Genomic DNA, 55,692 nt, shown 5'->3' on the forward strand with positions numbered 1-55,692 from the left:
GACTGTCCTCCACGACCACACACCGCTCCGGCGCCACACCCATCTGCTCGGCGGCATACAGGAACCCCTGAAACGCACGGCGTTTTTAGGGGCGCGGGGAACTGCGCGGCCCGCCCCCACCGGCCCGCACCCGGCATCAGTCCAGATAACCCCTGAGCTGATCCGCAAATGCGTGATCCCGCAGCTTGTTCAGAGTCTTCGACTCGATCTGCCGTATCCGCTCCCGGGTCACCCCGAAGATCCGCCCGATCTCCTCCAGCGTGCGCGGACGCCCATCAGCCAAGCCGTAACGCAGCTGCACAACCTTCCGCTCCCGCTCTCCCAGCGTCGACAGGACCGCCTCCAGGTGCTGCCTGAGGAGGATGAACGCCGCCGACTCCACGGGACTCGTCGCGTCGCCGTCCTCGATCAGGTCGCCGAGGGCGACGTCGTCCTCCTCCCCCACCGGCGCGTGCAACGACACCGGCTCCTGAGCCAGCCGTAGAACCTCGCTGACCCGCTCCGGCGCGAGGTCGAGGTGGTCGGCGACCTCCTCCGGCGTCGGCTCGTAGCCGCGCTCCTGGAGCATCCGGCGCTGGACGCGGACGACCCGGTTGATCAACTCGACGACGTGCACCGGGACGCGAATCGTGCGGGCCTGGTCGGCGAGGGCCCGGGACATGGCCTGCCGGATCCACCACGTGGCGTACGTCGAGAACTTGTAGCCCCGGGCGTAGTCGAATTTCTCAACTGCCCTGATCAGGCCGAGGTTTCCCTCCTGCACGAGGTCGAGCATGGTCAGCCCGCGCCCGACGTACCGCTTGGCGACGGACACGACGAGCCGCAGGTTCGCCTCGATCAGGCGGCGCTTGGCCATCCGGCCCATGACGACCAACTTGTCCAGGTCGAGGGCGAGTTGGCTGTCCAGGTCGACGGCGCTGCCGAGCCGTTCCTCGGCGAACAGGCCGGCCTCGACGCGGCGGGCGAGTTCGACCTCCTCGGCCGCGGTGAGGAGAGGGATGCGGCCGATCTCGCGCAGGTACTGGCGGAACAGGTCCGAGGAGGGCGCGCCGTTGTCGGCGACCCGGCTGCGGGGGCGTACGGCGGGCTCGGGGGCCTCGGCGGTCTCCACCGCTTCGGCCGTCGGTTCTTCGAGCTCGGGCGGGCTCTCCGAGTCCGCGTTTTCCGGGTGGTGCGCGGCACGGCTCTGCGGAGGGACGGTCGCGAGGACATCGGTCTCCGCGTCCGGTTCCGCGCCGTCCGTCGTGCTGGTCTCGGTCTGGTCGAGGGTCTGGGTCTGCACGGGGGCGACCTCCAGGATGATCGCTGCCAGGGGGTACGGCAGCGGTACTTCAGGGGCGGAGTGGGCGGCCTCGCCGCAATCCGTCCCGTACTCGATGAGCGGAACCGCGGGGGTGAAGGACCCGCTGGGGACGGATCGGCCGCGCTCCGAGGACTCAGGCACCGGAACCCAGTGTGGAGTACGACACATCGCCGCCACGAGGGGCGTGCGGTGACTTTTTGAGTCCGTTCCGTAACTACGCGCTCAGAGCGCTGTGGCGCCGTGCACCTGGAGTGCCTGGTCGTACTGCTGAAGAACCCACAACTCGTTCTGTACGGCGGCCAGTTCGGCCGAGTCGCCATGGCTGCCGAGGCGGGTGAGCGCGCCCTGGATGTCGTGGATCCGGCGTACTACGGCTCTTCGGCGGACGGTGACGAGCTGCTCGCCCGCGTAGTTCTCGTCGACCGTGCGGCGCAGGATGGCCTCCACGGCGAGCTCGGTGACCATCGCGCGGACCGCGTCGTCCGGTGCCGCCTCGCGGACCCGGACCAGATAGTCCTGGGCGTCCTGGAGGCCGTACTCGGCGCCGCCCGCCTCGATGATCGCCTCGCGTACGGCCGCGTAGGGCGCGGCGGTGAACTCGTCGACGCCGTACGCGTCGAAGGCCGGGGAGACCAACTCGGGGCGCTGGAGGGCGAGTTTGAGGAGTTCGCGCTCGGTGGCGAAGACCGGGTTGCGGAGGGTGAGGGCGGGGCCGCCGGTGGGACCGCGGGGGGCGGTGTCGTACTGCTGCTGGGCGCCGCCCCCTGCCGGTGCCGGGCCCTTCCCGCCGCGGTCGCGGGCCCAACGGGCCAGCTGGGCAACCCTCTTGACCACGAACTGGGTGTCGAGGATGCCGAGCATGCCGGCGAGCTGGACGGCGACCTCGTGCTGGGCGCCGCTGTTCTTGATGCGGGCGACGATGGGGGCGGCCTCGTCCAGGGCGGAGGCGCGGCCGGCGGGGGTGTCGAGGTCGTAGCGGACGACGATCTGGCGGAGCGCGAACTCGAAGAGCGGGGTGCGGGGTTGGACCAGGTCGGCGACCGCCTGGTCGCCCTTGGCGAGGCGGAGTTCGCAGGGGTCCATGTTGTCGGGCGCGATCGCGATGTACGTCTCGGCGGCGAACTTCTGGTCGTCCTCGAAGGCGCGCAGGGCCGCCTTCTGGCCGGCCGCGTCGCCGTCGAAGGTGAAGATCACGCGCGCCGAGCCGTTGTCCATCAGGAGCCTGCGGAGGATCTTGATGTGGTCGCCGCCGAAGGCCGTGCCGCAGGTCGCGATGGCCGTCGTCACTCCGGCGAGGTGGCAGGCCATGACGTCCGTGTAGCCCTCGACCACGACCGCGCGGGAGGACTTGGCGATGTCCTTCTTCGCGAGGTCGATGCCGTAGAGGACCTGGGACTTCTTGTAGATCGCGGTGTCGGGCGTGTTGAGGTACTTCGGGCCGTTGTCCGACTCGTAGAGCTTCCTCGCGCCGAAGCCGACGACCTCGCCGCCGATGTCGCGGATCGGCCACATCAAACGGCCGCGGAAGCGGTCGATGGGGCCGCGGCGGCCCTCCTGGGAGAGGCCGGAGAGAAGGATCTCCTTGTCGCTGAAGCCCTTGCCGCGGAGGTATTTGGTGAGGTGGTCCCAGCCCTGGGGGCTGTAGCCGACGGAGAAGTGCTCGGCGGCCGACTGGTCGAAGCCGCGCTCGGCGAGGAACTTGCGGCCGGTGTCCGCCTCGGGGCTGACGGCGAGCTGCTCCACGTAGAAGTCGGCGGCCACCTTGTGGGCCTCGACCAGGCGGATGCGCTCGCCGCGCTGGTTGGCGGGGTTGTACCCGCCCTCCTCGTACCGCAGCGTGATGCCGGCCTGGGCGGCCAGGCGCTCGACCGACTCCGAGAAGGTGAGGTGGTCGACCTTCATCACGAACGTGATGGTGTCGCCGCCCTCCTGGCAGCCGAAGCAGTGGAAGAGCCCCTTGCTCGGGCTGACCTGGAAGGACGGCGACTTCTCGTCGTGGAACGGGCAGAGGCCCTTGAGGTTGCCGCCGCCCGCGTTCCGCAGCTGGAGGTACTCGGACACCACGGCGTCGATCGGGACCGCGTCCCGAACCGCCTTCACGTCCTCGTCGTTGATCCGTCCAGCCACGCGTGAATTCTACGGGGCCGGACTGACACCAGTGACGACCAGAACCTCTAGACGGCCAGGCTGTCCAGTGGAACGTGTGGGTCCGCGAGGGCCTCGGTGTCCACGCGGGCCCGGGAGCGGATGAGCTGCTGGATGGGCTCTGTGACGTCCCACACATTCACATTCATCCCGGCCAGCACGCGTCCCTCCTTCAACCAGAAGGCGATGAACTCCCGCTTGCCCGCGTCTCCCCGGATCACCACTTCGTCGTAGGAGCCCGGGGGCGCCCAGCCGGAGTACTCCATACCCAAGTCGTACTGGTCGGAGAAGAAATAGGGCACGCGGTCGTAGGTGACGTCCTTGCCGAGCATCGCGCGGGCCGCCGCCGGGCCGCCGTTGAGGGCGTTGGCCCAGTGCTCCACCCGCAGCCGGGTGTCGAACAGGGCGTGGTGGAAGGCGGCCACGTCACCGGCCGCGTAGATGTCGGGGTCGGAGGTGCGCAGCCGTTCGTCGACCGCGATGCCGCCGCCGTGCGCGCGGTCGGCGAGTTCCAGTCCGGCCGCCTCGGCGAGCGCGGTGCGCGGGGCCGCGCCGATCGCCGCGAGGACGTCGTGCGCGGGGTGCTCCTCGCCGTCGTCCGTGCGGGCCGCGAGGACCATGCCGTCCTGGCCGACGATCTCGGTGAGTTTGGCGCCGAAGTGGAAACGCACGCCGTGCTCGGCGTGCAGGTCGGCGAAGAGCTGGCCCAGTTCGGGGCCGAGGACTCCGTGCAACGGTGTCTGCGAGGGTTCTACGACGGTCACCTCGGCGCCGTACTCGCGGGCCGCCGCCGCGACCTCCAGGCCGATCCAGCCGCCGCCGGCGATCACCAGATGGCCGTTGTCCCGGCCCAGGGAGGCGAGGACGCCCTTGAGGCGCTCGGCGTGCGAGAGACGGCGCAGGTGGTGGACGCCCGCGAGGTCCGTGCCCGGGATGTCGAGGCGGCGGGGCTCGGAGCCGGTGGCGATGAGCAACTTGTCGTAGTGGACAAGGGTTCCGTCGTCTCCGAAGCGGACCGTCTTCGCCGTACGGTCGATGGCGTCGACGGTCTGGCCGAGGTGCAGCTCGATGTCATTGCGCGCGTACCAGGCGGGTTCGTGGACGAAGACGCTGTCGCGCTCCTCTTTACCGAGGAGGTAGCCCTTGGACAACGGCGGACGCTCGTACGGGTGGTCGCGTTCGTCGCAGATCAGTATCACGCGGCCGGTGAAGCCCTCCGCTCGGAGCGCCTCGGCCGCCTTGGCGCCGGCCAGGCCTCCTCCGACGATGACGAATGTCTGATCCGCGTCGACCACTTGATGCCTCCTCGTAAGGGTGCCGCCATATGCGAGCGTCCCGCACGCAGGGTGATGCGGGAAGGGGGTGTGGCCCGATCAGGCCACGGAGGGTCACATTCGGGCTTGTTTCGCGTCACTGTGCCCCAGTGATGTGAGATGCGCGTGAAGAGACCGCGCCGACGCGTCGGTCAATGACGCGATCTGATCGACGATCACCCGCTTGCGGGCGCGGTCGTCGGGCGCCTCGTCGAACTGGGCGCGGAACTGCGGCTCCAGGCCGTCGGGGGCGCGTGCGGTCAGCGCCCGCGCCAGCTCGGCGACGACGATCCGCTCGTCCGCGCGGATGCGCTCCTGCTCCGCGCGCTGCATCACGTACCGGTCGGCGACCGCCTTGAGGACCGCGCATTCCAGCCGTGCCTCGTGCGGTACGACGAGTTCGGCGTCGTAGCGGGTGAGGCGGCCGGTGCCGTACCTCGCGCGCGTGGCGGCCTCGGCGGCCAGGCAGAAGCGGCCGATGAGCTGGCTGGTGGCGTCCTTGAGGCGGGCCTGCGCGACCGCCGAGCCGTCGTAGCCGTGCGGCCACCACGGTTCGTTCTGGAGCCGGTCCAGCGCCTCGGCGAGTTCTTCGGGGGCCGTGTCCGCGGGGACGTAGCGGCCGACGGCCACCTTGAAGATCTCCTGGCGTTCCGGTTCGGCGTGCAGGCAGTTGGGGTCGATGTGGCCCGCGTGCAGGCCGTCCTCGACGTCGTGCACGGAGTACGCCACGTCGTCCGACCAGTCCATGACCTGGGCCTCGAAGCACGTGCGGGTGCCGGGGGTGCCCTTGCGGACCCAGTCGAAGACGGGTCTGTCGTCCTCGTAGACGCCGAACTTGGGGGACTTGGGGGTGGTGGGGTGCGCGCCTCGCGGCCAGGGGTACTTGGTGGCGGCGTCGAGGGTGGCTCGGGTGAGGTTGAGGCCCACGCTCACCAACTCGCCGGTCCTGTCGCTCTTTACGAAGCGCTTCGGTTCGATGCGGGTGAGGAGTCTCAGGGACTGGGCGTTGCCCTCGAAGCCGCCGCAGTCGTCCGCGAATTCGTTCAGTGCCTGTTCGCCGTTGTGACCGAAGGGTGGGTGACCCAGGTCGTGGGAGAGGCAGGCGGCTTCCACGAGGTCCGGGTCGCAGCCCAGGGCCGCGCCCAGTTCTCGGCCCACCTGGGCGCATTCCAGGGAGTGGGTGAGGCGGGTGCGGGGGCTGGCGTCCCAGGCCTGGCTGCGGGTTCCCGGGGTGACCACCTGGGTTTTGCCGGCGAGGCGGCGTAGGGCGGCGGAGTGCAGTACGCGGGCGCGGTCGCGTTGGAAAGCGGTGCGGCCCGGGCGCTTGTCGGGCTCTGTTGCCCAGCGGTCGACTGATGTCGGGTCGTAGGGGTTCGGTGCTGTTGTGCCGTCCATGCTTCGACAGTAAGCGGCGGTAGTGACAATTCGGGAGTTGCGGGGCGCCTATGCGTCTGCCGGGTGCGGATTCGTTTGCGGGTGCGGGTGCGTGGGGGCTGGGCGCGCAGTTCCTCGCGCCCCTAAAAGCACACCTCCCGTAGGGACTAAGCCGACGCCAGTTCCTGTGCCGTCGTCATGGGAGTTGCCAACGCCTGGTCGTAGCGGTGGAGGACCAGCCTCGCCATCGCCGGGTGGGCTCCCAGAGGGGCCGACGCGATCCAGGGAGCCGTCTCCGCGCACTGTGTGGCGAAGCGGCCGGGGGCGGTGAAGCAGGACGCCACCGCGACCCTGTGGTGGCCTCTCGCGGCGAGGGCGCGGATCGCCGCGGCGACCGTGGGGGTCGCCGCCGAGGCGTACGCGGGGAGCACGGGGACTCCCAGACGGTCGGCGAGGAGTTGGGCCGTGTGGTTGGAGTCCAGCTTGGATTCCGGGTCCCTGGAGCCTGCCGCTGCCAGGACCACCGCGCTGCCCCGGCGGGGCTGCTCGGGCCAACCCGCCTCCACCAGGCGGTCGTACAACGTCTCCACCAGGAGGGGGTGCGCGCCCAAAGGGGGTGCCACGCGCGCGCGTGCCTGTGCCTCCGCCGCCATTTCCGGGATGTCGCGCTTCACGTGGTAGCCGCGGGCCAGGAGGAGCGGGACGAGGACGGCGTCCGTGGGGCCGAGGGCCGTGAGGGTGTCCGGGAGGCTGGGCTCGTTGAGTTCGATGTGGCCCAGGTGGACGGGGAGGCCGGGGCGCAGTTCGCCGACGCGTTCCACGAGGGCTCGTACGGTGCTCAGGGCGCGCGGGTCGCGGCTGCCGTGGGCGACCAGGACGAGCGGGGGCGGGCCGGGGCGGCGGTCGCCGTTCAGGGAGACACGGCTGAGCTGACTGGCGAGTTGGCTGCTGATCCGGTTCATGAGATGCGCCGTACTGTCGAGGGTCGTGGAGTCGTCGTGGGGAAGATGCGACGCCGTCATGGAGTGATGGTGGCGGTGGGAGGTTGCCGCCCCGTTGCACGGGAATGACGGGTTTTTTCCGGGGGTTCACGGTGGGGTCCGGGTGGTGTGTGAGGCGACGTGACCTGCGGCTTCCGGGTTCACAGTGAAGCCGGTCACACTGCGGGCGGCGAACCGGACGACGGTGCGGCGCGTCTGTGACTGTCGGAACCGAACGGGGAGGGGCCCTTCTCATGCGTCGCCTGAAACTCCACAGACCGCGCCTGCCACGCACGCGTGCCGGGTGGCGCCGGCTCGTGCAGGGGGTGGCCCTCGGGTGTGTCCTCGCGCTGCTTCCGGCGACCTGGCTGTGGCTGGCGACGGCGGACCGGCTGCGGACGCTTCAGGACGCGCCGCGTACCGATGTGGCCGTGGTCTTCGGGGCCGGGCTGTGGGACGGCGAGCCGTCGCCGTATCTCGCGCACCGGCTGGACGCGGCGGCCACGCTGTACCGGGAGGGCCGGGTGAGGGTCGTCCTGGTGACCGGTGACAACAGCCGCAAGGACTACGACGAGCCGGACGCGATGCGTGTCTACCTGGCCAAGCACGGGGTGCCCCGCGCGCGCGTGGTGACCGATTACGCCGGTTTCGACACCTGGGACTCCTGTGTCCGCGCCAAGAAGATCTTCGGCGTCGACAAGGCCGTGCTCATCAGCCAGAAGTTCCACATCCGGCGGGCGGTCGCACTCTGCGAGGCGGCGGGCGTCGACTCGTACGGCGTCGGGGTCGACGAGGCGCACAACGCGACCTGGTACTACGGCGGTACCCGCGAGGTGTTCGCGGCGGGCAAGGCGGCGCTGGACGTGGTGATCCATCCCGATCCGCAGTTCCTCGGGCCGAAGGAGAAGGGGGTCGCGCGGGCGCTGGCCTCCGGCGGCAACTGAGGTCCGTTCAGCGGTAGTTGTGCCAGTCGCCGCCCTCGATCGGTGTGCCGTGGGTGCGCAGGGCGGCGGTGACGGCGGGGGCCGCGAGGTACACCCACGCGCGTACGGCCGTGCCGTCGGCGTCGCGGGTCACCGGGCGTTCGACGCGCTCGTAGAGGTTGCGCGGGTCGCCGGGGGCGTAGTCCTCAAGTCGGTCCAGGGCGAGGAGGAGCCCAGGGTAGGACTCGGGGCGCGCGGTGACGAGTTCGCCGACGACCACCGAGCCGGGCTCCTCGAAGGCGTACGGGTAGCCGGGGCCTTCGTAGAGGACGGCGCCGTGCAGGCGTCCCGGCTCCTCCGACTCCGTGTGGCCGCGCAGGAAGATGTCGTGGTTGGGCTCGCCGGGGCGGAGGGTGCCGTAGACGAAGAAGGGGAGGGGGGTCGTCATCACTCTCATTCGACGCCGAGGATTCCCGGGAATCCGCCTACAACCATCGGCGGACCACGCGGGTCTTCTGCTGTGAACCGTGAGGATTTTCGATTCGCGTGGGTCAGGAGTCCTGCAACTCCCGAGCCCCAGAGCTGATATGGACTGACATGTCTACGTATGCCGGGGCGACGGAGCGGGTGCTCATCCCGCCCCAGAGCCGAAAAGCACCAAGACACGCCTCCCTCAGTTTACAGCAAAGGCCTTCATTGCAGCGGCGGTTGTACGCCATCGACGGAATGCGGCTGCTCGCCGCCCTGTTCGTGGCCGCGCACCACTACGCCGGCACCCGACGGGTCGACCAGCCGGGCAACTCGATCTGGGGCCGGCCGGTGTCCGAGATCATGCCGACGGTGTTCCGGTTCTCGGCCTACGGCTGGATCGGCGTCGAGATGTTCTTCGTGATCAGCGGCTTCGTGATCTGCATGTCCTGCTGGGGCCGTACCCCACGGCAGTTCTTCACCTCGCGGGTGATCCGGCTCTATCCGGCGTACTGGTTCGCCATCGTCTTCACCACCTGCGTCCTGGTGACTCTGCCCGGTGTGTGGGGGCGGCAGACGCTGCGGACGATCCTGCTCAACTTCACGATGCTGCAAGCCGGTTCGGGTGTCCCGAACGTCGACGGCGTGTACTGGACCCTCTGGTCGGAGCTGCGTTTCTACCTGCTCTTCATGGCCGTCGTCGTCACCGGCCTGACCTACCGCAAGGTCGTCCTCTTCTGCTGCTTCTGGGGCGCCGCCGCGATGATCGCCCCGGCCGCGGGGTTCCGGCCGCTGACCCTGGCGATCAATCCGGACGGCGCCTGGTACTTCATCGCCGGCCTGGCGCTGTACCTCATGTACCGCTTCGGCCAGGACATGTTGCTGTGGGGCATCCTCGGACTGGCCTCGCTGATGGGCCAGTTGGAACTCGGACACCGGATCGACTCCGTCGAGCACGTCTCCAGCTGGCGCGCGAGCATCGTCCTCTTCACCGTGTTCATCCTGGTGATGGCAGCCATCGCGCTCGGCGCGACCGACCGCATCCGCTGGAAGTGGCTCACCACGGCCGGAGCGATGACGTATCCGTTCTATCTGCTGCACTACGCGGCCGGTACGACGGTCATCAACCGTTTCCACGACACCATGGACCCCCGGCTGCTGGTCGCCTCCGTCATCTCCGGTTTCCTGGTGCTGAGTTGGCTCGTCCACCGGCTGGTGGAGCGGCCCGTGGCCCGGCTGCTGAAGGGCGGTCTCGACACGTCGTTCGCGCGGCTGCGCAACTCGGCGAACAGCCCCTGAGCCCTGAGACCCAGGTCACATTCGTCCATGTCACAGGAGCCCGGGCCGTCTCGTCTCGTGGGTGTAGCCACTGACGACGACAGCCCACGGAGGGCATCATGGACGCACGACTGAACTTCTTCGCCAGCCCGACCGCCGGCAAGGCCGCCAAGCAGTTCATGGCGGTCGGCAGGTCGCTCAAGCAGTCCGAACTGCCGGTACTGACGCAGGAGTTGGTGGCGTTGCGGGTCAGCCAGATCAACGGCTGCGCCGTCTGCATCGACATGCACAGCAAGGAGGCCGCGGTCGCCGACGAGACCCCGGTCCGGCTGAACCTGCTCGCGGCCTGGCGCGAGGCCACGGTCTTCACCGAGGCCGAACGGGCCGCGCTGGCACTGGCGGAGGAGGGGACCCGGGTCGCGGACGCGGCCGGCGGGGTGAGCGACGAGGTGTGGGCGCACGCGGCCAAGCACTACGACGACGAGCAGCTCACCTCGCTGGTCATCCTGATCTCCTTCATGAACTCGGTGAACCGGCTGAACATCATCACCCGACAGCCGTGCGCGGGCGACTACAAGCCCGGCGTCCTCGGCTGAACCGCTCCCGCACCGACCAGGACAAGGAGATCCCCGCGTGAGCGAGACCGACCGGAAGGCCCAGGAGTTCGAGGAGCTGCGACCGCTGCTGTTCTCGATCGCCTATCGGATCCTGGGCAGTGTGGGCGAGGCCGAGGACGCGGTGCAGGAGACCTGGCTGCGCTACGACGGCACGACGACCCGGCCCACCTCGACCAAGTCGTTCCTGTCGGCCACGGTCACGCGGATCTCCATCGACGTCCTGCGTTCGGCGCGGGTACGGCGGGAGGAGTACGTCGGGCCCTGGTTCCCGGAGCCGCTGCTGAGCGACCCGTACCAGGATCCGGCGCGGTCGGTGGAGCTCGCCGACTCGGTGTCGATGGCGGCGCTCCTGCTGCTGGAGCAACTCAGCCCGCTGGAGCGGGCGGTGTTCGTGCTGCGGGAGGTGTTCGCCTTCGGCTTCGACGAGATCGCCACGACGGTCGACCGTTCGGAGTCGGCATGCCGGCAGCTGCTGGTGCGGGCGCGGCGGCACATGGCGGACAAGCGGCCCCGGTTCGCCGCGGACCGGCAGGAGCGGCAGGAGCTGGCGACCCGGTTCTTCGACGCGCTGAAGGACGGTGACGTGGGCGGACTGCGTGAACTGCTCGCCGCCGACGTGCAGTTCGTCGGGGACGGCGGCGGAAAGGCCCCGCAGCTGGCCAAGGCCGTCATGGGCGCGGAGAACGTGGCCCGGGTGCTCGGTACGGTCTTCCCCTGGCTGATCCGGATCGATGTGTCGTTCGAGCCGCACGAGGTCAACGGCCAGCCCGGCGCGGTCTTCCGGGACCGCGACGGCAAGGTGCTCCACGCCCTGGCCATCGACGTGCTCGACGGCCAGATCCAGACCATCCGCGCGGTGATCAACCCCGACAAGCTCACCCACCTCGGCCCGGTCGCCGACGCCTGGGCCGTCGACCGTGAGCTGAGGCGGGCCCGACGGGGCTGATCCGCCGGTCACTCCGGCCCGCCCGCCAGGTCGGCCGTCTCCAGGTACACCTCGGCCAGCACCTGCAACTCGGTACCGTCCGCGGTGAGTTGCTCGCCCGGTCGCAGCCGTCCGGTCAGGTCGTCCGGACGGCCCGGGACCGTCACGGTGCGCGCGACTGTCTCCTCTCCACCCCCCAACGCCCACCACTCCCCCGCGAGTTGGGCGGTCAGTACCTGGTCGAAGTCCGGTGGGCCGGTGAGGACATGGGCCAGGTAGAGCTGTTCGCGGCCGAAGAGGACGTACCGGAGGGTGCGGGGTTCGGCGGCCGGGTGGCCGACGTACACCGTCTCCTCGATCGTGACGCTCACCTCCCCCAGCGGCTCGCCGTCCCTTCCGAAGCGGCCGAAGTACAGGTCGGCCGTACAAGTGGCGCCCGGTTCCAGGTCCTTGAGGAGGAGGGTGCGCGGGCGGGCGGTGAACAGGGCCGACGTGCCGTAGCGCTTGCGGGCCGTGCGGTAGGTGTCCGTGTCCAGGGTCACCCGCAGGACGGCCTGGAAGTCGTGGGGTGCGGTGAACGTGGGCATGTGGACTGCGTAGATGGTGTCCGTGCCGAGCAACAGCAGTCCGTGGAGGGCGAGTTCGGGGCTCGGGCTCACCATGTCAGGGCCGGGTCCGGGTCCGGGCTCTTCGGGAGCTGTCTGCACACGAACCCGGCGAGGAACACGTCCTCCGGTGCGGTGACGGTGCTCTGCGCCGCCGAGCCGGTCTCCTGGTAGGCCACCCAGCGCAGTTGGAGGTCGTAGCCGTACTGGACGACCAGCACCTTGGCGAAGCGGCCCTCCGTCGTGCGGACGGCGAACACGTCCCCGCTGACGAGTTGGTTGCCCGGGTTCGGGCTGCCGTTGAGGGGTGTGGTGGCGTAGGTGAGGGCCGACAGGCGGTGGCCGTCGAAGGCGTCGTAGTCGACCTGGCCGAGGTTGACGATTCCGGCGCGGGAGCTGGGGACCAACTGGGCGCTCGTCTCCGTCATCCACTCCCACCAGAGGTCGGCGGTGTTCATGTCGCCGCCCGCGATGCCGTTGTCGAGGTCCAGGGTCCAGGTGCCGTGGAGGGTGGTCTCGCCGGGGGTCTCGGTGTAGCCGGTGGCCTGGCGGATCAGTTCGATGTTGCGGGCCAGGGCTACCGATTCGACGTAGGACGGGCAGCGGCCGTGCGGTGGGGTGGCGCCGTCGCTGAGCGGGGTGACGCCCGCCGAGAGGCGCCAGGCGCGGGAGCCGAAGAGTTCCATCGGCGGGTCCAGCCAGGGGCGGACGACGGAGACGACCCGGTACTCGAAGGCGAGGGAGAAGACCGAGTCGTCGGTGGCGCGGTCGCCGAAGGCCGACTTGAGTTCCGTCGGCGCCTGGGCGGCCAGGGTGCGGAACACCGGCTCCGGGAGGACGACTCTCGACCAGGGGTCGTCCAGGGCGCCGTCGGGTGAGTAGTAAGTGGGCGCGAAACGCGTGCCGTTGGGGGCGGTCGTGTACTGGTCGGGGAGGTTGGGGTTGAAGGTGTCGCGGTGTCTTTTCCAGATGCCGGAGGGGGCCTTGGAGGCGAGTTCGGAGGTCTCGCGCAGGGCGTCCTCGACCTCAGCCTTGTGGCCCGCGGTCTGCCAGGCGTCCATGGCGTCGTCCCTGGCCTGGCGGAGCCGCGGTTCGTCGACGTGGGTCCAGTGGTCGCGTGCCGCCGGGTCGGCCGACATGGCCGCCGCCTGCTCCGCCTGGTGGTAGTCCGTGTCGGCCTGGAGCCAGGCCTGGCGTGCCGTGCGGTAGTCGCGCAGAGCGGGCGAGGGGACGAACACGCCGTCGGGGCCGGTGTCGTAGAGGTAGTCAACCGCCGTGTCGTAGCGCTGGTGTTCCTCGGGGGTGAGGGTGGAGCGGGCCAGGTCGGCGCCGAGCACCTCGCCGTAGACGCTCCACAGGTGGGTGGTGGCCGGGGGTGACCAGACGGGCTGGGTGGGGATGCGGTTGACGAGTTCGCAGAACTCGGACCAGACCGTGGCCCGGGCCGTGTCCAGGGCGCCGCCGAAGCGGAACGTGCTGTCCTGGTGGACGACCGGTGTCACCGGTACGCCGACCAGGTGATCGGGGTCGGTGAGCAGGTTCCGGAAGTAGGCGCCCAGGCCGAACATGGCGGCCGCGTCCACGGGGGACGCGGCCCACACCGTCTCGGTATCGCTCATAACTGGCCGCCGCCCTATACCAGTTGGTCGGGGTCGAGGCCGTCGAGCAGGTCGGGGGTCTTGCCCAGCAGGTGGTTGACGAAGCCGACGATCTGCATGCCGGGGACGGTGATGGTGGCACCGTCGTTCTCGGAGTGGAAGTGCTGGTCCGACTCGGAGTGGCTGTAGCTGCCCCGGACGGTGAACGGGCCCCAGCCGACACTGGCGTTGACCGACACGGAACTCTGGTGGGTCTGCAACGCCTGCGCCAGCGAGGCGGAGTGGATGGTGAGGTTCCTGATGAACAGGGCCTGGAGCGGATAGCCGATGAAGCGGCCCTGGGGCGGGTTGCCGCCGTCGGACGGCATCTCGTCGTAGTTCCAGCCCTGCCCCTTCCTCAGGTCCCAGCCGCGGTTCTCCAGGAACTCCGGGTAGAACCAGGGCCGTACGACCTGCACCTGGGCCATCTCGAAGGACATCGAGAAGTCGTCGACCTGGTAGTTCTCGCTGTAGTCCTGGGAGTTGGACGTCACGCCCGCATTCGCGCTCCACAGACCGAAGTTGAGGCCTCCGCCCGCCGACCAGGACGTGGTCTCGTAGTGGCTGTGGGAGTCCACCATCTGGTGGTACATCGAGTACGCGGTCCAGCCGCTGGAGGTGGCGAAGTCACCGGGGACGACGGTCGTGTAGTAGAAGGACTGGCCCGGGCCCAGCGCGTTGGTGTTGGCCTCCTCGTAGAAGCGCTCCAGGTTGCGCTTCCACAGCAGCATCGACTTCTCGGTGGTCTGGTCGATGTAGGCGTTGATCTCCTCGACCTCGTTGCGGTACCCGCTCGACGTCCAGTCGTCCATCGCGGCGGCCACCTGCATCGAGTACAGCTGCGCGTTGGCCGCCCAGTCCGCGACCGCCTGCTTGCCGGACTCTCCTACGGCGGCCTGCGCGGCGATCCGCTTGTTGTTGTACGCCAGGGCGGCCGTGACGTACGCCTGCATGCACGCCTTGTAGGCCTTGAGCATGGGGCTGTCCTCGGTGACCTGCTTCTCCTGCTCGGTGACGATGTCCTTCACCGTGCGGGTCACTCTCAACAGGCCCCGGAACCGGTCGAGTTTGGCCTTCTGGTCGTCGGTGAGCTGGTCGTCGACGACCTTGGAGAACTTGAGGATCTGGCCGTAGATCTCGCTCAGCCGGGCACCGCTCGCGTTGCGCCACACCCCGTCCTGGCGGCCCGAGGAGTACGCCGACGTCACGTCCGGGATGAAGTCGATCAGCGAGGAGAAGTTGTACGCCTGCTGGAGCAGGAGCTTGTCCTCCGCCGCCGTGGCGCCGGTGCCGATGCCCTGCGCGGCGAACGCGAAGTCCGCCTCCTGGTACGGCAGTCCGGGCATGCACCAGGTGATGAAGCTGGACTTGGCCGGCGGGACGCTGCCGTCGCCGCCGGTGAGCACGTTGTACATCTGGTCGCGGAACGTCCGCCCCAGATCCCCCAGTTGGTATCCCATGCCCCCGTCCTGCCCGGGTCATATGACACCTATACGGCAGCTTGCGGGCATTCACCCGGATCAGTGAATCATCGGCTATCTCAGGTGGCGATCTCAGGTGGAGGCCTCGATGTTCCGCATGACGGACGCGAGGGAGTCGTAGTAGTTCGTGGCGGTCGCGTAGCCCGCGTCCGCGACCGCCCGGGCGAAGGCGTACGGGTCGTCGGTGTGGTCGAACGCGGGGGCGTAACGGGCGTTGTTCCGCAGGTAGTCGCCGTGGGCCGTGAAGGACTCCTCGGGGCTGGCGTAGACGCGGAACCAGTCGCGGACGACGTACAGGTACTTGCCGTCGGGGCGCTGGGTCACCGAGATCACCTCGGGGAACTGCACGTCGGGCCGGTCCAACACCTCCTGGGTCCTGAGCAGTTGACGGGTCTCCAGCGGGTCGGTCGCCTTCGCCTTGATGCCGAAGAAGTTGTTGCCGGGCGCGGCCGTGCCCCAGCCGGACTCCAGGGCCGCCTGGCCGAGCGTGACCAGGGCGGGCACTCCGGTCGCCGTCTCACTGGCGGTGGCGAACTCGCCGTAGGACTGCCGGAATTGGGCCGCCTTGCTCGAACTCGGGGGTGCGGTGGGCGCGTTGGACCAGATCGCGTCGTAGGGGCCGGTGAGGCCGGGCCACTGGTCGGCGGTGGTGAGCGGGTAGCCGTCCTGCTGTCTCTCGGTGTGCCAGTCGATGGCCGTGTACTCGGTGCCCTTGAAGAAGTACGCGCGTCCGTTGCCGGGGTTGAGCGCGCCGTCGATGCCCTCGCCGATCCAGTCGGCGGCGACTCCGGTCCAGCCGTCGGCGATGAGCCTGGGGTAGCCGGGGTCCTGACGGTCGGCGGCGATGTCGTAGCGGACGTACTGGGGGCCGCTGAAGAAGTAGAGCTTTCCGTCGGCCCAGTTCATGGCCGCGTCGACGGTGTCGAAGGAGAGGCCGGTCCAGTTGTCGCGGATCGGTAGCGGGTAGCCGTCGTCGACGGTCTGGGTGGCGAACGGGATCCGGACGTACTCCGTGCCCCGGAACACGTAGAGGTGGGCCTGGCCCAGGTCGACGGCCGCGTCGATGCCGTCCTCCCAGCCGGGCGGCAACCCGCCCCAGGCCGTGCCGAGTTGCCAGTCCCGCGCCGGGTCGGCCGCGTCCGCGTCGAGGTCGTACGTGGACACGCCGGCCCCGACGGTGAAGTACGCCTTGTCCACACTCATGCCGGGATGCATGCTCCGCCGGGGCCGTTCTCATGGCACGGGACGCGTTCCCGTTCGGGTGAATCAGGGCGTGATTCACGTGGCGTCACCGAGGTGGCATGCCGTTTTCAGTGATCGTTTGAGGCGTTGAACCGACCGACGTGCCCGTTTTCCGGCACGTCCCTCGCAAGAACCTTGGGAGTAGTCATGCGTATGCGTTCCGCCCTGACCACGTCCGTCCTCGCCGTCGGCATCCTGCTCGGCGGTGCCGGTGCCGCCCTCGCCCACGGCGACGACAACGGGGTCGTCCAGGGCACCGGCTCTCAGGGCTCCGGGCACACCGAGAACACCATGTTCGCCGGGGTCATCGACCACGTCGGTCCCGTCTACTCCTCGACCAGCAAGACCGACCACGAGTGGGACCGCGGTACGTTCCAGGGCATCTTCGGTTACTGACACGTCCACCCGGCGCCGGTCCGGGTAGCGCGTCGGGCCATCAGTGACGGTGCGGAGGGGGCGGCCGACCTGTGTCGGCCGCCCCCTTCTCGCTGTCCGCGCTCAGCCGCCGCCTAGCGCGGTCAGCGGTCGCGCCTCCCGTGCCTCCTTCAACGCCCGCCCCCACCACACGAGTTGGTCGAGCATCACCTTCGCCGCCGCGTCCGGGCCCGAGGGGTCCTTGAGGAGGCCGCGGTCGTCGAAGGACGCGCCCGCGTTGTGGAAGGAGACGGTGTCGCGGACCGTGACGGCGTGCAGTTCGGCGAAGACCTGGCGGAGGTGTTCCACCGCGCGCAGACCGCCCGCGAGGCCGCCGTAGGAGACGAGGGCGACGGGCTTGGCGCGCCACTCCGTGTAGTGCCAGTCGATGAGGTTCTTGAGGCCGGCCGGGAAGGAGTGGTTGTACTCGGGGGTGAGGACGACGAAGGCGTCGGCCGAGGACAGTTTCGGGGAGATGCCGGCGAGGGCGGCGGTCGCCTCCGGGGAGGGGGCGAGGGTCGTGGGCAGGTGGGCCGTGTCAGCCACGTCGACGACCTGGAGGGTGAGGTCGGCGCGGTCGGCGACGTGGGTGAGGAGCCAGTCGGCGACTACCGGGCCGAAGCGGCCGTGGCGGTTGCTGCCGATGACGACGGTCACGGTCAGAGGAGCGGTGTCGGTGTCCATGCGGGCAGCCTGATACCTCAACCATTCTTGAGGTCAAGTCCCGGGTCTGACCAGTCGTCACCCGTTCACACGCTCGGCGTGCGCTCTTCGGGTACTCCTTCGGGACGAGGTCGTCGTACCCCTATGACCTGCTGAAACAGCGGCTGGACGGGCCGCTCCGGTCTCTTCCTGACACCCATTCACCACACTTCTGACGCGCGCTCAGGAAGCGGGCTCGGCCCGGTGCCACTTACCTCGGAAGGGCAGCCAACCACAGCTCGGAGGAGCACCGATGCGTCGTACGGCCCGTCTGTTGACCGGTACCGCGCTCGCCGTCGCCGCCGCGGGTCTCGCGACCGCACCGGCGTACGGCGGCGAGACCGGCAGCCTGGAGGTGTTCCCGTCGAGCGCCGTGCCGGGCGGCGACGTCACGGTGAACACGGCCGCGTGCGGCGACGGCGGTACGGCGGCCGGGGACGCCAGCGCGGTGGGCGCCGGCACGTTCACGCTGGCGCCGAGCACGCACGAGGACGACGCCATCGGGCAGTTCAAGGTGCCGCCGAGCGCGCAGCCGGGGACGTACGAGATCGTCGCGAAGTGCACGGACGGCCGGGAGGTATCCGGCGATCTGATGGTGACGCTGGCCTCGACGCGGCAGCAGGTGCAGCCGCGCGGCAGTGTGAAGACGGGGGTCGGTGGCGCCTTGGGCCCCGATCCCGTGCAGACCGCGGCCGGTGTGGCGGCTCTCGCCGTCGCCGCCGCGGGCGGTACCTGGCTCCTGCATCGCCGGGCGAGAGGCGACGGGATCTGACGGACACCCTCCGCTGTCCGTCCGCCGGTACCGCAAGCCCCTCCCCCTCCGGGTCCGACGCCCCTCGTGACCCGGAGGGGGCGCGGGGCAGGCCCTGGTCACTGGAGAGGGGTGCGTGATGCGTCGTCGTGGATTCGGCAATACCGCGATAGGGGCCGTGACGGCGGTCGCGCTCTGCACGGGTGCGTGGCTGCTGACCAGTGGCGGGGAGTCGAACGCGCCGCCGCAGCCGTCCGCCGCCGAGGCCCGGCCCGACCCGGCCGTCGAGCGCGCCGCGGCCCGTGCGCTGCCGCCGTCGCCGCCGGACCGCATCCGGATCCCGGCCATCCATGTGGACGCCCCGCTGATGGGCCTCAAGCTGACGGGCAACGGGAGCCTGGACGTGCCCCCGGCCGCGAGGAAGAACCTCGCAGGCTGGTATGAGTCCGGCACCACGCCCGGTGAGACCGGGACGTCGATCGTCGCGGGCCATGTCGACAACGCCGACGGGCCCGCCGTCTTCTACGACCTCGGCGCCCTGAAGAAGGGCAACACCATCGAACTGGACCGGCTGGACGGCACCGTCGCGCTCTTCACGGTGGACGCGGTCGAGGTGTACCAGGCCAGCCGCTTCCCCGATCAGAAGGTCTACGGGGCCGCACGGCGGCCGGAGTTGCGGGTGATCACGTGCGGGGGCGGTTACTCGCGGTCGACGGGATATCAGGGGAACGTCGTCGTGTTCGCGCATCTGACGGGCAGTCACTAGCCCGCCAAGTCCGGTTACGGGACGCCGAGTTCGAAGAGGGCGTAGCCCGCGTACGAGCCCGACGCCAGGGCCGCCGTCCCCAGCAGTGTGAACAGGTGGGCGAGGCTGAGGCGGCGCAGTGCGGCGGCGAGCGGGAGGAAGAGGGGGAAGAGCGGGAGCAGATAGCGGGAGACGTTGCTGAAGATCTGCTGGCTGCCCAGGACGAGCGCGACAGTGAGGACCGTGTAGACGATCAGTACGGCAGGCGGGCGCAGCCGGAGCAGCAGTGGGAGCAGGGCGAAGCCGAGCAGGACCACACAGACGCCGATCAGGTCCGCGAAGGGCCAGGCGAAGAGGTAGCTGGTCTTGCCGACCGGGATGGACGTGAGGACGTCGAGGGTCTGCTCGCCGTAGTCCCACTTGTGGGCCCAGGCACCGGACTGGAGCTTGAAGTAGCCGCCGTAGTCGCCCATTTGGTGGCCCACCCAGCCGAGATAGGCGAGCAGGCCGAGTGGTGCCAAGGCCATCGCGGCCAGCGGGCGGACGATGCCGTCGCGGCGGTCGCGGAGTGCGAGCAGGGCCGCGAGGGCGACCGCGGCGATCAGTGCCGCCGCCGTGGGGCGGTTGAGTCCGGCGGCGCAGGTGAGGAGGCCGGCGGTGAGCCAGCGGCGGGTGAGGACGGCGTGGCAGGCCCAGGCGGCCAGCGCGACGAAGAGGGAGTCGGAGTAGACCGCCCACTCGACGCCGGAGCCGGGCCATACGGCCCAGAGTCCCGCGGCGGCCAACCCGGCCCGGCTGTCGAGGAGTTGGGCGGCGACGGCGTATATCCCGAGGGCGGCGGCGAAGGAGGCGAGCACGGAGACCACCAGGCCGGCGCCGTAGGAACCGAGGCCGGTGAGTTCGGAGGTCAGGCGGATCAGCGCCGGGTAGAGGGGGAAGAAGGCGGCCGAGTTGCCTTCGAGGGTGATCATGCCGGTGGCGCCGGGGATGCGGACCAGTTCGGGGTGGTAGCCGTGGACGGCGATCTGCTGGTACCACCAGCCGTCCCAGGTGGCCAGTACGTCCCAGGGGTGGGCGCCGCCGCCGAAGCGCGGGTTCCTGGTGCGGTAGTTCCCGGCGGAGTCCAGCAGCCACATGAAGGAGCCGAAGCCGATGAGCTTCAGGGCGCCGTAGAAGGCGAGTGCGGGGGTGTGGTGCTTGATGGTCTGTTTGATCGTCTGCTTGACGGTCCGGCGCAGTCGTTGCCGCTTGCCGTCCGTGGGGGCGGGCCGCTGCTCCGGCAGTCTCGCGTTCCAGCCGCTTACCGGGGTGATGGTCTCGTTCACGCGCTGAACACCCACGCCCGCAGGAGGAGGAACCGCAGCACGGTCGCGGTCAGGTTGGCCGTCAGGAGTACGGCGAGATCGGTGGCGTGGGAGGCCGAGGGTGCCGCGTGGTGCAGGGCCGCGAGGGAGCCGCTGGTGAGCGCCAGGCCGATCAGGAAGACCACGAGTCCCTTGCCGTGATGGCACAGCACGCCGCCACGTCCTCGGTGTCCGAAGGTGAGACGTCTGTTCGCGGCCGTGTTGGCGAGGGCGCAGAACAGGAGCGCGAGCGCGTTGGCGACCTGGACACCGAGTGCCGGGCTCAGGGCCGCGTAGAGCAGGAGATGGCCGAGGGTGCTGGTCGCGCCGATGGCGGCGAAGCGGGCGAGTTGGGCGGCGGGTCCGGGCTGCGCCCCCGTGAGCTGGGCGGCCGGTTCAGTTGGCGTGTTGGTGTCGGCGTCGGGGGCGGCTGGGGCCGGGGCGAGTCGTGGTGCGGATGGTGACAGGGTGCCGCGGGCCAGTGATCCGGCGATTCTGGCGATTCCGCGTAGGTCGGCGAGCGCGGTGGCGAGGATGTCGACGCGGCTGTCCGGGTCGTCGACCCAGTCGACCGGGACCTCGTGGATGCGCAGTCCGGCCCGTTCGGCGATCACCAGCAGTTCGGTGTCGAAGAACCATCCGGTGTCCTCGACCAGGGGCAGCAGCACCTCGGCGACATCGCGTCGTACGGCCTTGAATCCGCACTGCGCGTCGGAGAAGCCGACGGCGAGGGTGGAACGGAGGAGGGCGTTGTAGCAGCGGGAGGTGACCTCGCGTTTGGGGCCGCGCACGACCCGGGAGCCGGGGGCGAGGCGGGTGCCGATGGCCAGGTCGGAGTGGCCGGAGATCAGCGGGGCGACGAGGGGCAGCAGTGCGGCCAGTTCGGTGGAGAGGTCGACGTCCACGTACGCGAGTACCGGCGCGGGCGACTGCGACCAGGCGGCGCGCAGTGCCCGGCCCCGGCCCTTCTCGGGCAGCCGCAGCCACTCCGTTCCGGGCAGTTCGGCGGCCAGGCGGGCGGCGATGCGCGGGGTGCGGTCCGTGCTGGCGTTGTCGGCGACGGTGATCCGGAACGGGTACGGGAACGCCTCGGAGAGGTGCGCGTGGAGGCGCCGTACGTTCGGCTCCAGATCCGTTTCCTCGTTGAACACCGGGACGACGACGTCCAGGACGGGGCCGGGGTGATGGGTCGGTACCGGTGTGCGTCGCGGGAGCCGGCTGATCACGTCCGTCGGCCTGAGCGACTCGTGATTCATCATGGTTTGCCCTTTCTGTGCACTGGTTCCGGGCATGCCGAAGGCACCAGTGGCGGGGGTGGGTTCAGGATCCGGAGCCGGGCGAGACGGTGAGCAGCGTGGTGAAGGACGACGGCGTGCTCTGGTTCAGGTTCTGCGCGGTCGCCGTCTCCGTGGGTGTGGAGGTGGTGGTGGGCGGTGTCGTAACTCCCGTGTTCTCGCCCGTGGTTGCCGTGGCCGTGGCCGAACTCCCGGTCGTGGCGGGCGCCGTGGGAGTGTCCGAGGGCGTGCTGCCGGGGTCGGCCAGGGAGGTCGTGGCGGACGAGGTGGGCGGAGCGGTCGGGGTCGCCCCGGGTGTCGGGGTCGAGCCGGTGGATGTCGGACTTGTCGCGGGCCTCGGGTGGGGCTCGGCGGGCTGGACCTTGGTCGGACCGGCGGGCAGCAGGAGCAGCCCGATGCCGATACCGACGACGGCCAGGGCGGAGCCGACGGTCCTGCGCACCACCCTGGCCCGGCGACGGACACGTACTCCCTCATGGAGACGTGCACGGTGTCGCGGCTCGAAGGGGGCGGGCTCGTGCGTGTCGCGCATCATCCGTGCCAACTGCCGTTCGAATGGATCCATTTGATCCATGGGGTCCTCCTTCACCGCGTCGGCTCGATGGCGTCGGTCAGGATCTGCCGCAGCCGCGCCACGCCACGGGAGGCGTGGGAGCGCGCGGTGCCCACCGGGCATCCGAGCGCCTCCGCGACCTGGCCCTCGGGCAGGTCCTGGTAGTAGCGCAGCACCACGGCCGCGCGCTGGTTCGGCGACAGTTGGGCGAGCGCGGCCTCCAGCCGGGACCGCTCCGCCACGTCGGCGGACACGTCCCCGGCGATCGCCTCCTCGGGCAGCCGCTCGACGGGGCGTTCACCCCACCAGCGCCGTCGGCCCGAGCGCGCCGCCGCGCGGACCATCACCTTGCGGACGTATGCCTCCGGCGCGTCCTGGGAGACCTTCGGCCAGACGAACCAGAGCTTGACCAAGGACTCCTGCGCCAGATCCTCGGCCCGATGCCGGTCACCTCCGACCAGCAGACGCGCGAGATGGAGGAGTACCGACCAGCGGGCCGCCACGAACTCCTCGAACTCACCCGCCTGCCCCTGCTCGATGCGCACTGTCTCCGCTCCCACTGGTTGCCTACACCGGGTAAAAGGCGGTGGGGCACCGGCTGCGCTGCACTTGGGGGGCGTGATCTGGATCACGGGGCGTGTGCGGCGGACTCCGGGACAGGATGGCCAGGTGATCGACTACGACGACGAGGCCCGGGACTACGACCTGTCCCGAGGCGGTGAGCCCAGAGCGCGGGCCGCGGCGGACGCGGTGGAGCTGCTGCTGCCGCAAGGGCCTTGCGTGATCCTGGACATCGCGTGCGGCACGGGCATCGTGACCGAGAGACTGCTGCGGCCGGAGCGGACGGTGGTGGGCGTCGACCGTTCGCCCGGGATGCTGAGCCTTACCGGGCGGCGGATTCCGGGAGGTGTCGTGCGCGGCGACGCCACGCGGCTGCCCTTCGCGCCTGACGCGGTGGACGCCGTCGTGATCGTGTGGCTGCTGCATCTGCTGCCGGACCCCGCACCGGTGCTGGCCGAGGCGGCCCGGGTGCTGCGGCCCGGCGGGGTGCTGATCACCACCGTCGACAAGGACGACGCGTATTTCGTCGAGGACAGTGACATCGCCCGGGTCACGGCGGACTCGCGGCGCCGCTACGCACCCCGCGTACCCGACCGTGCCGCCCTGGTACTCGGTCGGGCGGCCGAGCTGGGGCTGGGGTTCGCGGGCCGGACGGTGTTCCCCGGGACGGGGCAGGGCCGCGGCCCGCGCAGGTGGCGCGAGGTGATCGAAGCGGGGCACATCCCCTGGGCCACGCACGCGACCCCGGACCAGGTGACCGACATGTGCCGACGGCTCGCCGCGCTGCCGGACCAGGACGTGGCCCGCCCGGACCCGCTGTACCGTCTCATCGCCTTGAAAGCGTGACCTTGCGCCAAGTGGGCTTGTTCTTGGCCGAGTTCAGCGCCCGTTCTCCAGGTATCGGAGTACCGCCAGCACCCGTCGGTTCCCCGTCTCCGACGGTGACAGACCGAGCTTGGTGAAGATGTTGGCGACATGCTTCTCGACCGCGCGCTCGGAGACGGTGAACGCGGTGGCGATCGCGTGGTTGGTGCGGCCCTCCGCCATCAGGGCGAGGACCTCGCGTTCGCGTGGGGTGAGGGTGTCGAGGGCGGTGGATCGGCGGGCGGCGCCGAAGAGTTGGGCGACGACCTCGGGATCGAGCGCGGTGCCGCCCGCGGCGACACGTTCCAGCGCGCCGACGAACTCACCGATGTCCACGACCCGTTCCTTGAGGAGATACCCGAACCCGGCCGGATTGCCGAGGAGTTGGGCCGCGTGGGCCGTCTCGACGTACTGCGAGAACAGCAGCACGCCCGTCGCGGGGTACCGCTCCCGCAGCCGTACGGCCGCCCGTACGCCCTCGTCGGTCTGGGTGGGCGGGAGGCGGATGTCGACGACGGCCACGTCCGGGGCGTGGTCCGCGACCGCGGTCAGCAGCGCCTCCGCGTCGCCGACCGCCGCGGCCACCTCCACGCCCCGCAACTGGAGCAACTGGACCAGGCCGTCGCGCAGGAGGGCCGAGTCCTCGGCGATGACGACGCGCATACGGCACGGCTCCGTTCACGTGTGGGGGACTTCGACCGTGACCACCGTAGGGCCTCCGCGCGGGCTGTCGCAGGTCAGTGTGCCGTCGACGGTACGGACCCGGGCCAGCAGGCCGGTGAGTCCCGACCCGGCGCCGAGCCTCGCGCCGCCCTGTCCGTCGTCGGTGACGCGCAGCCGCAGGACGCCGTCGCGGGCGGTGACGTCGACGGCGGCGGCCGTGGCCCGGGCGTGTTTCGTCGCGTTGGCGAGGAGTTCGGCGGCGCAGAAGTAGGCGATGGTCTCGACGGCCGGGGTGGGGCGGCTGCCGATGTCGGTGGTGACGGTGACGGGGAGCGCGCTGTCGGCGGCGAGGGTGGTGAGCGCGGCGCGCAGACCTTCGTCGAGTACGGGCGGATGGATGCCCTTGACCAGGTGGCGCAGGTCGGTGATGGCCTGGGTGGCGTTGCCCCGGGCGGTGTCCACGACGGCCAGCACGCGGTCGGACGCGGCCTCGGCGGTGACCAGTTCGCGGATCATGGTGAGCTGCATGGCCAGGGAGACCAGCCGGGCCTGGGTGCCGTCGTGCAGATCGCGTTCGATACGGCGGAGGGTGGCGGCGGCGTCGTCGACGGCTCGGGCGCGGGTCTCCTCCAGGGTGCGGATCCGGCGGGTCGCGGCGTCGGGGCCGAGCAGCACGGTCAGCAGGGCGCGCTGCGGACCGAGGGCGTAACGGAAAAGTACGGGAGCGAGGGCCAGCAACAGCAGTCCGGCCGCGAACGGGATCAACCACCGTGGCCAGGAGTCGAGTTGGAAGCCGAAGAACTCCAGTGACACGCGGTGCGTGGAGCCGTCGGTGCCGCTGTGCACCGTGTTGTAGTTCCAGCGTTTGAGCAGCGGGTGCAGGGTGAGCAGGACGCCGTAGACGTATCCGGCGACGACCGCCGCGTACGCGAAGACGGCCGTGAACGGGGTCAGCAGCGCGCAGCCGACCGCCCGCCAGCCCGCCCGGTCCAGCAGGACGCCCCGCCGCCAGCCGAGGATCCCGCTGCCACCGGGTGCGCCCGGCGGTTCGATCTCCAGTCCGAGCAGTCGCCGCACGAGCCCCCGTTGCAGCGCGCCGAGCGCCAGCGCGCCCCGCACGGTGACGGCCAGCAGCCACAGCCCGAGCGTGGTCACCGACAGCGCCCCGCCGAACACCAGCCCGACGAGGGTGAGGAAGCAGCCGGCCAGGGCGAGCGGAAGGGCGATCACTCCGTAGAGGACGGCGGCCAGGGCGCGACGGCCGAAGGTGGCGACGGCGAGCGTGCGGAGGCGGGAGCGGAGGCTCGGCATGGGATCAACCTAGGAGAGGAGCGACCTGGCGACACGGACCTGCGCGGCGGTGAGGCCGCGCACCAGCCACGGCATCAGCAGCAGAAAGCCGATGCCGCCCAGGATCGCGTGGAAGGCCCAGGCCCCGGCGAAGGTCGGGCCGCCCCACGCGCCGGAGTAGTCGTCGCCCGCGCGCAGCGGCCAGCCGAGGTTCATGGGGACGATCGCCCAGCCGTAGACCGTGATGAAGGCGGTGAGGAGGTTGAGGGGGGTGGCGAGGAGGGCGTGGCGCAGGCCGCCGCGCCGCGCGGTGCCGGGAAGGTCCGCGTCCAGGAAACGGCGGACCAGGCCCCGCTGCCAGCGGGCCGTGGGGGCGCCGAGCAGGGAGAGCGGTACGCACGCCAGGCCCACGGGGAGGGCGAGTACGGCGTAGGCGGTGCGGCGCCAGGTGGCGGCGGCGAAGGGCTCGCGGGCGACCCGCCACATCCACACCGCCTCGGTGTCGCGAACCTGCACATGACGGACGCTGCCCATGGTGCTTCCTCCCGGCCGTGAACTGCGGAATACCGATGCCTCCAGGTTTCCGCCGCCGCCCGCCGTACACGATGGTGCCTGCACGGAAGTACGGGGTTCGGTTAACCGAACCGGCAAGGCCCCGCGCGTCCTCACACCCCGCCCCCGGCGCGCGCCCGGAACCCTCACACCCCCCGCGCGCTCCCGCTGAGGGCAGCGTTCCTCACGGGAAACAGATGTGATGCGGTCGGGTAACACCGAAGTCGCAGGCTCCTGGACATGACCTCGAATCCGCGTGTGGTGCCCACCATCGTGCTCGTCGGCCACGGCATGGTCGGTCAGCGCTTCCTCGAAGCGCTCGCCGAGCGCGGCCTGACCGCCACGCACCGTGTGGTCGTGCTGTGCGAGGAGCCGCGCCCGGCCTACGACCGCGTCCAGCTCACCTCGTACTTCTCGGGCCGCACACCCGAGGAACTGTCGCTCACGGACGCGGAGTTCATCAAGGACCACGGCATCGAGCTGTACGTCGGCGACCCGGCCGAGACGATCGACCGGGCGGCGCGGACGGTAACGGCCCGCTCCGGACTGGTAGTTGAGTACGACGCCCTCGTGCTCGCCACCGGCTCGTATCCGTTCGTGCCTCCCGTCCCGGGCAAGGACTCCGACGGCTGTTTCGTCTACCGCACGATCGAGGACCTCCTCGCGATCGAGGCGTACGCGAAGTCGCGGGCCACGACGGGGGCCGTGGTCGGCGGCGGGCTGCTCGGGCTTGAGGCCGCCGGTGCGCTCAAGGGGCTCGGACTGGCCACGCACATCGTCGAGTTCGCGCCCCGGCTGATGCCGGTGCAGGTCGACGAGGGCGGTGGCGCGGCCCTGCTGCGCACCATCGAGGACATGGGTCTTACGGTCCACACGGGCACCGGCACGCAGGAGATCCTCGCCGACGCGGACGGCGCCGTCACCGGCATGAAGCTGTCGGACGGTTCCGAACTCGCCACGGACATGGTGGTGTTCAGCGCCGGTGTCCGCCCCCGCGACCAACTCGCCCGTTCCTGCGGCCTGTCGGTGGGCGAGCGCGGCGGCATCACGGTCGACGAGCAGTGCCGTACGGTCACCGACCCGCAGGTGTTCGCGATCGGCGAGTGCGCGCTGGCGGCGGACGGCCGGGTCTACGGCCTGGTGGCGCCCGGCTACGAGCAGGCGGAGACGGTCGCGGCGACCATCGCGCGGGACGAATCGGCGTTCACCGGCGCCGACTTGTCCACCAAGCTGAAGCTGCTCGGCGTGGACGTGGCGTCCTTCGGCGACGCGCACGGCGCCACCGCGGACTGCCTCGACGTCGTCTACTCGGACGCGCGGGCCGGGACGTACAAGAAACTGGTCATCGGCCGGGGCGGCGAGCTGCTGGGCGGCATCCTGGTCGGCGACGCGGAGGCCTACGGCACGCTGCGCGCGTTCACGGGGTCCGTACCGCCGGTCTCCCCCGAGCAGTTGGTGCTGCCGGCCGGTTCCGGGGGCGCCGTCCAGCTCGGCCCCTCGGCGCTGCCCGACGCCGCTGTCATCTGCTCCTGCCACAACGTCACCAAGGGCACGATCCGCGGCGCGGTGACGGACCACTCCTGCACGAGCGTGCCGGAGGTGAAGAAGTGCACCAAGGCCGGTACGGGCTGCGGGAGTTGCGCCAAGGTGCTCGGCCAGCTGGTCACCGCCGAGCTGGAGGCGAGCGGCGTCGAGGTCGACAAGGGCCTGTGCGGCTGCTTCACGCAGACCCGCGAGGAGCTGTACGAGATCGCCCTCGCGCTGCGGATCAACTCCTACCAGGATCTGCTGGATCGCTACGGCCGTGAGGGCGCCCGGGGCGGCGACGGCTGCGAGATCTGCAAGCCGACGGTCGCCTCGATCATCGCGTCCCTCGCCCCGACGATCGGCGCGAGCGGCTATGTCCTGGACGGCGAGCAGGCGGCGTTGCAGGACAGCAACGACCACTTCCTCGCCAACCTCCAGAAGAACGGCTCCTATTCGGTCGTGCCGCGCATCCCCGGCGGCGAGATCACCCCGGAGAAACTCATCGTGATCGGCGAGGTGGCCCGCGACTTCGGCCTCTACACGAAGATCACCGGCGGCCAGCGCATCGACCTCTTCGGCGCGCGGGTCGAGCAACTCCCGCTGATCTGGGCGAGGTTGGTGGACGCGGGCTTCGAGTCCGGCCACGCCTACGGAAAGGCCCTGCGCACGGTGAAGTCCTGCGTCGGCCAGACCTGGTGCCGCTACGGCGTCCAGGACTCGGTGCGGATGGCGATCGACCTGGAGCTGCGCTACCGGGGCCTGCGCTCCCCGCACAAGCTCAAGTCCGCGGTCTCCGGCTGCGCCCGCGAGTGCGCCGAGGCCCAGTCGAAGGACTTCGGGATCATCGCGACGGCCAACGGCTGGAACCTGTACGTCGGCGGCAACGGCGGCGCCACCCCGCGCCACGCGGACCTCCTCGCACAGGACCTCTCCGACGCCGAACTGGTGCGCCTGATCGACCGGTTCCTGATGTTCTACATCCGTACGGCCGACCGCCTGGAGCGCACGAGCGTATGGCTGGAGCGGATCCCGGGCGGCCTGGACCACATCCGCGAGGTGGTCGTCGAGGACTCGCTCGGCATCTGCGAGGAGCTGGAGTCGCTGATGGCCGCGCATGTCGCCGGGTACCGCGACGAGTGGGCCGAGACCATCAACGACCCCGAGAAACTGGGCCGGTTCGTGTCCTTCGTGAACGCGCCGGACACCCCGGACCCGGTCGTCGGCTTCGTCCCCGAGCGCGACCAGATCAAGCCCGACCTACCGCTGCTGACCATCGGCATGCGGCCCCAGCAGACCGCAGACGTCCTGGAAGGAAGCGCCCAGCGATGACCCTGGCTCCCGAGACGACCGACCTGAAGGTCCAACTCCGGCTCACCGAGGGCTGGTTCACGGTCTGCGACCTCGACCGGCTCACCCCCGGCCGCGGAGTGGCGGCCCTGCTGCCCGACGGCCGCCAGGTCGCCCTGTTCCGCGACCGCGCCGGCACCCTCTACGCCATCGACAACCGCGACCCCTTCAGCGGCGCGGCGGTCCTCTCCCGCGGCCTGACCGGCACCCACCAGGGCCGCCCGTTCGTCGCCTCGCCCCTGCTCAAGCAACGGTTCGATCTGGTCTCCGGGGAGTGTTTGGACGACGCGTCGGTGCGGGTGGAGACGTACGAGGTGCGCAGCGCCTAGCGCGTAGCGGCGGTCACTTGACTGACCGTTCCAGAAAAACCTAGGCTGTCGGGCATGGCCAGGACCAAGGAGTTCGACCCCGAGGCCGCGCTGCGGGCAGCCCTGGAGCTGTTCTGGCGGCGCGGCTACGAGGCGACGTCGATGTCCGATCTCGTCGAGCACCTCGGCATCGGACGGGCCAGCATCTACGCGACCTTCGGCAACAAGCACGAGCTGTACATGAAGGCACTGGAGAGCTACGACCGGGCGGGACTCACGCCGATGGTGCGGGAGTTGTCCCAGCCGGGGCCCGCCCTGCCGCCCGTGCGCGCGGTCGTACGACGGTACGCGGCGGAGGCGGCGAACGAGCAACTGCGGGCGCTGGGCTGCCTGGTGACCAACACGGCGGCCGAACTCGCCCCGCACGACACGGCCGCGACCCGCCTCGTCGAGCGCAACTGGGACCAGCTGGAGGCCGTACTCCACTCGGCGTTGGCACGGGCCCAGGCGCAGGGCGAACTGCCCGCCGACCGCGATCCGCTGGCCCTCGCGCGCCTGCTGCTGGTGCTGATGCAGGGGCTGCGGGTGGTCGGCCGGGCATCCGGCGACCCGGCGCGGGTACGGGACGCGGCGGAGCAGGCGTTGGCGCTCCTGGAGTGACCGCGCATCCTCGGCACCCTTCGGGGTGCTTTTTTCATGAACCCATACTGAACCGATCGTTCTAGAAAGAGGCCCGTTCATGAGCAACCACCGCTCCAGCAACGACCGCTCCAGCAGCCGTTTCTCCGGCAGGACCGCCCTCGTCACCGGGGCCGGGTCCGGGATAGGACGCGCCATCGCCCTCGCGTTCGCGGCGGAGGGGGCGAACGTCGTCGTGGCCGGGCGGAGGCGGGAGCCGCTGGACGAGACCGTCGCCCTGATCGAGGCCGGGGGCGGCAGGGTCGGGGCCGGGGGCGACAGGGTCGGGGGCGGGAAAGCCCTCGCTGTGAGCGCCGATGTGTCGCGGGCCGCCGACGCGGACGCGCTGGTGCGGGCGGCCGTCGACCGGTACGGCTCGCTCGACGTGGCCGTCAACAACGCGGGCGTCTTCCGGGGCGGGCGCCCCCTCGCCGACCTCACCGAGGAGGACTGGCGCACCCAGCTCGACATCAACGTGACCGGCGTGTTCCTGGCCCTGCGTGCCGAGATCGCGCGGATGCGGGCCCAGCCGTCCGGCGGCGCGATCGTCAATGTGGCGTCCACCTTCGGCGTGCACACGAGCAGCCCCGGGGCCGCCGCCTACGCCGCGTCCAAGGCCGCGGTCGCCGCGCTCAGCAAGGGTGCCGCCGTGGACCACATCCGCGAAGGCGTCCGTATCAACGTGGTCAGCCCCGGCGCCACCGACACCCCCATGTCCCTGCGCCCCGGCGAGACGGAGGCCGACCGCGCCGAACGGGTACGGGCCGCACTCCCCCTCGGCCGCATCTCCGCCACGGCCGAAGTCGCCGCCGCCGTCCTCTACTTGGCCTCGGACGACGCGGCGTCGGTGGTGGGCACGGACCTGGTGGTGGACAGCGGAGCGACGGCGTGAAGAGCCGTCCCTACGGCTTGAGTTGGTCGTACGCGACCCCCGTCAGTTCCTCCGAGGCAGCCCAAAGACGTTGCCCCATCGCGTCGTTGAGGGTCCACGGCGCCCGCCACGAACGGGCCGGTGCCCCGCGCCACATCGCGACTCGCGGCCCGTAGAAGGAATCAGGACGGACATCGGGCGCGGTCGCCGCGTAGAGAGAGGGCAACGCGCCGGCCTCCGCCGACTGGGCGAAGACGCGATTGCCGAGTTCCATGACCCGTTCCGCACCCCTGCGCCCCTCCGCCCGCGGCCCGGCGGCCTGAAGGTTGGTGGCGGCGTACCCGGGATGGGAGGCCGCGGCGACCACCCCCGAACCGCCCGCCGCGAGCCGCCGGGACAGCTCGTGCGTGAAGAGCAGATTGGCGGTTTTGGAGCGGGAGTAGGCGGTCCAACGACCGTATCGCCGCTCGCTGTTGAGGTCGTCGATGTCGATGTTGGCAACCGCGTGCATGAAGCTGGAGACCGTGACGATCCGGGCGTCCGGCGCGTCGAGCAGCGCGGGCAGCAGCAGCCCGGTGAGCGCGAAGTGCCCGAGGTGGTTGACACCGAGGTGCGTCTCGAAGCCGTCCACGGTCGTGCCGTACGGCATCGCCATCACGCCCGCGTTGTTGACGAGCAGATCGAGCCGCTCGTACGGAAACGTGGCCGCGAACTCCCGTACGGAGCCGAGGTCTCCGAGGTCCAGCCGCCCGAACTGCGCCTCGGCGCCCGGCACTTCGGCGACGATCCGGTCGGCGGCCTCGCTCCCCCTTGTGGCGCTCCGGCAGGCGAGCACCACCCGGGCACCCTTACGCGCCAGCTCCCGCGCGGTGACGTACCCGATCCCGCTGTTGGCCCCGGTGACGACGGCGACCCGGCCGCGCTGATCGGGCACGGCCTTCTCGTTCCAACCGGACATGGGCGGCTCCTTCCGTCGACGCGTGAACCCCGGTGCCCCCGGTGCCCCGGTACCCCGGTGCCCGGTGCAGGAAGAGCGTACGAGAGCCGGACCGGCCCCGCGCCCCCACGCCGAGTAACCCGACGATCACGGACCATCACAGGTTGGTCACTCCCCCTTCACGTACCCCGTCCCGGCGCTACGTTCCAGGCCACACCAGACACAGGGGGACGAGATGACACATCCGTACGCGATGCCACCCGTACCACCGGCGCCCCAGCCGGACCGCCCCACACCCCGCTGGGCCCGCAAGCGGTACGTGCTCCCGGCCCTCGCCCTGGCCTTCCTCATAGGCCTGGGTGCGGGCGGCTCCAGCCAGGACGGAAAGAAGAACACGGCGAGCGACGCGAAGCCCGCCGCGGCCAGCCCACAGCCGACGATGACGGTCACGGCGACGGAAACGGAGACCGCGGATCCGTCGCCCGCGCCCACGGTGACCGCGACGAAGACCGTCAAGGTCACCAAGACGGTCACGGCGGCGGCGGCTGCGGCGGGCAGCGGCTCGGGTTCGGGGTCCGGATCTGGTTCTGGTTCCGGGTCCGGGTCCGGGTCCGATGACAGCGGCTCCGGGGGCGGCAGCAGCACGTACTACGCGAACTGCACCGCCGCCCGCGCCGCCGGTGTCACGCCCCTCCACCGGGGCGACCCCGGCTACGACTCCCACCTCGACCGGGACGGGGACGGGGTCGCCTGCGAGTGACGGCGGAGGGCGATAGCCGGGGCGGGCCCGATCGTGTTCGTGACGACGGCTGTCCGGCCGGCACGGGGCTGGTTCCACGTGGCGTCCCCGGCTCGGCGCCCGTCCGCGGACACGGTCTTCCGAACCGGTATCCCGTCGTATCCCGATGTATCCCGTCGTATCCCGTCGTATCCCGACGGCGGTACCGTCCCGCCATGGATGCCGGGCAGCCCGACGATCCCGCTCCGAAGCAGCAGCGGACGGTCCGGAACCGTTTTGGTTTCCTCGCCCGCCACTACGCGCGACGGCCCTGGATGCTCGTCGGGCTGCTGGCATGGAGTGGCTGCGCCGTGATCCTGATGGGGCTGGTTCCCCCGCTTCTGTCCGGCATCGTCTGGGCGGTGTTCTTCCTTCTCGGCATGCTCTTCTTCTATCCCGACGGGATCGACCGTTAGAACGCGACCGATGCTCAGGACGTAAGCCGTGCCTCCGGCGCCAGGAACTTCAGGTGTCCGCCCCGAATCGGCGAGACCCCCACCGAAGTGCTGTCCCGGGGCCGCAGTAGAGTCCCTCTGTTTCGGGGATAGGGGGGCCTACAGGATGACGCTGTACGAACTGGGTGAACGGCTAGGAGAGTGGACTGTCTGGATCGCCGTGGCTTTGGCGGCAGTCTGGATAGGAACAGGCCGATGGCGGGATTACCCGCCTCATGAAGGCAGGGACCCGGAACAACTCACCACAGTGGTGCGGCACCGAACCCGACTGGTCAAACGTTCCGTCCTCGGTGTCGCAGCCCTGTGGATCCTGACGGTGGTTGTCATCGACGCCTGGGCCATACACGGCAGTTAGCATTAGCGGCTCTTCGAGTCGTCTCGCGGCTCAGGGCATCCGCGCGCCGCGGACGCCTGCGGACCGTTGCAGCAGGCGAGAACCGCATCAGCGCTAGGCGGCGCCCCGCCCCAACGGGGCTCAAGTTGAAGGTCAGCCACCTCCTCCTCGGCCCTGGGCCCGGCACAGGTGCCTTCCTGGATTCGCTTCGCTCCAGCAGCCTGGGCGCCCACTTTCTGGTCTGCCTGACTCGCCCATACAACTCCCGTGCACGGCCGTTCGCTTCAAGACTCCGCACATACGTGCCGAACCCCTGCCGCTTCTCTACGAGTCCCTGATCTCTACGAGTACCTGATACTCAGCACCTCCAACGACCGCGCCGCCGTCGACCGGGACACCTTCCAACTCACCGCCAACTGCCGCTCCGAAGGAACCTCGCCCCGGCCGCAGGTCACCCCGAAGGATCTGATCCTCCAGCCACTACACAGTGAGTGGTCAAGGGCCGACCCCCTACGCTCGGGCCCATGACGCGGTTGATCGTCGCAGCAGGAGGAGGGGGCGACGCAGTCGCCGCCGCAATGCTTGACGCCGCCCTCTACGGCGACGGGGACCAGACGGTCATCCTCACCTATGCGTGGGACCGCCTGCTGATCGACCCGATACCGGGCCCAAGAAGCACCGCCGACTTCACCGGCCTCGAAGTGATCACCCCGGCCGTCCGCAAGGTGCCGGCGGAGGCCCGCCCCATCGCTCCGTCAGGTTCGACACTCCCCCGACTCGCCGCGGAACTCCCGCACACAATCGCGTTGATCGACCCGAGGCACGGCACCGAGGGCGTCACGCGCCAGGTCGAAGAACTGCTCACCCACTTGCAGCCGACCACGATCGACCTCCTGGACATAGGCGGCGACGTGCTGGCCCGAGGCGGCGAACCGACACTGAAGAGCCCTCTCGCCGACTCCCTGACGCTGACAGCATGCGCCCAAGTGAACGCACCGGTACGGCTGTTGGTCGCAGGCCCCGGCCTGGACGGCGAACTGTCACACGAAGACTTGCGCGACTTGCTCGGCCCAGTGATCCACACGCTCACGGCAAAGGACGTGGAACCGATCGCCTCGGTCCTGGAATGGCACCCCTCCGAAGCAACCGGAATGCTCGCGGCAACAGCCCGAGGTGTACGGGGCACATGCGAGATCCGAGACGCAGCACTTCCCATCCCCCTCACCGACGACAGCCCGACCGTCCACGAAATCGACCTGGACGAGGCCGAAGCCTTGAGCCGCAAGGTCTGCGGCTTCTCGGAAATCGACTACGAGCGCAACAAGGCTCTTTGGCTCAAGGAGCATCAACCGGCGAGGCTCGACGCCGACTCAGTACTGCCACAGCTGGCCCAGTTCGAGGCCGAAGCACGAAGCCGCGGAATCACCCACACGACGTTGCGCCACCTCACAGAGGTCCTGAACCTCGACGGCTCACAGCGCGATGAACTGCGCCAACTACTCCTCAACAGCCACCCGGAGCAGTACGCAGCACCGTTGTGGAGCATTACGGCCAATGGCCCCCAGGAGCCGAGCCGGACACCATGAGCGCCTACAGCAGCGATCCGGACCTCACCGTGCACGACGTCACCGGCAACGGCACGGAAGTCGACGTCGCCACCAACCTGCTCAACGGTGACATCAGGCTCTCGATTCTGTGGACCCAAGAGATCCTCTTGTCCGCCGACGCCGCCGACGCCGCCGACCAGGTAGCCGCCGCTCTCCGACGAGCCGCAGCACAGTCCCGCAACATCACAGCCGCCCCAAGTGCCGACTGAGTAACAACCTTCTCTACTGGTTCAAGGGCCCGCGCAAAGCGCGGGCTGGCCCCTTGGGCTCGGCCCCTCTGCGCCTTCGGCGCCGGGGCCGGCCCCTGGGGCCGCAAGCATGTTACGGCCCGAGAGTAGGAATCTAGACGGGCAAGCCACGGTCAGAACGAGCCTCCGGCGGGGGATCGGCCGGCACCGGGATGGGAGCTGGGGAGGATGGTGGTGGAGGCAGTCGGGAAGCGAGCCCTAGTCGGGCTGCGCGGCGCCGATTCGCTGGAGCTCGCGCAGCATCCCGACCTGGCGTGCGCGGTCGGGGGCGGACTTGTCGGCAATGAGGATGGTGTCGCGGTGGTCCGAAATCTGGAGGAGCCTGATGTGCACGCCCAGCCGTGACTTCTCCAGGCCCGGCACGCTCCGCCAGTCGGCGCCGGCCGCCTGCTCTGCCGTCACCACCACCTGTGTCTCCGGATCTCGGCGCACCAGACGGGCCGGTACCGCACTGCGGAAGTCCAGGCCGCTGGTGATCCCGGAGATGTCGAGGGCCCAGTCCCCCTCGGAGATGAGCTCGACCCAGTGTTCTCCGTTCGCTCGCCGATACCGGGGCTGCAGCCCGGCATGCGACAGGCCGAGGTCCGGCAAGAGGGTGACATTGCTGATGCGCCCACGGAGCGCGACCCGGCGGAAAGCGCACGCCAGCACCCGCTGATGGGGGTCCTGGGCCGCGGTCAGGCCGTCGATGAGGACGTCCTCCAGGAGAGCCCCCTCTAAGAAGCAATCGCGCACTGCACAACCGCGCAAGGTGATGTTGCGAAAGACGGGCCGCTCGGCGGGGTCCTCGACGGGCAGGACCTCGCCGCCGAAAAGCTCATAACCATCGAGTTCCCGCCCCTCGATCACCGTTCCCGGACCCGCGCGCAGCGCTCCCGTGCTTCCCGGTAGTTGTTTCATCAGTTCTCCCGCCCCCAGTAGCAGCCGGGGGCATTCTGTCAACACCGCCTGCGGCGGCTGACACCAGCGTCTGACACCAACGACCACGAACAGCAGCGACCAGCGCCGAACCTCAGCAGCCGAAGAACCGAGGTTCAGAGCCGGTAGATCGGCGGCAATGGTCCGCAATGATCGACCGGATAAGGATGAGGCTCGAACCTGTCCCACGTGGGGCGCCGCTCTCAATCGATGGGCGGCGCCCCGTCGGCTTGACGAGGCCGCCAGGCAGGTGGCCCCACCTTGACCACACCGAAGGACTTACCGTCGACGGAGACAACCTCAGTCGTGACGGTGGGGGCCGGGATGACCATCTGCAGCATCCCTGACCTGGTTCAACGACCCCGGATACGTCCAGCAAGCACCTCACCAACCTCATGCGTCACTGTCGTCTCACAGGGCCTGGAAATCCCTCGGAAAACCCGTTCACGCACCTGCGACAACAGAGCTATTTAGCACTGCTCAATCGCAGTGTCTGTTGCCCACACAAGCGGAGACTCACAGTGACGGCGACGCCAACCTCCCCTAAGATCTGGGACGCCCAGAACACAACAGACAGACGACGCATGGTTTCCGCGTTCGCTCGCCTCTACACCGATGCCAAATTTGTGTTCGCCCTCCGCGTCGCCACAGTCTTCGTACTGGCGGTCGCCAGCGCTGTCGCAGCGCTCACCCAGCCCGGTTCAAGGACCCTGATCGGAGGAGGCGGCGGAATTCTTCTACTTGTTCTCTCGTTCGTGGTTGGGAGTGTCGAAAAATGGTATCGAACGCGCGCATCGGCGACCCAAGAGAAGTTCGACACTGAGATTTTCCAGCTGCCATGGAACGGCCTTCACGCCGATCGGCCTCCCCAACACGTCATCTCAAATGCCGCAGCACGCTACAAGGGAATCCGCGATAAGGACTGGTACGCCGATACAGGAATGACTCATCGCCCGCTTGATGTTCTTAAGGGTGGTGCAAGTACGCCAGCAGCAGGCGCAGCGCGAACACGTATGTAGTGTTCACTGGGCATGGCCTATTCGTGGACTCGTCCCGCCTGATCTGCCACGCGCATAGCCGTGACCTCCTGCGTTGCGCAGGACCTAAGCGGCGTCCGGAACCGTGTTTGTAAGTCACGTCGATCAGTCCCGGCTGCCATCCTGCAATTCTTGACGGACGGTTTCCCGGAACTCGATTGCGATCTGACGCATCTCAGCCACATTGTCCGCATCACTTGCGCTGATCCACCGAGCTGCTAGATCCCTGATTTGGTCGCTACCGAACGCCCACAGGGCAGTTGCGGCCTCGGTAGTGAGCTCAACCCGTTTGGCTTTCGTCCAGTGCCCTTCGACCTCACGGAGTTTGTCAAGCATCCCCAGCTCCTTGTAGCGCTCGCGCCGTAGATCGAGGTCAATCACGCGAAGCGCACCGAAATAGGCCTCCCGACGCTCGTGCCACAGTCTGGCTCGACGTTCAGTCTGCTGTGTGCGGGCCAGCATCTGCTCCGCATGCCGCCGCCCCTGCGTCCCCGCCAGCCAGGTGAACACTGTCCCCACTACGCCGGACAGACCGGCAACTGTCGTCCCCACCCAGTCCCACGCCATCCAAATCATCGTCCAGCATCCTGGCCGCTTGGTCGAGGGTGCCTCTTATCCACCGAAGGTGTGTGTCTAACCGCGTGACAACGCCGACGAACAACGGCGAACACGCGCGAACGTCTGCGGACCATCGTCGCAGTTGAGAGCCTCACGGGCCCAAGCCACCACCCCCACCCCAGTTGCTTCGGGACGAAGAGGTCATCGCCCAAGGACTCACCGCCGCGCTTCCGACAGTGCAGCTTGCTCTGGTCGACGACATGGCGGCGTGGCTAAGGCCGGTGGGAGTGCGGCGAGGCACACGCGTGCGTGATCGGTCGGCACACCCACCGTCGTGGCTGACTGTCGTCGGCTGAGGATCAGACACTCCCGGAGCAGCTCCGCCAAGAGACGTACGAGGCGAAGGGCCTCGTACCATTCGCGTGCCAGATCCTGCGGGGAATCACGGGGAACAGCGGGAACTTGCCTCGGGTGTGACCAGGGCTCCAACACCACTCCGCCACAGGTCAGCCCAGCAACCGCCGCCAAGAGACCCAAGCTTCCCAAGCTGACGTTCGACAACGCCGTCTCCCCTGGCCGGCGACCAATCTCGACTGCCTCCGCAGACAATGCGGAGAGGGGCGGCACCCCCGCACAGGGTCCCGCCCCTCTCCTCGTGATCCGGAGCAACCGCCGCGTCGGTGAGGGTCAGGATGACCGACGACTGTCCCGGGGTTCTTGGATGCCGATGCCCTACGACCTACCGGTGATCGCTCCCCTGCCCCACCGAAGCCGCCCGTCCCGCCTCCAGTCGCGCCACCGGAATCCGGAACGGCGAGCACGACACGTAGTCGAGTCCCACCTCGTGGAAGAAGTGGACCGACTCCGGGTCGCCGCCGTGTTCGCCGCAGACGCCGAGTTTCAGGTCCGGGCGGGTCTCGCGGCCCGCCTTCGCCGCGAGTTTCACCAGCGAACCCACGCCGTCCCTGTCGATCGTCTCGAAGGGGCTGACTCCGAAGATGCCCTTCTCCAGGTAGGCCGTGAAGAACGACGCCTCCACGTCGTCGCGGCTGAAGCCCCATACCGTCTGGGTGAGGTCGTTCGTGCCGAAGGAGAAGAACTCCGCCGCCTCCGCGATCTGGCCCGCGGTTAGGGCCGCGCGCGGCAACTCGATCATCGTGCCGATCGACAGCTTCAGGGACGTGCCCGTCGCCGCCTCCACCTCCGCGATGACCTGGTCGGCCTCCTCGCGGACGATCTCCAGTTCCTGGACCGTGCCGACGAGCGGGATCATGATCTCCGCGCGCGGGTCGCCCTTCGCCGCCTTGCGTTCCGCCGCCGCCTCCGCGATCGCCCGTACCTGCATCGTGAACAGGCCCGGGATCACCAGGCCCAACCGGACACCCCTCAACCCCAGCATCGGGTTCTGCTCGTGCAGGCGGTGGACCGCCTGGAGGAGGCGGAGGTCGTTCTCGTGGGACTCCTGGCGGGACTCCGCGAGTGCGACTCGGACCGACAACTCCGTGATGTCCGGGAGGAATTCGTGCAGCGGGGGGTCCAACAGGCGGACCGTCACCGGGAGTCCGTCCATTGCCTTGAACAACTCGACGAAGTCCGCCTTCTGGAGCGGGAGTAGGCCCTTGAGGGACTCCTCGCGCTCCGTGTCCGTGTCGGCCAGGATCAGGCGTTCCACCAGCTCCCTGCGGTCGCCGAGGAACATGTGCTCCGTGCGGCACAGGCCGATGCCCTGGGCTCCGAAGCGGCGGGCGCGCAGTGCGTCCTCGGCGTTGTCCGCGTTGGCGCGTACCCGCAGGCGGCGCACCCGGTCCGCGTATCCGATGATGCGGTGGACCGCCTCGACCAACTCGTCGGCGTCGTCCGCGCCCGCGTGCATCCGGCCCTCGAAGTACTCGACGACGGGAGACGGGACGACCGGGACCTCGCCCAAGTACACCTTGCCGCTGGAGCCGTCGATGGAGATCACGTCGCCCTCCTCGACCACGTGACCACCCGGCACCGTCATACGGCGGCGCTTGGTGTCCACCTCAAGCTCTTCCGCGCCGCAGACGCACGTCTTGCCCATGCCCCGGGCCACGACGGCCGCGTGGGACGTCTTGCCGCCACGGGACGTCAGGATGCCCTCGGCCGCGATCATGCCGTCCAGGTCGTCGGGGTTCGTCTCGCGGCGGACCAGGATCACCTTCTCGCCCGAACGCGACCACTTCACCGCCGTGTACGAGTCGAAGACCGCCTTGCCGACCGCCGCACCCGGCGAGGCCGCGATGCCCCGGCCGACCTGCTGGACCTTGGCCTCGTCGTCGAAGCGCGGGAACATCAGCTGCGCCAACTGGGCGCCGGTGACCCGCTGGAGGGCCTCCGCCTCGTCGATCAGGCCCTGGTCGACGAGTTGGGTCGCGATACGGAAGGCCGCCCCCGCCGTCCGCTTCCCCACCCGGGTCTGGAGCATCCACAACTGGCCGCGCTCGATGGTGAATTCGATGTCGCAGAGATCCTTGTAGTGGTTCTCCAGGGTCTTCATGATCTGCATGAGCTGGTCGTACGACTTCTTGTCGATCTGCTCAAGTTCCGCCAGCGGCACGGTGTTTCGGATGCCGGCGACCACGTCCTCGCCCTGCGCGTTCTGCAAGTAGTCGCCGTAGACGCCCTGGTGGCCGCTCGCCGGGTCGCGGGTGAAGGCGACGCCCGTGCCCGAGTCGGGGCCGAGGTTGCCGAAGACCATCGAGCAGACGTTGACCGCCGTGCCGAGGTCGTGCGGGATGCGTTCCTGGCGGCGGTAGAGCTTGGCGCGGTCGGTGTTCCAGGAGTCGAAGACCGCGTGGATGGCGAGGTCCATCTGCTCGCGCGGCTCCTGCGGGAAGTCGCGTCCTGCCTCGGTCTTGACGATCCGCTTGAAGCGGGTGACCAGCTTCTTCAGGTCGGCCGCGTCCAGTTCGGTGTCGACGGTGACCTTCTTGGCCTCCTTGGCCTTGTCGAGGGCCTCCTCGAAGAGGTCGCCGTCGACGCCGAGGACGGTCTTGCCGAACATCTGGATGAGACGGCGGTAGGAGTCCCACGCGAAGCGCTCGTCGCCCGCCTGCTTCGCCAGGCCCTGCACGGACCTGTCGGAGAGGCCGATGTTCAGGACGGTGTCCATCATGCCGGGCATGGAGAACTTCGCCCCGGAACGGACCGATACGAGGAGAGGGTTGTCGGCCTGCCCCAGCTTCTTGTCCATCGTCGACTCCAGCGCGTCGAGGTGTGCACTCACCTCGTCACGCAGTGCCGCCGGCTCCTCGCCACTGTCGAGGTAGGTCTTGCACGCCTCGGTGGTGATGGTGAAGCCGGGGGGCACGGGAAGGCCCAGGTTGGTCATCTCGGCGAGGTTGGCACCCTTGCCGCCGAGAAGGTCCTTGAGGTCCTTGTTTCCCTCGGTGAAGTCGTAGACGAACTTCGCTACGTGGGGTTCTTTGTTTTCCGACACGGGTCTCGACTCCTCGGGACGCGGGTGGCTGCCCTGACGGGCAGGAACATACCCAGATCGAAGGCGCCTGGGTACGTCCACTTGCATGTCATGCGTCCGTAACCGGTCGTCCGCCAGCGGATCGAAAGTCAAAGCTCGGCAAGCGAACACCGTCGGGTGTTTTCACTTCTTGAACGCGACCAGGCCCATCTGCGGCATTTTCCGCTCACCTGAGCGGGCTACACGCTCGCCTGTTTTCGATCGATGAACGATCAGAGGGTGGCACGGAGTGCCACCCCTTGGAGAAGTGCAGCCGCCCAAGATCCGCTCACCTGAGCGCCACCCCTATCAAAGGTGGTGAGAATCACGCTTCCACACCCGACCGGATTTCACCATGCGGACGGACATCGGACAGACCTCGGACATGTCCCGGAACCGAAACGCGGACGTCACATGCCCGCGGACGCCACATGCCCGTGGACACCACACCCCCGCGGGCGTCACATGCCCAGCGCGAGCAGCCGCTCCTCGACCCGCTCCGGCGCGTACAGGTACTCCACGACCAGCGCCCCCGCCCCCACCAACCCGGCCCGCTCGCCGAGCCGTGAGGTCAGTACGTGCAGATGAGCGGTGGAGCGCGGCAGCGCCCGCTGGTACAGCAGCTCCCGTACGCCCGTGAGGAAGGAGGTTCCGGCCAGGTCTCCCGCGATCATCAGCACCCCGGGGTTGAGCAGGGTCACGACAGTCGCCAGGACGTCGCCGACCTGCCGTCCCGCCTCGCGGGCGAACGCCGCCGCTCCCGGGTGCCCCGACGCCAGCAGGTCCCGTACGTCCGAGCCGGACGCGGCCGGCACCCCGGTCTCGGCCAGCCGTCGCGCGACGGCGCCGCCGCTCGCCACGGCGGCGAGACAGCCGTAGGACCCGCAGCGGCACAGCGCCTGCGCGCCCGCCGGGATGCGGATGTGGCCGATGTCGCCGGCGCCGCCGTCGATCCCCCGGAAGATGGAACCGCCCACGACGACTCCGGCGCCGATACCGGTCGAGACCTTGACCAGGACGAAGGCCTGGCAGTCGGGGTGGCCGGTGCGCTGTTCACCGTAGGCCATGAGGTTGGCGTCGTTGTCGACGAGGACCGGGACCCGGGGGGCGCCGGTGTGGTCCGTGAAGGCGCGGGCCAGGCGGCCTCTTATGTCGTAGCCGTCCCAGCCGGGCATCATCGGCGGCTGGACGACCCGGCCGGTGTCGGTCTCGACCGGGCCGGGCACTGCGAGGCCGATCCCGCAGACCTCGGACGCCCGGTGTCCGGCCTTCTCCAGCAACTCGGCGAACCAGCGGCCGAGTTCGCCGAGTACGACGTCGGGGCCGTCCTCGACGACGAGTGTGCCGCCGTGCTCCGCGAGGATCTCGCCGGTGAGCGAGAGGACGCACGCGCGCGCGTGGCGGGTGTCCAGGTCCGCCGCGAGGACTACGGCGTGGGCGTCGTCGAATTCGAGGGTGATCGAGGGTCTGCCGCCCAGCGGGGAGTCCACGGGGCCGCCCGCGCCCTCGCGCAACCAGCCCGCGCGGAAGAGCCGGTCCAGGCGCTGGCCGACGGTCGCGCGGGAGAGTCCGGTCACCTGCTGGAGGGCCCCTCGGGTCGTGGCGCGCCCGGTGCGCACCAGTTCGAGGAGATCTCCGGCGCTCCCTTGACCTCTTCCCGTCATGCGCACCCCCTTGTGTTTCTCAACTCTGCATTACATATTGAGTTTTGCGTGTTAAATAGACGTAACCCTACGGTAGCCATGACCGAACCGGTCGGCACGACGTCTTTCGTGGAGCCCCCAGTGGATCGCACTGCCCAGCTCACCGCACTCCCGACGGAGCGCACCCTCGTATACGATCCGCCGTCCCCTACGGGTTCCCTGCACCTCAGGGCGGCTGCAGTACTGGAAGCGAACTGGACGGGAGCCTCGACAGTCCCCTCGCGCGGTCTGTATCCGCACCAGTGGTCCTGGGACTCCGCGTTCATCGCGATCGGTCTGCGGCACCTCTCGCCCCTGCGGGCGCAGACGGAGCTGGAGACGCTGCTCGCCGCCCAGTGGGGCGACGGCCGTATCCCGCACATCGTCTTCAACCCCTCCGTACCGCTCGACGCGTACTTCCCGAGCCCCGACTTCTGGCGCTCCTCGACCGCGGGGCACAGCGCGGGCGCCCCGCGCACCGTACAGACCTCGGGCATCGTGCAGCCACCGGTGCACGCGCTCGCCGCCTGGCTGGTGCACCGCGCCGACCCGGGCCTGTCCCGCGCCCGCGGCTTCCTGGCCGGTGTCTACCCCAAGCTGGCCGCCTGGCACCGCTATCTGCTGCACCGGCGCGACCTGGGCGGGGGCGGACTCGCGTCCGTCGTGCACCCCTGGGAACAGGGTATGGACAACAGCCCCTGCTGGGACGCCCCCCTCGCGCGCGTGACCCCCGCCCCGGCCCGCTCCTTCCGGCGCGCCGACCTCGACCACGGGGCCGCCGAGGACCGTCCGACGGACCTCGACTACGGCCGTTACGTGCGGCTCGCGACGGACTACCGGGACGGCCAATACGCCGACGGGGCAAGCGAGTTCGCGGTGGAGGACCCGTCCTTCAACGCCCTGCTCATCGCCTCCGAGCACGCATTGGCGCGTATCGCGCGGGAGTTGGGCGCGACCGGCACGGCAAGGCACGCCCGCGCGGAGCGCCTCACCGGCGTCCTGATCGAGCGGCTGTGGGACCCGACCGAGGGCATGTTCTTCTGCCGTGACGTGCGCGGCGAGGGACTGATCCCCGAGCGCAGCGTCTCCGGTCTGATCCCGCTCCTCCTCCCCGACCTGCCCCGGGACATCGCCACGGCCCTCGTCCGTACGGCGTCCGGACCGCACTTCGGGCTCGGCGACACCACCCAACTCCCGCCCAGTTACGACCTGTTGGGCGAGGCCTTCAATCCGCACCGGTACTGGCGCGGCCCGGCCTGGTTCAACACGAGCTGGCTGCTGGAGCGCGGCCTGCGGCTGCACGGCGAGCGGCCGAGGGCGGACGCGCTGCGTGACGCCGTCCTGGCGACGGCCGCCGCCACCGACTTCGCCGAGTACGTCGACCCGTACGACGGCGAGGCGTGCGGCGCGACCGGCTTCAGCTGGACCGCCGCGCTGACCCTCGATCTGCTTCACGAGCCCCCCGGGCACGGCGTGTCCGGCACGGGCCTCGGCACGTTCGACATGCGTGGCACAGAAGTGAACGGCAATGCAGTCAAGGGCGCCAAGAGAGTCAAGGGAGGGGACCGGGGATGACGGACCGACACCATCTGCTCGTGCACGGCGGGACGTTCGCGGCCGTGGGCGACGGCGGGGACATCAGCGGCGTACGAGGCGGCAGTTCCCCGGACGGGTTATTCGTACGGGACGCCCGGCACCTGAGCCGCTGGCAGTTGACGGTCGACGGCGCGGTGCCGGAGGCACTGACACCGGTGGCCGACGGGGACATGGCGCGCTGTGTCCTGGTCCCGCGCGGTGGGCGCCAGGAGCCGCCCGCGCACACGCTCTTCCGTGAACAGGCCGTCGGCGACGGCTCGTTCGTCGAGTCGCTGAAGGTGACCAGCAACCGGCCGGTGCCGACCACGGTCCGGCTCGCGGTCACCGCGGACGCCGACTTCACCGACCAGTTCGAACTCCGCTCCGACTACCGCACCTACGCGAAGACCGGCGCCACCCGCTCCCGCCAAGTCCTCGACGACGGCGTGGAGTTCGCCTACCAGCGCGGCGAATGGCGTTCTTGTACGACGGTCACGGCCGAACCGGCCCCCGACGGCGTCGAGGAGACGGGCACCGGCGCCCGCCGCATGGTGTGGACCCTGGACCTCGAACCGCACGGCACCGCCGAGTTGGCGCTGCGGGTGATGGCCCGCCCGCACGGCGACAAGCGGGCCCTGCGGGTACCGCGCTCACCGTCCGCGCTGAACGAGCAACTCCTCGCGCTGGAGGGCGAGTACGTCCAGGGCATCTCCTTCCCCACCGGCTGGCCGGAGTTGGCCGCCGCCTGCGCGCGGGGCCTGTCGGACCTGGCCTCGCTCCAGGTCCCGGCGACGGGCCTCGACGGCGAGGAGTTGCGGGTACCGGCGGCGGGCGCGCCGTGGTTCCTGACCCTCCTGGGCCGGGACGCGCTCCTGACGTCCCTCTTCGCGCTCCCCTACCGCCCCCAACTCGCCGCAGCCACCCTCCCCGCCCTCGCCGCGACCCAGGCGACGGCGGTCGGCCCCGAGTCGGTGTCCCAGCCCGGCAAGATCGTGCACGAGGTGCGGCACGGTGAGTTGGCGCACTTCGGGCAGGTGCCGTACGGGCGTTACTACGGCTCGGTCGACGCGACCCCGCTGTTCCTGGTGCTGCTCGGCGCGTACGTCGAGCAGACCGGCGACACGGCACTCGCCCGTCGCCTGGAGCCCAACGCCCGCGCGGCGGTGGGCTGGATGCTCGACCACGGCGGCCTCACCTCGCGCGGCTATCTGGTCTACCGCGCCGACCAGGGCGGCCTGGCCAACCAGAACTGGAAGGACTCCCCCGGCGCCATCTGCGGAGCCGACGGCACCCGCGCAAGCGGTCCCGTGATGGCGGCGGGGGCCCAGGGGTACGCGTACGACGCGCTGCGCCGCACCGCGTGGGTGGCGCGGACGGTGTGGGAGGACGAGACGTACGCGGCCCTCCTGGAGCAGGCGGCGGCCGACCTGCGGGACCGTTTCCAGCAGGACTTCTGGATGCGGGAGCACTCCTTCCCGGCGCTGGCGCTGGACGGGGAGGGCCGCCAGGTCGACGCGCTGGCGTCCGACGCGGGCCATCTGCTGTGGTCCGGCCTCCTCGACAAGGAGTACGGCGAACTGGTCGGCCGCAGGCTCCTGGAACCGGACTTCTTCTCCGGCTGGGGCGTCCGCACGCTGGCCTCCGGCCAGGCGGCGTACCACCCCCTCTCCTACCACCGGGGTTCGGTGTGGCCGCACGACAACGCGCTGATCACGCTGGGGCTTTCGCGCTACGGCCTGCACGACGAGGCCCGTACGGTCGCCCACGCGCTGGTCGACGCGGCGACCGCGGCCGGCCACCGTCTCCCGGAGGTCCTCGCGGGCTACGGCCGCGGCACCCACCCGGAGCCGGTCCCGTACCCGCACGCGTGTGTACGGGAGTCCAGGTCGGCGGCGGCTCCGCTGGCGCTGCTCACGGCGGTAGGGGGCGCGTGACGCAACGGTGATAAGCCGTTTGCCGGGTGTTTGCCCAGTTCCGTGAACAGGGGCATGGGGCAACTCGTACGGAATGAAGGCGGCCCTTCCTCCCCAGTTCGGGCCGCCACTCCGACTACGGGCTCCTCATGGAAGGACCTTCGGGTTGCCTCAGCACACGAGCACGCGCAAGTCACCGAACACGGCCGGGGCAGCCGATGGCGAGGTACGGCCGCCGGACGTCGACGTCACCAGCGACGTCGACGGCGACGGCGACACGGAATCGACACCGGCCCCGACCCCGACCTCGACCTCGTCCTCGACACCGGGCGACGCGATAGCGATATCGACCGGCGCCGAGGACGAGACCGAAGCCGGGGCCGGGGCCGGGACTGTCGTAGAGACTCCGGCCGAGGCCGAGCCAGTCGTGGAGACCCCGGACGACGAGACCGGAAAGGCGGTAGAAACTCCGGTCGAGGCCCCGGCGGAGGCTCCCGCGGGGGCCGCGGCCGAAACCGGGTCCCAGGCGGCAGAGCCCGAGGCGACCGAGAACACGGATGCCGCCGACGTCGATGCCGACGCGGGCACCGACGCCGGCGACTCCGAGGACCCCGACTCCGAAGCCGTAGTCGCCGAAGACGAAGCCGCCGAGAAGGCCACCGCGACCTCCCCGGCGGACTCCGGCGCCGAGGCCGGCGCCACCGGCTCGCCCGCCACGGATCCCGAAGCCGACGCCGAAGCCGCCTCGACCACCACCGACGCCGTCCCCGAAGTCACCCCCGCCCCCGAAGCCCCCGCCACGGACAGCACCCCCGCCACCACCCCCCGTCCCACCCGCCCCGGCCCCCGTACCTGGAGCAGTCGGCTGGGACTGCGGCGGCGGATACGGAGCTGGCGGGAGAAGCATCCCGTCGCCGCGCGCGTCGCGTCCTGGACCGTCACCGTGCTCGCCGCCACCGTCGTCTACGTCTGCCTGCTGATGCCGACGACGCTGAACAGCCTGAAGCCCACCGAGTTCATGCGGCTTCCGGCCGAGGCGATCATGGGGGCCGTCGTCCTGATGAGCCTGCCGCGTCGGCCGCGGATCGTGCTGGCGGCGTTCTGCGGTGCGCTGACCGCCGTCGTGGCGATCCTGAACATGCTCGACATGGGCTTCAACGAATACCTGGGCCGGGGCTTCAACGTCATCCTGGACTGGAGCCTGTTCGCCGACGCCCGCGGCTATCTCGTGGACACGCTCGGCGGGACGGTCACGTCCGCCGTCACGGTCGGTGTCGTCCTCTTCGTCCTGCTGCTGATCGTGCTGGTCGCGCTGGCCGTGGTCCGGCTCAGCAACCTGCTGGCCGCCCACAAGGCGGAGGCGTCCCGGGGCGCGCTGATCGCGGGCACCGTCTGGATCACCTGCACGGCCTTCGGCCTCCAGGTCTCCGGCGGCGTGCCGCTCGCCGCGGACCACACCGCGGCGATCCTCAAGCTCCGCGGCCAGGCGATCCGCAACACCCTGCGCGACGAGGCGGAGTTCAAGAAGGTCGCCAAGGTCGACGCCTTCGGCAACACCCCGGGCAGCCAGCTCGTCCCGGACCTGCGCGGCAAGGACATGATCTTCACCTTCATCGAGAGCTACGGCCGTAGCGCGATCGAGGACCCGATCATGGCGCCCGGTGTCGACGAGACGCTCGCCGCCGACACCAAGGCCCTGTCGAAGGCCGGTTTCTCCGCGAAGAGCGGCTGGCTGACGTCGGCGACCTACGGCGGCAGCAGCTGGCTGGGCCACTCGACCACCATGTCGGGGCTGTGGATCAACAACCAGCAGCGCTACCGCACGGTGATGGCCAGCGACCACCTGAGCCTGACCGACGCCTTCAAGAAGACCGGCGACTTCGACACGGTCGGTGTGATGCCGGGCGTGCAGAAGGGCTGGCCCGAGCAGAGCTTCTACGGCCTCGACAAGGTCTACAACGCCTTCCAACTGGGCTACAAGGGACCGAAGTTCAGCTGGTCGACGATGCCCGACCAGTACACCCTTGAGCAGTTCCAGAAGCAGGTGCACAGCAAGCCGCGCACCGACGGCAAGTCGCTGATGTCGATGATCATCCTGACGTCGAGCCACCAGCCGTGGGCGCCGATCCCGAAGCTCGTGCCGTGGGACCAGCTGGGCAACGGCTCGATCTTCGACGCGATCGAGAAGGCCGGCAACAAGGCCTCCGACGTCATCGCCGACACCACCAAGTCCCGCGAGGAGTACGGCAAGTCGATCCAGTACTCGGTGGACTCCCTCACCCAGTGGCTGGAGCGCTACGGCAACGACAACACCGTGCTGGTCTTCCTCGGCGACCACCAGCCGATCGCCCGGGTCAGCGGCAACCACGCCAGCCGTGACGTGCCGATCTCGATCGTCGCCAAGGACCCCAAGGTCCTTGAGAAGGTCGACAGTTGGAACTGGACGGACGGCCTGCGCCCCGCGCACGACGCCCCGGTGTGGAAGATGAGCGCCTTCCGCGACAAGTTCCTCACGGCGTACGGCTCCACCTCCCACCCGAAGACCAACTAGCCGCCCGAGGAGTCGAGTTCGGCGTCCTCGCCGATCCCCGCGCAGTCGTACGGGTCCTTCAGCCAACCGTCGGGCAGCACCACCCTGTTGTTGCCCGACGTACGGCCGCGGGGCCCGTCGGCGCCCGTGGGCCAGGGCTGGTCGAGGTCCAACTCGTCGAGGCCGGAGCGGAGTTCGTCCAGCGAGGACGTGATGGCGAGGCGCTTGCGCATCTCGCTGCCGACCGCGAAGCCCTTGAGGTACCAGGCGACGTGCTTGCGGAAGTCGATGACTCCGCGTGCCTCGTCGCCGATCCACTCGCCGAGCAGGGTCGCGTGCCGCACCATGATGTCGGCGACCTCGCGCAACTCCGGCTTCAGGACGTCCTGTTCACGCCCCTCGAAGGCGGCCACGAGGTCGGCGAACAGCCACGGCCGCCCCAGGCAGCCGCGTCCGACCACGACGCCGTCGCACCCGGTCTCGCGCACCATCCGCAGCGCGTCCCCGGCAGACCAGATGTCGCCGTTGCCGAGCACGGGGATCTCCGGCACATGCTCCTTCAGCCGGGCGATGGCGTCCCAGTCGGCGGTGCCGCCGTAGTGCTGGGCGGCGGTGCGGCCGTGCAGGGCGATGGAGGTGACGCCCTCCTCGACGGCGATGCGGCCCGCGTCGAGGAACGTGATGTGATCGTCGTCGATGCCCTTGCGCATCTTCATGGTGACGGGCAGGTCCCCGGCCCCGCTGACGGCCTCGCGCAGGATCGCCCGCAGCAGGTTCCGCTTGTACGGGAGTGCAGAACCGCCGCCCTTGCGGGTGACCTTCGGCACCGGGCAGCCGAAGTTGAGGTCGATGTGGTCGGCGAGATCCTCGTCCGCGATCATGCGGACGGCCTTGCCGACGGTCGCCGGGTCCACGCCGTACAGCTGGATCGAACGCGGCTTCTCGGTCGCGTCGAAGTGGACCAGCTGCATGGTCTTCTCGTTGCGCTCGACCAGCGCCCGCGTCGTGATCATCTCGCTGACGAACAGGCCCTTGCCCCCGCTGAACTCCCGGCACAGGGTGCGGAAGGGCGCGTTGGTGATCCCGGCCATGGGGGCCAGGACGACGGGCGGCGAGACGGTGTGCGGGCCGATCCGCAAGGGCGGCACGGCCGGGGGCGCGGGCAGGGACACGGGCGTGGACATTCCTCCATTGTGGCGCACGGCTTGCGGTGCCCGCGGACGGAGCGGTGGGCGGGCGGTGGCCGGAGATCATGTAGCGGTCATTAGTTAGACGCACTATCGAGTTTCGCGTACGATGGTTCGCATGCCCGAGCTCAGCCACCGCCGCCGCATGCTGGTGCTCGCGATCTGCTGTATGAGTCTGCTGATCGTGAGCCTGGACGTGACCATCCTGAACGTCGCCCTGCCCGCGATGCAGACGGATCTGCACGCCTCGACCTCCGGTTTGCAGTGGACGATCGACGCGTACACCCTGGTCCTCGCCTCCCTGCTGATGCTGGCGGGCTCCACCGCCGACCGGATCGGCCGCAAGCGGGTCTTCATCGTCGGCCTGGTGGTCTTCAGCGTGGGCTCGCTGCTCTGCTCGCTCGCGCCCGACCTGAACGCGCTGATCTGGTTCCGCATGATCCAGGCGGTCGGCGGCTCGATGCTCAACCCGGTCGCGATGTCGATCATCACCAACACCTTCACCGAGCCGCGCGAGCGGGCCCGGGCGATCGGCGTGTGGGGTGCGGTCGTCGGCATATCGATGGCCGCCGGACCGCTGATCGGCGGCCTGTTGGTGGACTCGGTCGGCTGGCGGTCGATCTTCTGGATCAACCTGCCGGTGGGCGTGGCCGCGCTGCTGCTCACGCTGAGGTTCATCCCCGAGTCACGCGCGCCCAAGGCCCGCCGTGCCGACCCGGTCGGCCAGCTCCTGGTGATCGCGCTGTTCGGCTCGCTGACGTACGCGATCATCGAGGCGCCCAGCTCCGGATTCACGACGATCCTGCCCTTCGCGGCGCTCGCGCTGGTCGCCCTCGTCGGCCTCGTCTGGTACGAGCCGCGGCGCGACGAACCCCTCATCGACCTGCGCTTTTTCCGCTCGGCGCCGTTCAGCGGGGCCACGGTGATCGCGATCAGCGCGTTCTCGGCGCTGGGCGGCTTCCTGTTCCTGTCCACGCTGTATCTGCAGAACGTGGTCGGTCTGGACGCGCTGCACGCCGGGCTGTGGATGCTGCCGATGGCGGTGCCGACGTTCCTGTGCGCGCCGATCTCCGGCCGCCTGGTGGGCAGTCGGGGCCCCCGGATACCCCTCCTGATCGCGGGCTCCGCGATGACCGTGAGCGCGCTGCTGTTCGCCGGGTTCGAGGCGGAGACGTCCAACGTCTCGCGTTTCATCGGGTACTTGCTGTTCGGCATCGGCTTCGGCTTCGTGAACGCGCCGATCACCAACACGGCGGTGTCCGGAATGCCGCGCGCACAGGCGGGAGTTGCTGCCGCCGTAGCCTCCACGAGCCGTCAACTGGGCCAGACCCTCGGCGTCGCGGTGGTCGGCGCCGTGCTGGCCTCCGGGATCGGATCGTCGTCGTACAAGGACACGTTCGTGTCGGCGGCGAGGCCCGGCTGGTGGATCCTCGTGGTGTGCGGCCTGGCCGTACTGGTGCTCGGCGCGGTCACCAGCGGCGCCTGGGCCCGCCGAACCGCCGAACGCACGGCGGAGAAACTGTCGTCCGTAGAGGTCCGCGAGGCGGCCGGGATCACCGCGTAGCCCTCCGGGGCGTCGGCCGAACGCTCCCTGGACGCCACCGAGTTGGCCGGTACGGACCGTCAGGTCGCCGACGCGCGGTCCGACGGCGTCAGCGACACTGGGCGAGTAAACGACGGGCACGCGACGCACGCAGCGCGCAGGCCGAACCGGCCCGGCAGACCGCCGGGCGAACCGCGCAGAAGCTGTCGTCCGTCGAGGTACGCGAGGCCGCCGTGGTCACCGCGTAACCCTCCGGGGCGGCCGAACACTCCCAAGACACCGCCCAGTTGGCCGGTCAGGACCGTCAGATCGCCGACACACAGGCCGACGGTGCCAGTGACACTGGGCGAGCCAACGACGGGCCACGCGACGCAGACAGCACACAGGCCGAACCGGCCCCGACAGACCACCGGACGAACCGCGCAGAAGCCGTCATCCACCGAAGTCCGCAAGGCCGCCGAGGTCACCGCGTAACCCTCCGGGACGGCCCAACACTCCCCAGACACCACCCAGTTGGCCGGTCAGGACCGTCAGATCGCCGACGCGCGGTCCGAACCAACCCCGCGAACCCCCGAACCCACCGCGCAGAAGCCGTCATCCGCCGAAGTACCCGAGGCCGCCGGGATCACCGCGTAGGACGCGGAGGACGCGTAGAACGCGCAGGACCCGTAGGAGCTGGGCCGACGTGTGATCCATGCGTTGTCAGTTGTCGGTGGGGTCAGTAAATTACGGAGATGTCCGATGCGATGGTCATGCGGTGCTCGGGGTGGACGTTCTCGTTCGACGGACGGTCGTTGACCCTCACCCGGAGGGGGACGCCCTGGCGCCACAAGCGGGTCGAGCACCTGCCGCTCGGTCGGCTGCGTGCCTGCTACCTCCGGCATTCGGAGAGCCACGGCATCGAAAGTCACGCCTTCTGGCTGGTGTACGACACCGACGAGGTACTGGTCGGCCTCAGTCCGCAGTTCTACGAGGGCGATGCCCACTGGTTCGCCAAGTACCTCAGCGAGGCGATCTGCGAGCGGCTGCGCCGGATCTTCGAGCACACCATCGGGCTCGGTCCGCATCCCGAGGCGGAACTGCTCCAGATCGTCCGGCCGGCGCTGCGGCTCGATCCGTACGCCTACAGCATGGGCGACATACCCCGGCGGCTGGAGGCGTTGCGCAAGGACGACGACTTGGAGTGGGGCCGGCGGATTCCCGGTCCGAGCCGGCCCTCCGACTTCCAGATCAATCACCATCACGCGCTGCGCCACGCGGCACCGAACTTCGAGAGCTGGTGGACCTTCGTCGAGTACGTCCGCGAGGGCTACGAGCCGGTGGACGAACCGGGCTGGGAGGAGGTCGTGAAGGATCTGCGGCGGGGGCGGGAGTTCATGACCCTGAGCAACCCGAGGCTCAACCGGTCCGGATATCCCAGGACTTGAGACTTGACGCGGCGGAGGCAGCCCCGGCTCACTTCTCCAGCGCGATCGCGTGCAGCCGCTCCAGCCGTTGCCTCGACTCCTCGTCCACCGGTGCGTACGTCACCATCCGCGGGCCTCGCGAAGGGCCGAGCCAGAGGTCGGTGTGGTCGACCGTGAGGCGGCCGACGTGGGAGTTGCGGAACTCCTTGCGGCGGGGGCTGGCGCCCATCACCTCGTGGCGGTCCCAGACCTCGCGGAACTCGGGGGACGTGTGCAGCCGCTTGAGCAGGATCTTCCAGGTGGGGTCGGCGAGATGGTCGGCCATCGAGCCCCGGAAGCGGGCGGCCATGAGCCGCTGGGTCTTCTCCAGGTGCACGATCGAGGACCGCCACTCCTGGTGCGTGTAGGAGAGGATCATGCAGTTGCGGTCCTCGGGCGGCACCGCGTCCAGGTCGCAGAGCAGCATCCCGTAGGTGCGGTTGTAGGCGAGGATGTCGTAGCGGGCGTTCTGGAGGCAGGCCGGGATGGGGTCGAGCTGGTCCAGCATCGCCTGGAGGGCGGGTGTGACGACCGGGCAGACGGTGGCCGGCTGCGGATCGGTCGCGTCGGCCAGCTGGAACAGGTGGCTGCGCTCGCTGCGGTCGAGCAGCAGGGTGCGGGCCAGCGCGTCGAGGACCTGTACGGAGACCTGGATGTCCCGGGCCTGTTCGAGCCACGTGTACCAGGTGACGCCGACCGCGGCGAGCTGCGCGACCTCCTCGCGGCGCAGCCCCGGCGTACGGCGCCGGGTGCCGCGCGGCAGGCCGACCTGCTCGGGGGCGATGTGCTCGCGGCGGTGGCGCAGGAACGCGGCGAGTTCATGGCGCCGGACCGTCGACGCGGTCTGCGAAGACCCTGTTCGCGCCGCCCCTGTCGCTGTCACCGTCTCCTGTGCCATCGTTGTCATCATCCCAGTCTGCCGCCGCGCGGACCCTGTTTCCAGGTAGTCCTGCTACCAGGATAAGGACACTCTGGTACCAGTCTGCCGACAGGCGCAGGCTCGTCGGCGTGACCGAAACCATCACTTCCCGCACCGTCCGATCCCCGGCGGCGCCACCCGTGCTCGGCGGCCTCGGACTGTTCACGGTGCTGCTGGCCGCGGCGCTGCCCCTCATCGACTTCTTCATCGTCAACGTAGCCCTGCCGACCATCAGCAGGGACCTCTCGGCGAGCGAGGCCGTCCTCGAACTCGTCGTCGCCGGCTACGGAGTCTCGTACGCCGTGCTGCTCGTCCTCGGCGGCCGGCTCGGCGACCTGTTCGGGCGCCGTCGGCTCTTCCTGGGCGGGATGGCCGCGTTCGGCGTGACCTCGCTGGCCTGCGGCCTCGCGCCGACCGCCTGGACGCTGGTCGCCGCGCGGATCGCGCAGGGCGCGGCCTCCGCCGCGATGCTCCCGCAGGTCCTGGCGACCATCCAGTCCGCGACCCAGGGCCCGCGCCGCGCCAAGGCGATGGGCCTGTACGGCGCGACGGCCGGCCTCGCGATGGTGGCCGGGCAGATCCTCGGCGGGGTCCTGGTCGCCGCCGACATAGCCGGTACCGGCTGGCGCGCGGTGTTCCTGGTGAACGTGCCGGTGGTCGTCGTAGGACTGTTCCTGGCCGCGAAGGTCGTACCGGAGACACGTTCGCAGCACCCGGAGCCGGTGGACGTGCCCGGCACGTTCCTGCTGGCTGCCTCCCTGCTGGCGCTGCTGGTGCCGCTGACCGAGGGCCGGGCGGCGGGCTGGCCGCTGTGGACGTGGCTGTCGCTGGCCGCGTTCCCGGGGATCGTGTCCGCGTTCTACGCGGTGGAGCGCAGGGCGGACCGGCAGGGCCGTACGCCGCTGGTGCCGCCGAGTCTGCTGGCGCTGACCTCGCTGCGGCGCGGGCTGACGATCATCCTGCCGCTGTCGATCGGCTTCTCCGGCTTCATGTTCGTGATCGCGGTGGCGCTGCAACGCGGCGCCGACCTGGGTCCGGTCGCGGCGGGCCTGGCGCTCGCCCCGATGGCCGTGGCGTTCTTCCTCGTCTCGCTGGCCGGGCCGCGCCTGGTGACCCGGTACGGCACCCGGGTCGTGGCGGTGGGTTCGGTCGTGCAGGGGGTGGGCGTGGGCCTGATCGTGCTGGCCGCGTGGCGCTCCTGGCCGGACCTGGGCTTTGTCGAACTGCTCCCCGGGATGGCGGTCGCCGGTGCCGGTCAGGCGCTCCAACTGCCCATCATCTTCCGGATCGTGCTGTCCGAGGTACCGGCGGCTCGGGCCGGGGTGGGCGCCGGGGTGATGGTGACCACCCAGCAGTCGGCGCTGGCGCTCGGTGTGGCCACGCTCGGCACACTGTTCCTGTCGCTGATCCCGGGCATGGGCATGCGGGACGCCCTGGTGACCACGCTGCTGGTGCAGCTGGCGGGTGTGGTGCTGACCGGGCTGCTCAGCCTGCGGCTGCCGCGCACGATCGGCTGACCGCGGGACGAACAGCGGGATGACATGTTCACAGCTTGGACAACTCGCCGTGAATTGCGCCCCGTTGATGTTGGTCTTGCTGCACACTCCTTGCCGGAGACTCCTGAGCGGAGGCGAGGCACATGTTGCAGATCAACACGAGCAAGGTGAGCCGCTGGGACCAGCACGGGCGGGAACATGTCGTCCGCGTGCAGCGCAAGGGCGCGCAGCGCATGATCAAGTGCGACACCTGCGGCTGGAAGAAGAGCGCGCAGTTCCTGCCCTGGCTGAAGGCGG

General features: G+C 69.8%; 49 protein-coding genes and 1 pseudogene (1 of these 50 only partly in view). 24 read left to right on the forward strand and 26 right to left on the reverse strand.

What is annotated here, in order from left to right; translation table 11 throughout:
• Window positions 1-136 precede the first annotated feature (136 nt).
• The 5 genes from ACWIHT_RS37865 to ACWIHT_RS37885 all read right to left on the reverse strand — a co-directional run bounded on the left by ACWIHT_RS37865 (window position 137) and on the right by ACWIHT_RS37885 (window position 7,157).
• Complete coding sequence (locus ACWIHT_RS37865) at window positions 137-1,444, reverse strand: RNA polymerase sigma factor (protein ID WP_456173012.1); 1,308 nt, start codon at window positions 1,442-1,444, stop codon at window positions 137-139.
• 81 nt (window positions 1,445-1,525) lie between these two features.
• Window positions 1,526-3,430 (reverse strand): DNA primase, encoded by a 1,905-nt coding sequence (gene dnaG, locus ACWIHT_RS37870; protein ID WP_456173014.1) that lies wholly within the window; start codon window positions 3,428-3,430, stop codon window positions 1,526-1,528.
• Between the two features lie 47 nt (window positions 3,431-3,477).
• Complete coding sequence (locus tag ACWIHT_RS37875; RefSeq protein WP_456173015.1) at window positions 3,478-4,743, reverse strand: NAD(P)/FAD-dependent oxidoreductase; 1,266 nt, start codon at window positions 4,741-4,743, stop codon at window positions 3,478-3,480.
• 93 nt (window positions 4,744-4,836) lie between these two features.
• The gene (locus tag ACWIHT_RS37880; RefSeq protein WP_456173017.1) at window positions 4,837-6,156 is read right to left on the reverse strand and encodes a deoxyguanosinetriphosphate triphosphohydrolase; all 1,320 of its coding nucleotides are present in this window, start codon (window positions 6,154-6,156) and stop codon (window positions 4,837-4,839) included.
• Between the two features lie 146 nt (window positions 6,157-6,302).
• Window positions 6,303-7,157: a sirohydrochlorin chelatase gene (locus tag ACWIHT_RS37885; protein ID WP_456173018.1), complete on the reverse strand. Its 855-nt coding sequence runs from the start codon at window positions 7,155-7,157 to the stop codon at window positions 6,303-6,305.
• 212 nt (window positions 7,158-7,369) lie between these two features.
• On the opposite strand from ACWIHT_RS37885, the gene ACWIHT_RS37890 reads away from it, so the two are divergent.
• Window positions 7,370-8,059: a SanA/YdcF family protein gene (locus tag ACWIHT_RS37890; protein ID WP_456173020.1), complete on the forward strand. Its 690-nt coding sequence runs from the start codon at window positions 7,370-7,372 to the stop codon at window positions 8,057-8,059.
• Window positions 8,060-8,066: 7 nt separating this feature from the next.
• On the opposite strand, the gene ACWIHT_RS37895 is transcribed toward ACWIHT_RS37890, so the two are convergent.
• The gene (locus tag ACWIHT_RS37895) at window positions 8,067-8,495 is read right to left on the reverse strand and encodes a gamma-glutamylcyclotransferase family protein (protein WP_456173021.1); all 429 of its coding nucleotides are present in this window, start codon (window positions 8,493-8,495) and stop codon (window positions 8,067-8,069) included.
• 239 nt (window positions 8,496-8,734) lie between these two features.
• Here ACWIHT_RS37895 and ACWIHT_RS37900 point away from each other — a divergent pair, with 239 nt between their 5' ends.
• From ACWIHT_RS37900 to ACWIHT_RS37910, 3 genes are all read left to right on the forward strand, one after another.
• On the forward strand, window positions 8,735-9,805 hold the full coding sequence (locus tag ACWIHT_RS37900) for an acyltransferase family protein (RefSeq protein ID WP_456173023.1): 1,071 nt from the start codon (window positions 8,735-8,737) through the stop codon (window positions 9,803-9,805).
• Window positions 9,806-9,903: 98 nt separating this feature from the next.
• Window positions 9,904-10,380 carry a carboxymuconolactone decarboxylase family protein gene (locus tag ACWIHT_RS37905; protein WP_456173024.1) on the forward strand — a complete coding sequence of 159 codons (477 nt, stop codon included), beginning with the start codon at window positions 9,904-9,906 and terminating at the stop codon, window positions 10,378-10,380.
• Window positions 10,381-10,417: 37 nt separating this feature from the next.
• Window positions 10,418-11,347, forward strand: a complete 930-nt coding sequence (locus ACWIHT_RS37910; RefSeq protein WP_456173025.1) for an RNA polymerase sigma-70 factor — start codon at window positions 10,418-10,420, stop codon at window positions 11,345-11,347.
• Window positions 11,348-11,355: 8 nt separating this feature from the next.
• On the opposite strand, the gene ACWIHT_RS37915 is transcribed toward ACWIHT_RS37910, so the two are convergent.
• The 4 genes from ACWIHT_RS37915 to ACWIHT_RS37930 all read right to left on the reverse strand — a co-directional run bounded on the left by ACWIHT_RS37915 (window position 11,356) and on the right by ACWIHT_RS37930 (window position 16,252).
• The gene (locus ACWIHT_RS37915; RefSeq protein ID WP_456173027.1) at window positions 11,356-11,988 is read right to left on the reverse strand and encodes a hypothetical protein; all 633 of its coding nucleotides are present in this window, start codon (window positions 11,986-11,988) and stop codon (window positions 11,356-11,358) included.
• A complete protein-coding gene (locus tag ACWIHT_RS37920; RefSeq protein WP_456173028.1) occupies window positions 11,982-13,550 on the reverse strand; it encodes a hypothetical protein in 1,569 nt (522 codons plus the stop codon). The genes ACWIHT_RS37915 and ACWIHT_RS37920 overlap by 7 nt, the downstream gene beginning before the upstream one ends.
• Before the next feature lie 14 nt (window positions 13,551-13,564).
• Window positions 13,565-15,028, reverse strand: coding sequence for a hypothetical protein (locus ACWIHT_RS37925; RefSeq protein ID WP_456173029.1), 1,464 nt, complete (start codon window positions 15,026-15,028; stop codon window positions 13,565-13,567).
• A 93-nt stretch (window positions 15,029-15,121) separates the two neighbouring features.
• Window positions 15,122-16,252 (reverse strand): hemopexin repeat-containing protein, encoded by a 1,131-nt coding sequence (locus ACWIHT_RS37930; RefSeq protein ID WP_456173031.1) that lies wholly within the window; start codon window positions 16,250-16,252, stop codon window positions 15,122-15,124.
• Window positions 16,253-16,438: 186 nt separating this feature from the next.
• Between ACWIHT_RS37930 and ACWIHT_RS37935 the strand changes: the two genes are divergently transcribed.
• The gene (locus ACWIHT_RS37935; protein WP_234469286.1) at window positions 16,439-16,687 is read left to right on the forward strand and encodes a hypothetical protein; all 249 of its coding nucleotides are present in this window, start codon (window positions 16,439-16,441) and stop codon (window positions 16,685-16,687) included.
• A 102-nt stretch (window positions 16,688-16,789) separates the two neighbouring features.
• Here the strand turns inward: ACWIHT_RS37935 and ACWIHT_RS37940 are convergent, their stop codons facing one another.
• Window positions 16,790-17,389 carry an NADPH-dependent FMN reductase gene (locus ACWIHT_RS37940; RefSeq protein ID WP_456173032.1) on the reverse strand — a complete coding sequence of 200 codons (600 nt, stop codon included), beginning with the start codon at window positions 17,387-17,389 and terminating at the stop codon, window positions 16,790-16,792.
• Between the two features lie 271 nt (window positions 17,390-17,660).
• Between ACWIHT_RS37940 and ACWIHT_RS37945 the strand changes: the two genes are divergently transcribed.
• Together ACWIHT_RS37945 and ACWIHT_RS37950 are read left to right on the forward strand one after the other, a co-directional pair.
• Entirely contained in the window at window positions 17,661-18,179 is a 519-nt protein-coding gene (locus ACWIHT_RS37945; RefSeq protein WP_456173033.1) for a hypothetical protein, read from the forward strand.
• Window positions 18,180-18,297: 118 nt separating this feature from the next.
• Window positions 18,298-18,924, forward strand: a complete 627-nt coding sequence (locus tag ACWIHT_RS37950; RefSeq protein WP_456173034.1) for a class F sortase — start codon at window positions 18,298-18,300, stop codon at window positions 18,922-18,924.
• 14 nt (window positions 18,925-18,938) lie between these two features.
• Here the strand turns inward: ACWIHT_RS37950 and ACWIHT_RS37955 are convergent, their stop codons facing one another.
• From ACWIHT_RS37955 to ACWIHT_RS37970, 4 genes are all read right to left on the reverse strand, one after another.
• Complete coding sequence (locus tag ACWIHT_RS37955) at window positions 18,939-20,141, reverse strand: glycosyltransferase family 39 protein (RefSeq protein WP_456173181.1); 1,203 nt, start codon at window positions 20,139-20,141, stop codon at window positions 18,939-18,941.
• A gap of 83 nt (window positions 20,142-20,224) precedes the next feature.
• A complete protein-coding gene (locus ACWIHT_RS37960; protein ID WP_456173035.1) occupies window positions 20,225-21,505 on the reverse strand; it encodes a glycosyltransferase in 1,281 nt (426 codons plus the stop codon).
• Between the two features lie 61 nt (window positions 21,506-21,566).
• The gene (locus ACWIHT_RS37965; RefSeq protein ID WP_456173036.1) at window positions 21,567-22,115 is read right to left on the reverse strand and encodes a hypothetical protein; all 549 of its coding nucleotides are present in this window, start codon (window positions 22,113-22,115) and stop codon (window positions 21,567-21,569) included.
• Window positions 22,116-22,126: 11 nt separating this feature from the next.
• Complete coding sequence (locus ACWIHT_RS37970; RefSeq protein ID WP_456173182.1) at window positions 22,127-22,633, reverse strand: SigE family RNA polymerase sigma factor; 507 nt, start codon at window positions 22,631-22,633, stop codon at window positions 22,127-22,129.
• 130 nt (window positions 22,634-22,763) lie between these two features.
• On the opposite strand from ACWIHT_RS37970, the gene ACWIHT_RS37975 reads away from it, so the two are divergent.
• Entirely contained in the window at window positions 22,764-23,501 is a 738-nt protein-coding gene (locus ACWIHT_RS37975; RefSeq protein ID WP_456173037.1) for a class I SAM-dependent methyltransferase, read from the forward strand.
• Between the two features lie 33 nt (window positions 23,502-23,534).
• Here the strand turns inward: ACWIHT_RS37975 and ACWIHT_RS37980 are convergent, their stop codons facing one another.
• From ACWIHT_RS37980 to ACWIHT_RS37990, 3 genes are read right to left on the reverse strand one after another with little or no spacing between them, the layout of a single operon-like run.
• The gene (locus ACWIHT_RS37980; RefSeq protein ID WP_456173039.1) at window positions 23,535-24,182 is read right to left on the reverse strand and encodes a response regulator transcription factor; all 648 of its coding nucleotides are present in this window, start codon (window positions 24,180-24,182) and stop codon (window positions 23,535-23,537) included.
• 15 nt (window positions 24,183-24,197) lie between these two features.
• On the reverse strand, window positions 24,198-25,493 hold the full coding sequence (locus ACWIHT_RS37985) for a sensor histidine kinase (RefSeq protein ID WP_456173040.1): 1,296 nt from the start codon (window positions 25,491-25,493) through the stop codon (window positions 24,198-24,200).
• 9 nt (window positions 25,494-25,502) lie between these two features.
• A complete protein-coding gene (locus ACWIHT_RS37990) occupies window positions 25,503-26,006 on the reverse strand; it encodes a hypothetical protein (protein ID WP_456173042.1) in 504 nt (167 codons plus the stop codon).
• A gap of 258 nt (window positions 26,007-26,264) precedes the next feature.
• Between ACWIHT_RS37990 and nirB the strand changes: the two genes are divergently transcribed.
• The 4 genes from nirB to ACWIHT_RS38010 all read left to right on the forward strand — a co-directional run bounded on the left by nirB (window position 26,265) and on the right by ACWIHT_RS38010 (window position 30,776).
• The gene (gene nirB / locus ACWIHT_RS37995) at window positions 26,265-28,880 is read left to right on the forward strand and encodes a nitrite reductase large subunit NirB (RefSeq protein ID WP_456173043.1); all 2,616 of its coding nucleotides are present in this window, start codon (window positions 26,265-26,267) and stop codon (window positions 28,878-28,880) included.
• A complete protein-coding gene (gene nirD, locus ACWIHT_RS38000) occupies window positions 28,877-29,227 on the forward strand; it encodes a nitrite reductase small subunit NirD (RefSeq protein WP_456173044.1) in 351 nt (116 codons plus the stop codon). Before nirB ends, nirD begins: the two co-directional genes overlap by 4 nt.
• Before the next feature lie 54 nt (window positions 29,228-29,281).
• Window positions 29,282-29,866 (forward strand): TetR/AcrR family transcriptional regulator, encoded by a 585-nt coding sequence (locus ACWIHT_RS38005; RefSeq protein WP_456173045.1) that lies wholly within the window; start codon window positions 29,282-29,284, stop codon window positions 29,864-29,866.
• Between the two features lie 79 nt (window positions 29,867-29,945).
• Window positions 29,946-30,776, forward strand: coding sequence for an SDR family NAD(P)-dependent oxidoreductase (locus tag ACWIHT_RS38010; protein WP_456173046.1), 831 nt, complete (start codon window positions 29,946-29,948; stop codon window positions 30,774-30,776).
• Window positions 30,777-30,786: 10 nt separating this feature from the next.
• On the opposite strand, the gene ACWIHT_RS38015 is transcribed toward ACWIHT_RS38010, so the two are convergent.
• Window positions 30,787-31,713 (reverse strand): oxidoreductase, encoded by a 927-nt coding sequence (locus tag ACWIHT_RS38015; RefSeq protein WP_456173047.1) that lies wholly within the window; start codon window positions 31,711-31,713, stop codon window positions 30,787-30,789.
• Window positions 31,714-31,927: 214 nt separating this feature from the next.
• On the opposite strand from ACWIHT_RS38015, the gene ACWIHT_RS38020 reads away from it, so the two are divergent.
• Window positions 31,928-32,452, forward strand: coding sequence for an excalibur calcium-binding domain-containing protein (locus tag ACWIHT_RS38020; RefSeq protein WP_456173048.1), 525 nt, complete (start codon window positions 31,928-31,930; stop codon window positions 32,450-32,452).
• Window positions 32,453-32,646: 194 nt separating this feature from the next.
• Entirely contained in the window at window positions 32,647-32,886 is a 240-nt protein-coding gene (locus tag ACWIHT_RS38025) for a hypothetical protein (RefSeq protein ID WP_456173049.1), read from the forward strand.
• Window positions 32,887-33,491: 605 nt separating this feature from the next.
• Here ACWIHT_RS38025 and ACWIHT_RS38030 read toward each other — a convergent pair.
• Window positions 33,492-33,736: pseudogene (locus ACWIHT_RS38030) on the reverse strand (GntR family transcriptional regulator); the annotation flags it as partial.
• A gap of 47 nt (window positions 33,737-33,783) precedes the next feature.
• Between ACWIHT_RS38030 and ACWIHT_RS38035 the strand changes: the two are divergent.
• Window positions 33,784-34,845, forward strand: coding sequence for a DUF1152 domain-containing protein (locus ACWIHT_RS38035; RefSeq protein WP_456173050.1), 1,062 nt, complete (start codon window positions 33,784-33,786; stop codon window positions 34,843-34,845).
• A complete protein-coding gene (locus ACWIHT_RS38040) occupies window positions 34,842-35,075 on the forward strand; it encodes a hypothetical protein (RefSeq protein ID WP_456173051.1) in 234 nt (77 codons plus the stop codon). The genes ACWIHT_RS38035 and ACWIHT_RS38040 overlap by 4 nt, the downstream gene beginning before the upstream one ends.
• A gap of 237 nt (window positions 35,076-35,312) precedes the next feature.
• On the opposite strand, the gene ACWIHT_RS38045 is transcribed toward ACWIHT_RS38040, so the two are convergent.
• Window positions 35,313-36,182 carry a hypothetical protein gene (locus ACWIHT_RS38045; protein ID WP_456173052.1) on the reverse strand — a complete coding sequence of 290 codons (870 nt, stop codon included), beginning with the start codon at window positions 36,180-36,182 and terminating at the stop codon, window positions 35,313-35,315.
• A 245-nt stretch (window positions 36,183-36,427) separates the two neighbouring features.
• Here ACWIHT_RS38045 and ACWIHT_RS38050 point away from each other — a divergent pair, with 245 nt between their 5' ends.
• Window positions 36,428-37,051 (forward strand): S-4TM family putative pore-forming effector, encoded by a 624-nt coding sequence (locus tag ACWIHT_RS38050; RefSeq protein WP_456173053.1) that lies wholly within the window; start codon window positions 36,428-36,430, stop codon window positions 37,049-37,051.
• A 123-nt stretch (window positions 37,052-37,174) separates the two neighbouring features.
• Here ACWIHT_RS38050 and ACWIHT_RS38055 read toward each other — a convergent pair whose 3' ends face one another.
• The 3 genes from ACWIHT_RS38055 to ACWIHT_RS38065 form a co-directional block, all read right to left on the reverse strand.
• Window positions 37,175-37,636: a hypothetical protein gene (locus ACWIHT_RS38055; protein WP_456173055.1), complete on the reverse strand. Its 462-nt coding sequence runs from the start codon at window positions 37,634-37,636 to the stop codon at window positions 37,175-37,177.
• Window positions 37,637-38,366: 730 nt separating this feature from the next.
• On the reverse strand, window positions 38,367-41,087 hold the full coding sequence (ppdK, locus tag ACWIHT_RS38060) for a pyruvate, phosphate dikinase (RefSeq protein WP_456173057.1): 2,721 nt from the start codon (window positions 41,085-41,087) through the stop codon (window positions 38,367-38,369).
• A gap of 479 nt (window positions 41,088-41,566) precedes the next feature.
• Complete coding sequence (locus ACWIHT_RS38065; protein ID WP_456173059.1) at window positions 41,567-42,769, reverse strand: ROK family protein; 1,203 nt, start codon at window positions 42,767-42,769, stop codon at window positions 41,567-41,569.
• A 120-nt stretch (window positions 42,770-42,889) separates the two neighbouring features.
• Between ACWIHT_RS38065 and ACWIHT_RS38070 the strand changes: the two genes are divergently transcribed.
• The 3 genes from ACWIHT_RS38070 (at window position 42,890) to ACWIHT_RS38080 (ending at window position 48,826) form a co-directional block, all read left to right on the forward strand.
• Complete coding sequence (locus ACWIHT_RS38070; protein WP_456173060.1) at window positions 42,890-44,362, forward strand: MGH1-like glycoside hydrolase domain-containing protein; 1,473 nt, start codon at window positions 42,890-42,892, stop codon at window positions 44,360-44,362.
• Entirely contained in the window at window positions 44,359-46,296 is a 1,938-nt protein-coding gene (locus ACWIHT_RS38075) for an amylo-alpha-1,6-glucosidase (protein ID WP_456173061.1), read from the forward strand. Before ACWIHT_RS38070 ends, ACWIHT_RS38075 begins: the two co-directional genes overlap by 4 nt.
• Window positions 46,297-47,218: 922 nt before the next feature.
• Window positions 47,219-48,826 (forward strand): sulfatase-like hydrolase/transferase, encoded by a 1,608-nt coding sequence (locus tag ACWIHT_RS38080; protein ID WP_456173183.1) that lies wholly within the window; start codon window positions 47,219-47,221, stop codon window positions 48,824-48,826.
• On the opposite strand, the gene dusB is transcribed toward ACWIHT_RS38080, so the two are convergent.
• Window positions 48,823-49,989, reverse strand: coding sequence for a tRNA dihydrouridine synthase DusB (gene dusB, locus ACWIHT_RS38085; RefSeq protein ID WP_456173062.1), 1,167 nt, complete (start codon window positions 49,987-49,989; stop codon window positions 48,823-48,825). The two genes, ACWIHT_RS38080 and dusB, sit on opposite strands and share 4 nt — an antisense overlap.
• A gap of 121 nt (window positions 49,990-50,110) precedes the next feature.
• On the opposite strand from dusB, the gene ACWIHT_RS38090 reads away from it, so the two are divergent.
• Window positions 50,111-51,556 (forward strand): MFS transporter, encoded by a 1,446-nt coding sequence (locus ACWIHT_RS38090; RefSeq protein ID WP_456173063.1) that lies wholly within the window; start codon window positions 50,111-50,113, stop codon window positions 51,554-51,556.
• Between the two features lie 713 nt (window positions 51,557-52,269).
• Window positions 52,270-52,962 (forward strand): hypothetical protein, encoded by a 693-nt coding sequence (locus ACWIHT_RS38095; RefSeq protein ID WP_456173064.1) that lies wholly within the window; start codon window positions 52,270-52,272, stop codon window positions 52,960-52,962.
• A 28-nt stretch (window positions 52,963-52,990) separates the two neighbouring features.
• Here ACWIHT_RS38095 and ACWIHT_RS38100 read toward each other — a convergent pair whose 3' ends face one another.
• Window positions 52,991-53,887, reverse strand: a complete 897-nt coding sequence (locus tag ACWIHT_RS38100) for a helix-turn-helix transcriptional regulator (protein WP_456173066.1) — start codon at window positions 53,885-53,887, stop codon at window positions 52,991-52,993.
• 101 nt (window positions 53,888-53,988) lie between these two features.
• Between ACWIHT_RS38100 and ACWIHT_RS38105 the strand changes: the two genes are divergently transcribed.
• A complete protein-coding gene (locus ACWIHT_RS38105) occupies window positions 53,989-55,416 on the forward strand; it encodes an MFS transporter (protein WP_456173067.1) in 1,428 nt (475 codons plus the stop codon).
• A 122-nt stretch (window positions 55,417-55,538) separates the two neighbouring features.
• Window positions 55,539-55,692, forward strand: partial view of a hypothetical protein gene (locus ACWIHT_RS38110; protein ID WP_456173069.1) — the 5' portion only. The gene runs 53 nt beyond the window's last position; the window shows 154 of its 207 coding nt (coding positions 1-154); it begins with the start codon at window positions 55,539-55,541; the stop codon falls past the right edge of the window.

The organism is Streptomyces sp. NPDC002276 (assembly GCF_053891435.1).

What these genes read in the sequence shown, in the direction of transcription:
- ACWIHT_RS37880 (WP_456173017.1), bottom strand. Translation starts at nt 6,156, where the DNA reads ATGGACGGCACAACAGCACCGAACCCCTACGACCCGACATCAGTCGAC.
- ACWIHT_RS37885 (WP_456173018.1), bottom strand. Translation starts at nt 7,157, where the DNA reads ATGACGGCGTCGCATCTTCCCCACGACGACTCCACGACCCTCGACAGT.
- ACWIHT_RS37890 (WP_456173020.1), top strand. Translation starts at nt 7,370, where the DNA reads ATGCGTCGCCTGAAACTCCACAGACCGCGCCTGCCACGCACGCGTGCC.
- ACWIHT_RS37895 (WP_456173021.1), bottom strand. Translation starts at nt 8,495, where the DNA reads ATGAGAGTGATGACGACCCCCCTCCCCTTCTTCGTCTACGGCACCCTC.
- ACWIHT_RS37905 (WP_456173024.1), top strand. Translation starts at nt 9,904, where the DNA reads ATGGACGCACGACTGAACTTCTTCGCCAGCCCGACCGCCGGCAAGGCC.
- ACWIHT_RS37915 (WP_456173027.1), bottom strand. Translation starts at nt 11,988, where the DNA reads ATGGTGAGCCCGAGCCCCGAACTCGCCCTCCACGGACTGCTGTTGCTC.
- ACWIHT_RS37920 (WP_456173028.1), bottom strand. Translation starts at nt 13,550, where the DNA reads ATGAGCGATACCGAGACGGTGTGGGCCGCGTCCCCCGTGGACGCGGCC.
- ACWIHT_RS37925 (WP_456173029.1), bottom strand. Translation starts at nt 15,028, where the DNA reads ATGGGATACCAACTGGGGGATCTGGGGCGGACGTTCCGCGACCAGATG.
- ACWIHT_RS37930 (WP_456173031.1), bottom strand. Translation starts at nt 16,252, where the DNA reads ATGAGTGTGGACAAGGCGTACTTCACCGTCGGGGCCGGCGTGTCCACG.
- ACWIHT_RS37935 (WP_234469286.1), top strand. Translation starts at nt 16,439, where the DNA reads ATGCGTATGCGTTCCGCCCTGACCACGTCCGTCCTCGCCGTCGGCATC.
- ACWIHT_RS37940 (WP_456173032.1), bottom strand. Translation starts at nt 17,389, where the DNA reads ATGGACACCGACACCGCTCCTCTGACCGTGACCGTCGTCATCGGCAGC.
- ACWIHT_RS37945 (WP_456173033.1), top strand. Translation starts at nt 17,661, where the DNA reads ATGCGTCGTACGGCCCGTCTGTTGACCGGTACCGCGCTCGCCGTCGCC.
- ACWIHT_RS37950 (WP_456173034.1), top strand. Translation starts at nt 18,298, where the DNA reads ATGCGTCGTCGTGGATTCGGCAATACCGCGATAGGGGCCGTGACGGCG.
- ACWIHT_RS37960 (WP_456173035.1), bottom strand. Translation starts at nt 21,505, where the DNA reads ATGATGAATCACGAGTCGCTCAGGCCGACGGACGTGATCAGCCGGCTC.
- ACWIHT_RS37965 (WP_456173036.1), bottom strand. Translation starts at nt 22,115, where the DNA reads ATGGATCAAATGGATCCATTCGAACGGCAGTTGGCACGGATGATGCGC.
- ACWIHT_RS37980 (WP_456173039.1), bottom strand. Translation starts at nt 24,182, where the DNA reads ATGCGCGTCGTCATCGCCGAGGACTCGGCCCTCCTGCGCGACGGCCTG.
- ACWIHT_RS37985 (WP_456173040.1), bottom strand. Translation starts at nt 25,493, where the DNA reads ATGCCGAGCCTCCGCTCCCGCCTCCGCACGCTCGCCGTCGCCACCTTC.
- ACWIHT_RS37990 (WP_456173042.1), bottom strand. Translation starts at nt 26,006, where the DNA reads ATGGGCAGCGTCCGTCATGTGCAGGTTCGCGACACCGAGGCGGTGTGG.
- nirB (WP_456173043.1), top strand. Translation starts at nt 26,265, where the DNA reads ATGACCTCGAATCCGCGTGTGGTGCCCACCATCGTGCTCGTCGGCCAC.
- nirD (WP_456173044.1), top strand. Translation starts at nt 28,877, where the DNA reads ATGACCCTGGCTCCCGAGACGACCGACCTGAAGGTCCAACTCCGGCTC.
- ACWIHT_RS38005 (WP_456173045.1), top strand. Translation starts at nt 29,282, where the DNA reads ATGGCCAGGACCAAGGAGTTCGACCCCGAGGCCGCGCTGCGGGCAGCC.
- ACWIHT_RS38010 (WP_456173046.1), top strand. Translation starts at nt 29,946, where the DNA reads ATGAGCAACCACCGCTCCAGCAACGACCGCTCCAGCAGCCGTTTCTCC.
- ACWIHT_RS38015 (WP_456173047.1), bottom strand. Translation starts at nt 31,713, where the DNA reads ATGTCCGGTTGGAACGAGAAGGCCGTGCCCGATCAGCGCGGCCGGGTC.
- ACWIHT_RS38020 (WP_456173048.1), top strand. Translation starts at nt 31,928, where the DNA reads ATGACACATCCGTACGCGATGCCACCCGTACCACCGGCGCCCCAGCCG.
- ACWIHT_RS38025 (WP_456173049.1), top strand. Translation starts at nt 32,647, where the DNA reads ATGGATGCCGGGCAGCCCGACGATCCCGCTCCGAAGCAGCAGCGGACG.
- ACWIHT_RS38035 (WP_456173050.1), top strand. Translation starts at nt 33,784, where the DNA reads ATGACGCGGTTGATCGTCGCAGCAGGAGGAGGGGGCGACGCAGTCGCC.
- ACWIHT_RS38040 (WP_456173051.1), top strand. Translation starts at nt 34,842, where the DNA reads ATGAGCGCCTACAGCAGCGATCCGGACCTCACCGTGCACGACGTCACC.
- ACWIHT_RS38050 (WP_456173053.1), top strand. Translation starts at nt 36,428, where the DNA reads ATGCGTCACTGTCGTCTCACAGGGCCTGGAAATCCCTCGGAAAACCCG.
- ACWIHT_RS38055 (WP_456173055.1), bottom strand. Translation starts at nt 37,636, where the DNA reads ATGGCGTGGGACTGGGTGGGGACGACAGTTGCCGGTCTGTCCGGCGTA.
- ACWIHT_RS38065 (WP_456173059.1), bottom strand. Translation starts at nt 42,769, where the DNA reads ATGACGGGAAGAGGTCAAGGGAGCGCCGGAGATCTCCTCGAACTGGTG.
- ACWIHT_RS38075 (WP_456173061.1), top strand. Translation starts at nt 44,359, where the DNA reads ATGACGGACCGACACCATCTGCTCGTGCACGGCGGGACGTTCGCGGCC.
- dusB (WP_456173062.1), bottom strand. Translation starts at nt 49,989, where the DNA reads ATGTCCACGCCCGTGTCCCTGCCCGCGCCCCCGGCCGTGCCGCCCTTG.
- ACWIHT_RS38090 (WP_456173063.1), top strand. Translation starts at nt 50,111, where the DNA reads ATGCCCGAGCTCAGCCACCGCCGCCGCATGCTGGTGCTCGCGATCTGC.
- ACWIHT_RS38095 (WP_456173064.1), top strand. Translation starts at nt 52,270, where the DNA reads ATGTCCGATGCGATGGTCATGCGGTGCTCGGGGTGGACGTTCTCGTTC.
- ACWIHT_RS38100 (WP_456173066.1), bottom strand. Translation starts at nt 53,887, where the DNA reads ATGACAACGATGGCACAGGAGACGGTGACAGCGACAGGGGCGGCGCGA.